This window comes from Bradyrhizobium cenepequi (assembly GCF_020329485.1).
In the GTDB taxonomy this organism is placed as follows: domain Bacteria; phylum Pseudomonadota; class Alphaproteobacteria; order Rhizobiales; family Xanthobacteraceae; genus Bradyrhizobium; species Bradyrhizobium cenepequi.
The window spans coordinates 57,672-113,500 of the sequence record NZ_JAGKJI010000016.1; the positions used below are offsets into that span (position 1 = coordinate 57,672).

The 55,829-nt window shown below is 63.2% G+C and carries 57 protein-coding genes (2 of these 57 cut by a window edge); 27 read left to right on the forward strand and 30 right to left on the reverse strand.

Translation table 11 applies throughout. From position 1 onward, the window contains the following. The 7 genes from pimA to J6497_RS18475 all read left to right on the forward strand — a co-directional run. Positions 1 to 816, forward strand: the 3' portion of a protein-coding gene (gene pimA, locus J6497_RS18445) for a dicarboxylate--CoA ligase PimA (protein WP_225705786.1). Its footprint begins 879 nt before the window's first position; 816 of the gene's 1,695 nt are visible here — the last part of the coding sequence; its start codon lies off the left edge, out of view; the stop codon is at positions 814 to 816. Continuing rightward, the gene (locus J6497_RS18450) at positions 813 to 2,000 is read left to right on the forward strand and encodes an acetyl-CoA C-acyltransferase (RefSeq protein ID WP_225705705.1); all 1,188 of its coding nucleotides are present in this window, start codon (positions 813 to 815) and stop codon (positions 1,998 to 2,000) included. The genes pimA and J6497_RS18450 overlap by 4 nt, the downstream gene beginning before the upstream one ends. 98 nt (positions 2,001 to 2,098) lie before the next feature. Next, positions 2,099 to 3,289: a pimeloyl-CoA dehydrogenase large subunit gene (gene pimC, locus J6497_RS18455; protein WP_225705706.1), complete on the forward strand. Its 1,191-nt coding sequence runs from the start codon at positions 2,099 to 2,101 to the stop codon at positions 3,287 to 3,289. A gap of 195 nt (positions 3,290 to 3,484) precedes the next feature. After that, positions 3,485 to 4,627, forward strand: coding sequence for a pimeloyl-CoA dehydrogenase small subunit (gene pimD / locus J6497_RS18460; RefSeq protein ID WP_225705707.1), 1,143 nt, complete (start codon positions 3,485 to 3,487; stop codon positions 4,625 to 4,627). 114 nt (positions 4,628 to 4,741) lie between these two features. Further along, the gene (locus J6497_RS18465; protein WP_225705708.1) at positions 4,742 to 5,515 is read left to right on the forward strand and encodes an SDR family NAD(P)-dependent oxidoreductase; all 774 of its coding nucleotides are present in this window, start codon (positions 4,742 to 4,744) and stop codon (positions 5,513 to 5,515) included. A 225-nt stretch (positions 5,516 to 5,740) separates the two neighbouring features. Further along, on the forward strand, positions 5,741 to 7,249 hold the full coding sequence (gene glpK, locus J6497_RS18470; protein WP_225705709.1) for a glycerol kinase GlpK: 1,509 nt from the start codon (positions 5,741 to 5,743) through the stop codon (positions 7,247 to 7,249). Further along, complete coding sequence (locus tag J6497_RS18475; RefSeq protein WP_225705710.1) at positions 7,246 to 7,872, forward strand: glutathione S-transferase family protein; 627 nt, start codon at positions 7,246 to 7,248, stop codon at positions 7,870 to 7,872. The genes glpK and J6497_RS18475 overlap by 4 nt, the downstream gene beginning before the upstream one ends. Before the next feature lie 3 nt (positions 7,873 to 7,875). Here J6497_RS18475 and maiA read toward each other — a convergent pair whose 3' ends face one another. From maiA to J6497_RS18500, 5 genes are all read right to left on the reverse strand, one after another. After that, a complete protein-coding gene (maiA, locus tag J6497_RS18480; protein ID WP_225705711.1) occupies positions 7,876 to 8,538 on the reverse strand; it encodes a maleylacetoacetate isomerase in 663 nt (220 codons plus the stop codon). 50 nt (positions 8,539 to 8,588) lie between these two features. Continuing rightward, a complete protein-coding gene (locus J6497_RS18485) occupies positions 8,589 to 9,050 on the reverse strand; it encodes a DUF3237 domain-containing protein (protein ID WP_225705712.1) in 462 nt (153 codons plus the stop codon). Then, a complete protein-coding gene (locus tag J6497_RS18490) occupies positions 9,050 to 10,366 on the reverse strand; it encodes a TRAP transporter large permease (RefSeq protein ID WP_225705713.1) in 1,317 nt (438 codons plus the stop codon). Before J6497_RS18490 ends, J6497_RS18485 begins: the two co-directional genes overlap by 1 nt. Before the next feature lie 6 nt (positions 10,367 to 10,372). After that, positions 10,373 to 10,882, reverse strand: coding sequence for a TRAP transporter small permease (locus J6497_RS18495; RefSeq protein ID WP_225705714.1), 510 nt, complete (start codon positions 10,880 to 10,882; stop codon positions 10,373 to 10,375). A 245-nt stretch (positions 10,883 to 11,127) separates the two neighbouring features. Continuing rightward, positions 11,128 to 12,144, reverse strand: coding sequence for a TRAP transporter substrate-binding protein (locus J6497_RS18500; protein WP_225705715.1), 1,017 nt, complete (start codon positions 12,142 to 12,144; stop codon positions 11,128 to 11,130). 138 nt (positions 12,145 to 12,282) lie between these two features. Between J6497_RS18500 and pobA the strand changes: the two genes are divergently transcribed. Beyond that, positions 12,283 to 13,452: a 4-hydroxybenzoate 3-monooxygenase gene (gene pobA, locus J6497_RS18505; RefSeq protein WP_225705716.1), complete on the forward strand. Its 1,170-nt coding sequence runs from the start codon at positions 12,283 to 12,285 to the stop codon at positions 13,450 to 13,452. A gap of 248 nt (positions 13,453 to 13,700) precedes the next feature. Continuing rightward, on the forward strand, positions 13,701 to 14,153 hold the full coding sequence (locus tag J6497_RS18510) for a PaaI family thioesterase (protein ID WP_225705717.1): 453 nt from the start codon (positions 13,701 to 13,703) through the stop codon (positions 14,151 to 14,153). A gap of 7 nt (positions 14,154 to 14,160) precedes the next feature. On the opposite strand, the gene J6497_RS18515 is transcribed toward J6497_RS18510, so the two are convergent. Further along, the gene (locus J6497_RS18515) at positions 14,161 to 15,054 is read right to left on the reverse strand and encodes a LysR family transcriptional regulator (protein ID WP_225705718.1); all 894 of its coding nucleotides are present in this window, start codon (positions 15,052 to 15,054) and stop codon (positions 14,161 to 14,163) included. 119 nt (positions 15,055 to 15,173) lie between these two features. On the opposite strand from J6497_RS18515, the gene J6497_RS18520 reads away from it, so the two are divergent. After that, complete coding sequence (locus J6497_RS18520) at positions 15,174 to 15,809, forward strand: pyridoxamine 5'-phosphate oxidase family protein (RefSeq protein ID WP_225705719.1); 636 nt, start codon at positions 15,174 to 15,176, stop codon at positions 15,807 to 15,809. On the opposite strand, the gene J6497_RS18525 is transcribed toward J6497_RS18520, so the two are convergent. Next, entirely contained in the window at positions 15,806 to 16,534 is a 729-nt protein-coding gene (locus J6497_RS18525) for a glutathione S-transferase family protein (RefSeq protein WP_225705720.1), read from the reverse strand. The genes J6497_RS18520 and J6497_RS18525 overlap by 4 nt on opposite strands. A gap of 439 nt (positions 16,535 to 16,973) precedes the next feature. On the opposite strand from J6497_RS18525, the gene J6497_RS18530 reads away from it, so the two are divergent. After that, the gene (locus J6497_RS18530) at positions 16,974 to 17,672 is read left to right on the forward strand and encodes a helix-turn-helix transcriptional regulator (protein ID WP_225705721.1); all 699 of its coding nucleotides are present in this window, start codon (positions 16,974 to 16,976) and stop codon (positions 17,670 to 17,672) included. After that, the gene (locus J6497_RS18535) at positions 17,672 to 17,980 is read left to right on the forward strand and encodes a YkgJ family cysteine cluster protein (protein ID WP_225705722.1); all 309 of its coding nucleotides are present in this window, start codon (positions 17,672 to 17,674) and stop codon (positions 17,978 to 17,980) included. The genes J6497_RS18530 and J6497_RS18535 overlap by 1 nt, the downstream gene beginning before the upstream one ends. A gap of 171 nt (positions 17,981 to 18,151) precedes the next feature. Here J6497_RS18535 and J6497_RS18540 read toward each other — a convergent pair whose 3' ends face one another. From J6497_RS18540 to J6497_RS18550, 3 genes are all read right to left on the reverse strand, one after another. Further along, a complete protein-coding gene (locus J6497_RS18540; protein WP_225705723.1) occupies positions 18,152 to 18,550 on the reverse strand; it encodes a hypothetical protein in 399 nt (132 codons plus the stop codon). Between the two features lie 164 nt (positions 18,551 to 18,714). Continuing rightward, positions 18,715 to 19,062, reverse strand: coding sequence for a DUF3307 domain-containing protein (locus tag J6497_RS18545; protein WP_225705787.1), 348 nt, complete (start codon positions 19,060 to 19,062; stop codon positions 18,715 to 18,717). A 705-nt stretch (positions 19,063 to 19,767) separates the two neighbouring features. Continuing rightward, on the reverse strand, positions 19,768 to 20,505 hold the full coding sequence (locus J6497_RS18550; protein WP_225705724.1) for a Crp/Fnr family transcriptional regulator: 738 nt from the start codon (positions 20,503 to 20,505) through the stop codon (positions 19,768 to 19,770). A gap of 215 nt (positions 20,506 to 20,720) precedes the next feature. On the opposite strand from J6497_RS18550, the gene J6497_RS18555 reads away from it, so the two are divergent. Then, on the forward strand, positions 20,721 to 20,900 hold the full coding sequence (locus J6497_RS18555) for a hypothetical protein (protein ID WP_225705725.1): 180 nt from the start codon (positions 20,721 to 20,723) through the stop codon (positions 20,898 to 20,900). Between the two features lie 61 nt (positions 20,901 to 20,961). Here the strand turns inward: J6497_RS18555 and J6497_RS18560 are convergent, their stop codons facing one another. Then, a complete protein-coding gene (locus J6497_RS18560; RefSeq protein WP_225705726.1) occupies positions 20,962 to 21,168 on the reverse strand; it encodes a hypothetical protein in 207 nt (68 codons plus the stop codon). Positions 21,169 to 21,396: 228 nt separating this feature from the next. Here J6497_RS18560 and J6497_RS18565 point away from each other — a divergent pair, with 228 nt between their 5' ends. The 3 genes from J6497_RS18565 to J6497_RS18575 all read left to right on the forward strand — a co-directional run bounded on the left by J6497_RS18565 (position 21,397) and on the right by J6497_RS18575 (position 22,143). Continuing rightward, positions 21,397 to 21,627, forward strand: a complete 231-nt coding sequence (locus J6497_RS18565; RefSeq protein WP_225705727.1) for a hypothetical protein — start codon at positions 21,397 to 21,399, stop codon at positions 21,625 to 21,627. Continuing rightward, positions 21,624 to 21,839, forward strand: coding sequence for a hypothetical protein (locus tag J6497_RS18570; RefSeq protein ID WP_225705728.1), 216 nt, complete (start codon positions 21,624 to 21,626; stop codon positions 21,837 to 21,839). Before J6497_RS18565 ends, J6497_RS18570 begins: the two co-directional genes overlap by 4 nt. Positions 21,840 to 21,903: 64 nt before the next feature. After that, positions 21,904 to 22,143, forward strand: coding sequence for a hypothetical protein (locus J6497_RS18575; protein ID WP_225705729.1), 240 nt, complete (start codon positions 21,904 to 21,906; stop codon positions 22,141 to 22,143). A gap of 9 nt (positions 22,144 to 22,152) precedes the next feature. Here J6497_RS18575 and J6497_RS18580 read toward each other — a convergent pair whose 3' ends face one another. Both J6497_RS18580 and J6497_RS18585 read right to left on the reverse strand, forming a co-directional pair. Further along, on the reverse strand, positions 22,153 to 23,052 hold the full coding sequence (locus tag J6497_RS18580) for a DUF6537 domain-containing protein (protein ID WP_225705730.1): 900 nt from the start codon (positions 23,050 to 23,052) through the stop codon (positions 22,153 to 22,155). Then, on the reverse strand, positions 23,049 to 23,711 hold the full coding sequence (locus tag J6497_RS18585) for a Crp/Fnr family transcriptional regulator (RefSeq protein ID WP_225705731.1): 663 nt from the start codon (positions 23,709 to 23,711) through the stop codon (positions 23,049 to 23,051). Before J6497_RS18585 ends, J6497_RS18580 begins: the two co-directional genes overlap by 4 nt. A gap of 363 nt (positions 23,712 to 24,074) precedes the next feature. Between J6497_RS18585 and J6497_RS18590 the strand changes: the two genes are divergently transcribed. Further along, positions 24,075 to 24,854, forward strand: a complete 780-nt coding sequence (locus tag J6497_RS18590) for an enoyl-CoA hydratase/isomerase family protein (protein ID WP_225705732.1) — start codon at positions 24,075 to 24,077, stop codon at positions 24,852 to 24,854. A 189-nt stretch (positions 24,855 to 25,043) separates the two neighbouring features. Here J6497_RS18590 and J6497_RS18595 read toward each other — a convergent pair whose 3' ends face one another. The 8 genes from J6497_RS18595 to J6497_RS18630 all read right to left on the reverse strand — a co-directional run bounded on the left by J6497_RS18595 (position 25,044) and on the right by J6497_RS18630 (position 34,172). Continuing rightward, positions 25,044 to 25,757 carry a nitroreductase gene (locus tag J6497_RS18595; protein ID WP_225705733.1) on the reverse strand — a complete coding sequence of 238 codons (714 nt, stop codon included), beginning with the start codon at positions 25,755 to 25,757 and terminating at the stop codon, positions 25,044 to 25,046. Positions 25,758 to 25,759: 2 nt separating this feature from the next. Next, complete coding sequence (locus tag J6497_RS18600; protein ID WP_225705734.1) at positions 25,760 to 27,004, reverse strand: acyl-CoA dehydrogenase; 1,245 nt, start codon at positions 27,002 to 27,004, stop codon at positions 25,760 to 25,762. A gap of 142 nt (positions 27,005 to 27,146) precedes the next feature. After that, entirely contained in the window at positions 27,147 to 28,394 is a 1,248-nt protein-coding gene (locus tag J6497_RS18605) for an acyl-CoA dehydrogenase (protein ID WP_225705735.1), read from the reverse strand. 124 nt (positions 28,395 to 28,518) lie between these two features. Beyond that, on the reverse strand, positions 28,519 to 29,646 hold the full coding sequence (locus J6497_RS18610) for an acyl-CoA dehydrogenase family protein (RefSeq protein ID WP_225705736.1): 1,128 nt from the start codon (positions 29,644 to 29,646) through the stop codon (positions 28,519 to 28,521). 115 nt (positions 29,647 to 29,761) lie between these two features. After that, positions 29,762 to 31,636 (reverse strand): AMP-binding protein, encoded by a 1,875-nt coding sequence (locus tag J6497_RS18615; protein WP_225705737.1) that lies wholly within the window; start codon positions 31,634 to 31,636, stop codon positions 29,762 to 29,764. A gap of 44 nt (positions 31,637 to 31,680) precedes the next feature. After that, the gene (locus J6497_RS18620) at positions 31,681 to 32,487 is read right to left on the reverse strand and encodes an enoyl-CoA hydratase/isomerase family protein (RefSeq protein ID WP_225705738.1); all 807 of its coding nucleotides are present in this window, start codon (positions 32,485 to 32,487) and stop codon (positions 31,681 to 31,683) included. A gap of 190 nt (positions 32,488 to 32,677) precedes the next feature. Next, positions 32,678 to 33,436 carry an SDR family NAD(P)-dependent oxidoreductase gene (locus J6497_RS18625; protein ID WP_225705739.1) on the reverse strand — a complete coding sequence of 253 codons (759 nt, stop codon included), beginning with the start codon at positions 33,434 to 33,436 and terminating at the stop codon, positions 32,678 to 32,680. Between the two features lie 61 nt (positions 33,437 to 33,497). Next, positions 33,498 to 34,172: a TetR family transcriptional regulator gene (locus J6497_RS18630; RefSeq protein ID WP_225705740.1), complete on the reverse strand. Its 675-nt coding sequence runs from the start codon at positions 34,170 to 34,172 to the stop codon at positions 33,498 to 33,500. A gap of 149 nt (positions 34,173 to 34,321) precedes the next feature. Between J6497_RS18630 and J6497_RS18635 the strand changes: the two genes are divergently transcribed. The 6 genes from J6497_RS18635 to J6497_RS18660 all read left to right on the forward strand — a co-directional run bounded on the left by J6497_RS18635 (position 34,322) and on the right by J6497_RS18660 (position 41,645). Continuing rightward, the gene (locus J6497_RS18635; protein ID WP_225705741.1) at positions 34,322 to 35,494 is read left to right on the forward strand and encodes an acetyl-CoA C-acetyltransferase; all 1,173 of its coding nucleotides are present in this window, start codon (positions 34,322 to 34,324) and stop codon (positions 35,492 to 35,494) included. A gap of 176 nt (positions 35,495 to 35,670) precedes the next feature. Beyond that, positions 35,671 to 37,212 (forward strand): acyl-CoA synthetase, encoded by a 1,542-nt coding sequence (locus tag J6497_RS18640; protein ID WP_225705742.1) that lies wholly within the window; start codon positions 35,671 to 35,673, stop codon positions 37,210 to 37,212. Positions 37,213 to 37,386: 174 nt separating this feature from the next. Then, the gene (locus J6497_RS18645; protein WP_225705743.1) at positions 37,387 to 38,574 is read left to right on the forward strand and encodes an alpha/beta hydrolase; all 1,188 of its coding nucleotides are present in this window, start codon (positions 37,387 to 37,389) and stop codon (positions 38,572 to 38,574) included. Between the two features lie 30 nt (positions 38,575 to 38,604). Then, positions 38,605 to 39,576: an iron exporter MbfA gene (mbfA, locus tag J6497_RS18650; protein WP_225705744.1), complete on the forward strand. Its 972-nt coding sequence runs from the start codon at positions 38,605 to 38,607 to the stop codon at positions 39,574 to 39,576. A 121-nt stretch (positions 39,577 to 39,697) separates the two neighbouring features. Continuing rightward, positions 39,698 to 41,170, forward strand: coding sequence for an amidase (locus J6497_RS18655; protein WP_225705745.1), 1,473 nt, complete (start codon positions 39,698 to 39,700; stop codon positions 41,168 to 41,170). 121 nt (positions 41,171 to 41,291) lie between these two features. Further along, complete coding sequence (locus tag J6497_RS18660) at positions 41,292 to 41,645, forward strand: nuclear transport factor 2 family protein (protein ID WP_225705746.1); 354 nt, start codon at positions 41,292 to 41,294, stop codon at positions 41,643 to 41,645. A 111-nt stretch (positions 41,646 to 41,756) separates the two neighbouring features. Here J6497_RS18660 and J6497_RS18665 read toward each other — a convergent pair whose 3' ends face one another. Continuing rightward, positions 41,757 to 42,845: a Zn-dependent alcohol dehydrogenase gene (locus tag J6497_RS18665; RefSeq protein ID WP_225705747.1), complete on the reverse strand. Its 1,089-nt coding sequence runs from the start codon at positions 42,843 to 42,845 to the stop codon at positions 41,757 to 41,759. 202 nt (positions 42,846 to 43,047) lie between these two features. Next, a complete protein-coding gene (locus tag J6497_RS18670) occupies positions 43,048 to 44,829 on the reverse strand; it encodes an acyl-CoA dehydrogenase family protein (RefSeq protein WP_225705748.1) in 1,782 nt (593 codons plus the stop codon). 150 nt (positions 44,830 to 44,979) lie between these two features. Between J6497_RS18670 and J6497_RS18675 the strand changes: the two genes are divergently transcribed. After that, entirely contained in the window at positions 44,980 to 45,681 is a 702-nt protein-coding gene (locus tag J6497_RS18675) for an SDR family NAD(P)-dependent oxidoreductase (RefSeq protein ID WP_225705749.1), read from the forward strand. Between the two features lie 218 nt (positions 45,682 to 45,899). On the opposite strand, the gene J6497_RS18680 is transcribed toward J6497_RS18675, so the two are convergent. Continuing rightward, on the reverse strand, positions 45,900 to 46,520 hold the full coding sequence (locus J6497_RS18680; protein ID WP_225705750.1) for a GNAT family N-acetyltransferase: 621 nt from the start codon (positions 46,518 to 46,520) through the stop codon (positions 45,900 to 45,902). A gap of 67 nt (positions 46,521 to 46,587) precedes the next feature. Further along, the gene (locus tag J6497_RS18685; RefSeq protein ID WP_225705751.1) at positions 46,588 to 46,803 is read right to left on the reverse strand and encodes a DUF1127 domain-containing protein; all 216 of its coding nucleotides are present in this window, start codon (positions 46,801 to 46,803) and stop codon (positions 46,588 to 46,590) included. Positions 46,804 to 46,921: 118 nt separating this feature from the next. On the opposite strand from J6497_RS18685, the gene J6497_RS18690 reads away from it, so the two are divergent. Together J6497_RS18690 and J6497_RS18695 are read left to right on the forward strand one after the other, a co-directional pair. Continuing rightward, positions 46,922 to 47,821 (forward strand): transcriptional regulator GcvA, encoded by a 900-nt coding sequence (locus J6497_RS18690; protein ID WP_225705752.1) that lies wholly within the window; start codon positions 46,922 to 46,924, stop codon positions 47,819 to 47,821. 143 nt (positions 47,822 to 47,964) lie between these two features. Continuing rightward, a complete protein-coding gene (locus J6497_RS18695) occupies positions 47,965 to 49,275 on the forward strand; it encodes an MFS transporter (protein ID WP_225705753.1) in 1,311 nt (436 codons plus the stop codon). 134 nt (positions 49,276 to 49,409) lie between these two features. Here the strand turns inward: J6497_RS18695 and J6497_RS18700 are convergent, their stop codons facing one another. From J6497_RS18700 to J6497_RS18710, 3 genes are read right to left on the reverse strand one after another with little or no spacing between them, the layout of a single operon-like run. After that, positions 49,410 to 49,823, reverse strand: a complete 414-nt coding sequence (locus J6497_RS18700; RefSeq protein ID WP_225705754.1) for a Rieske (2Fe-2S) protein — start codon at positions 49,821 to 49,823, stop codon at positions 49,410 to 49,412. After that, entirely contained in the window at positions 49,823 to 50,932 is a 1,110-nt protein-coding gene (locus tag J6497_RS18705; RefSeq protein WP_225705755.1) for an amidohydrolase family protein, read from the reverse strand. Before J6497_RS18705 ends, J6497_RS18700 begins: the two co-directional genes overlap by 1 nt. Then, positions 50,929 to 52,011, reverse strand: a complete 1,083-nt coding sequence (locus J6497_RS18710) for an amidohydrolase family protein (protein ID WP_225705756.1) — start codon at positions 52,009 to 52,011, stop codon at positions 50,929 to 50,931. Before J6497_RS18710 ends, J6497_RS18705 begins: the two co-directional genes overlap by 4 nt. A 157-nt stretch (positions 52,012 to 52,168) precedes the next feature. On the opposite strand from J6497_RS18710, the gene J6497_RS18715 reads away from it, so the two are divergent. Next, the gene (locus tag J6497_RS18715; protein ID WP_225705757.1) at positions 52,169 to 52,648 is read left to right on the forward strand and encodes a CinA family protein; all 480 of its coding nucleotides are present in this window, start codon (positions 52,169 to 52,171) and stop codon (positions 52,646 to 52,648) included. Positions 52,649 to 52,831: 183 nt separating this feature from the next. On the opposite strand, the gene J6497_RS18720 is transcribed toward J6497_RS18715, so the two are convergent. Then, complete coding sequence (locus J6497_RS18720; protein WP_225705758.1) at positions 52,832 to 54,139, reverse strand: HlyD family type I secretion periplasmic adaptor subunit; 1,308 nt, start codon at positions 54,137 to 54,139, stop codon at positions 52,832 to 52,834. Beyond that, on the reverse strand, positions 54,136 to 55,829 hold the 3' portion of the coding sequence (locus J6497_RS18725; RefSeq protein WP_225705759.1) for a type I secretion system permease/ATPase. Its footprint extends 52 nt past the window's final position; only the last 1,694 of its 1,746 coding nucleotides appear in the window; its start codon lies off the right edge, out of view — the gene reads right to left on this strand; it ends in the stop codon at positions 54,136 to 54,138. The genes J6497_RS18720 and J6497_RS18725 overlap by 4 nt, the downstream gene beginning before the upstream one ends.

Sequence of the window (55,829 nt, forward strand, 5' to 3'; positions counted from 1 at the left end):
GTGCCCACGATGTGGATCGCGATCGCCGCGCTGCCCGATCTCGACAAGCGCGACCTGTCCTCGCTGGTGAGCTGCGGCTCCGGCGGCGCGCCGCTGCCGGTGGAAGTCGCAAAGATATTCGAGCGTCGGGTCGGCATGAAGCTGCGCAGCGGCTGGGGCATGACGGAAACCTGCTCGCCGGGCACCGGCCACGTGAAGGAAGGGCCGGACAAGCCCGGCTCGATCGGACTGATGCTGCCGGGCATCGAGCTCGACGTGGTCTCGCTGGAGGACCCGACGAAGGTGCTGGCGATTGGTGAAGTCGGCGAGATCCGGATTCGTGGCCCGAATGTCACCAAAGGCTATTGGAACCGGCCGAAGGAGACCGCCGAGGCCTTTGTCGGCGACCGTTTTCTCACCGGCGACATCGGCTACATGGATGCGGACGGCTATTTCTACCTGGTCGACCGCAAGAAGGACATGATCATCTCCGGCGGCTTCAACGTCTATCCGCAGATGATCGAGCAGGCGATCTACACCCATCCGTCGGTGCAGGAAGTGATCGTGATCGGCATCCCCGACGACTACCGGGGCGAAGCCGCGAAAGCCTTCATCAAGCTGCACGATGGCGCGACGCCGTTCACCATCGACGATCTGCGCGCCTTCCTCACCGGCAGGCTCGGCAAGCATGAACTGCCGGCCGCGCTCGAATTCGTCGAGGAATTGCCGCGAACGCCAGTCGGCAAACTCTCCCGCCACGAATTGCGCCAGCAGCGGGCCGTCCCGGCGGGCGCAGCGAAACAACAACCAGAAACCGCAACAGGAGGTCGTTCATGACCGACGCCGTTATCGTCTCCACCGCCCGCACGCCGATCGGCAAGGCCTATCGCGGCGCGCTCAACGTCACCGAAGGCGCGACCCTGCTCGGCCACGCCATTAGCGAAGCGGTCGCCCGCGCCAAGGTCGATCCGAAAGAGATCGAGGACGTGGTGATGGGCGCGGCGCTGCAGCAGGGCTCGACCGGTGGCAACATCGCGCGCAAGGCGCTGCTCCGCGCCGGCCTTCCCGTGACTGTCGCCGGCACCACCATCGACCGGCAATGTGCCTCCGGCCTGCAAGCGATCGCGCTTGCGGCACGCTCGATCCTGTTCGACGGCGTCGAGATCGCGGTCGGCGGCGGCGGTGAATCGATCAGCCTGGTGCAGAACGACAAGATCAACACTTTCCACGCACAGGACCCGGCGCTTCTGAAGATCAAGGGCGACGTCTACATGCCCATGATCGACACCGCCGAAGTGGTCGCCAAGCGCTACAACATCTCGCGGGAGAAGCAGGACGAATATTCGCTGGAGAGCCAGCGTCGCACCGCGGCCGCGCAGCAGGGCGGCAAGTTCAAGGACGAGCTGGCGCCGATCACGACCAGGATGGCGGTGACCGACAAGGCGACCGGCGAAGTCTCCTACAAGGACGTGACGCTGTCGCAGGACGAAGGCCCGCGGCCCGACACGACAGCCGAAGGTCTTGCCGGCCTGAAGCCCGTGCGAGGCGAAGGTTTCATGATCACCGCCGGCAATGCCAGCCAGCTTTCCGATGGCGCCAGCGCGACCGTGATCATGAGCGACAAGGAAGCGGCCAAGCGCGGCCTGAAGCCGCTCGGCATCTTCCGCGGCTTCGTCTCTGCGGGCTGCGAACCCGACGAGATGGGCATCGGCCCGGTCTTCGCCGTGCCGCGGCTTCTGAAGCGTCATGGCCTGAAGGTCGAGGACATCGACCTCTGGGAGCTCAACGAAGCCTTCGCCGTGCAGGTGCTCTATTGCCGCGACAAGCTCGGCATCGACCCTGACAAGCTCAACGTCAATGGCGGCGCGATCGCGGTCGGCCATCCCTACGGCATGTCGGGCGCGCGTCTCACTGGCCACGCCTTGATCGAAGGCCGCCGCCGCAAGGCGAAGTATGCTGTCGTGACCATGTGCGTCGGTGGCGGCATGGGCGCGGCCGGCTTGTTCGAGGTGGTGCACTAACGCCCTCGTCCCGGCGAACCGTCGGTGCTTATGCATCCCCGCTTTCGCGGTGACGACAACGAGGGATAACGAAGTTCATTCGCTCACAGGAGGATCCGATGGATCTCGCTTTCACCAAGGAAGAAGTGGCGTTTCGCGAGGAAGTGCGGGCGTTCTTCAGGGATAACGTGCCGCCGGATACGCGGCGGAAGATGCAGGAGGGCCGTCATCTCTCCAAGGACGAGATGGTCACCTGGTGGCGCATCCTGAACAAGAAGGGTTGGGGCGTCTCGCACTGGCCGAAGGAGTATGGCGGCACCGGCTGGACATCCGTGCAGCATTACATCTTCAACGAGGAGCTGCAGTCCTATCCGGCGCCGCAGCCGCTCGCCTTCGGCGTCAGCATGGTCGGCCCGGTCATCTACACCTTCGGCAACGAGGAGCAGAAGAAGCAATACCTGCCGCGCATCGCCAATGTCGACGACTGGTGGTGCCAGGGCTTCTCCGAGCCGGGCTCGGGTTCGGACCTCGCCTCGCTCCGCACCAAGGCCGAGCGCAAGGGCGACAAGTGGATCATCAACGGCCAGAAGACCTGGACCACGCTGGCGCAGCATGCCGACATGATCTTCTGCCTGTGCCGCACCGATCCGAGCGCGAAGAAGCAGATGGGCATTTCCTTCATCGTGTTCACCATGAAGTCGAAGGGCGTCACGGTTCGTCCGATCCAGACCATCGACGGCGGCCATGAGGTCAACGAAGTATTCTTCGACAATGTCGAGGTCCCGATCGAGAACCTGATCGGCGAGGAGAACAAGGGCTGGGATTACGCCAAGTTCCTGCTTGGCAACGAGCGTACCGGCATTGCGCGGGTCGGCGTCTCCAAGGAGCGCATCCGCCGCATCAAGGAGCTCGCCTCCAAGGTCGAGTCCGGCGGCCGGCCGGTGATCCAGGATCCCAGCTTCCGCGAGAAGCTCTCGGCCTGCGAGATCGAGCTGAAGGCGCTGGAATTGACCCAGCTCCGCGTCGTCGCCGACGAAGGCAAGCACGGCAAGGGCAAGCCCAACCCGGCATCGTCAGTGCTCAAGATCAAGGGCTCGGAAATCCAGCAGACCACGACCGAGCTGTTGATGGAAGTGATCGGCCCGTTCGCCGCGCCCTATGACGTGCATGGCGACGACGGCTCGAACGAGGCCATGGATTGGACCGCCCAGATCGCGCCGAGCTACTTCAACAACCGGAAGGTCTCGATCTACGGCGGCTCCAACGAGATTCAGCGCAACATCATCGCCAAGGCGGTGCTGGGGCTTTGATTCTTTCCCTCTCCCCGCTCTTCGCGGGGAGAGGGTTGGGGTGAGGGGCTGCCTCCGCGAACAACGGTGAAAGTTGTGCCCGCAGAGAGTCCCCTCACCCGGATCGCATCTTGCGATGCGATCCGACCTCTCCCCGCAAGCGGGGCGAGGTGAAGAGTCTCCACCGCGCAAATGCCAGTTAGCTGAGGAATAGAGATGGATTTTGATTTGTCCGAGGAGCAGCGCCTGCTGAAAGAAAGCGTCGACGGTCTTCTGACCGACGCCTACGATTTCGAGCAGCGCAAGAAGTACATGAAGGAGAAGGGCGGCTGGAGCAAAGCCGTCTGGAGCAAGCTCGCCGAGCAGGGCCTGCTCGGTCTGCCCTTCGCCGAAAGTGATGGCGGGTTCGGCGCCGGCGGGGTCGAGACCATGATCGTGATGGAAGCGCTCGGCAAGGCGCTGGTGGTCGAGCCCTATCTCGCCACTGTCGTGATCGGCGGCGGCTTCCTGCGCCATGGCGGCTCGGCCGAACAGAAGGCCGCGCACATTCCCGGCATCATCGACGGCAGCAAGACCTTTGCGTTCGCGCAGCTCGAAAAGAACTCGCGTTACGACCTGTTCGACGTCACCACCACCGCCAAGAAGAAGGGCGCTGGCTGGGTCATCGACGGCGAGAAGTTCGTCGTCCTCAACGGCGAGAACGCCGACACGCTGATCGTGACCGCCCGCACCAAGGGTGAGCGGCGCGACAGAAACGGCATCGGCCTGTTCCTGGTGCCGGCGAGTGCCAAGGGCATCAGCAGGAAGGGTTATCCGACGCAGGACGGCCTGCACGCTGCCGACATCAGCTTCACCGGCGTGGAAGTCGGCAGCGATGCCGCGATCGGTAACCCCGAGGACTCGCTCGCGCTGATCGAGCGGGTGGTCGACGAAGCCCGCGTCGCGCTGTGCGCGGAAGCGGTCGGTGCGATGGATGAGTCGCTCAAGGAGACCGTCGAATACATCAAGACGCGCAAACAGTTTGGCGTTGCGATCGGCTCATTCCAGAGCCTGCAGCACCGCGCCTCCGACATGTTCGTCGCGGCCGAGCAGGCCCGCTCGATGTCGATGTTCGCGACCATGGCTGGTGACTTCGAGGACGCCAAGGAGCGCGCCAGCGCGATCGCAGCGGCCAAGGTGCAGATCGGCAAGTCGCTGAAGCTTGTCGGCCAGCAGTCGATCCAGCTCCATGGCGGCATCGGCATGACCATGGAGGCCAAGATCGGTCACTACTTCAAGCGCCTGACCATGATCGAGAACACCTTCGGCGACACCGAGTATCACCTGCGCCGCGTCGCTGACGCGGGCGGGTTGATCTAGGTCTCGTCATTGCGAGGAGCATCAGCGACGAAGCAATCCACTCTTCCCCGGGTGGTGAGATGGATTGCTTCGCTGCGCTTGCAATGACGAAGAAAATTCAGGGAGAAAACAACAATGAAAAACACCCCGTTCGATCTCACCGGAAAGGTCGCCGTCATCACCGGCTCAAGCCGCGGCATCGGCCGCGCCTCCGCCGAACTGCTGGCGAAGCTCGGCGCCAAGGTGGTGATCTCCTCGCGCAAGGCGGACGCGTGCAAGGAAGTGGCCGACGGCATCAAGGCGGCCGGCGGCGATGCGCACGTGATCTCCTGCAATATCTCGCGCCGCGAAGAGGTGGAAGCGCTGATCGCGGGCGCGACCAAGCATTACGGCAAGATCGACATCCTCGTCTGCAACGCCGCGGTGAACCCCTATTACGGCCCGCTGCTCGACATCAAGGATGAGGCCTTCGACAAGATCATGGGCTCTAACGTCAAGAGCAATATCTGGCTCTGCGCGCTGGCGATCCCGCAGATGGCCGAGCGCGGCAATGGCTCGGTCGTCATCATCTCCTCGATCGGCGGATTGCGCGGCTCGACCGTGATCGGCGCCTATGGCATCTCGAAGGCCGCCGACTTCGCGCTGTGCCGCAGCCTCGCCGGCGAATGGGGACCGAAGGGCGTGCGCGTCAATTGCGTCGCACCAGGCCTGGTCAAGACCGATTTCGCCCGCGCGCTCTGGGAAGACGCCGATCTCCTGAAGCGGCGCACAGCCACCACGCCACTGCGCCGCATCGGTGAGCCCGACGAGATCGCCGGCGCAGTCGCCTATCTCGCCTCCGACGCCTCCACCTTCATGACCGGCCAGACCATCGTTATCGATGGCGGCGTCACGACGGCGGCGGTGTAGCCTGTCTCCCTCGTCCCGCTCTTGCGGGGAGAGGGTCGGGATGAGGGACTGCCTCCATGCACTCCGAACACCGTGAATGAGGCGCGTCCCCTCACCCGGCGCTACGCGCCGACCTCTCCCCGCAAGAGCGGGGCGAGGTTGAGCAAGTGGCTCGACCTGAGATATTGACGTTCCAGCGCCAATCCGCTCCCTTGGCGCAAACCATCACCCTTGGGAAGGAGCGCCATGTCCTTTGTGCTGGCCATCGATCAGGGCACCACGTCCTCGCGCGCCATCGTGTTCCGCAGCGATATCTCCATCGCGGCGGTGGCACAGCAGGAGTTCCCGCAGCATTTCCCTGCCTCCGGCTGGGTCGAGCATGAACCGGAGGATATCTGGACCTCGACGATTGCCACCTGCCGCAACGCACTGGAGAAGGCCGGCCTGACGGCGAAAGACATCGCCGCGATCGGCATCACCAACCAGCGCGAGACGACCGTGGTGTGGGACCGCGCCACGGGTAAGGCGGTTCACCGCGCCATCGTCTGGCAGGACCGCCGCACCGCGGATTTCTGCGCCCGCCTGAAGGCCGAGGGCCATGAGCCGATGATCACCGCCAAGACCGGACTGATCATCGACCCCTATTTCTCCGGCACCAAGGTGGCCTGGATTCTCGACTGCGTGCCCGGCGCGCGCGAACGCGCCGAGCGCGGCGAGCTTCTGTTCGGCACCGTCGATTGCTATCTCCTGTGGCGGCTGACCGGCGGCAAGGTGCACGCGACCGACGCTACCAACGTCTGCCGCACCTTGCTCTTCAACATCCACACCGGGGAATGGGACGACGAGCTCTTGAAGATCCTCGGCGTGCCGCGCTCGATGCTTCCCGAAGTGAAGGACTCTTCCGCCAAATTCGGCGATAGCGTGCCCGACCTGTTCGGCGGCGCGATCGCTATCGCAGGCATCGCCGGCGACCAGCAGGCCGCGACCATCGGGCAGGCCTGTTTCGAGCCCGGCATGATCAAGTCGACCTATGGCACCGGCTGCTTTGCGCTGCTCAACACCGGCACCACGCCGGTCAAATCGAAGAACAAGCTGCTGACCACGATCGCCTACCAGCTCCGCGGCAAACGTACCTACGCGCTCGAAGGTTCGATCTTCGTCGCCGGAAGCGCGGTGCAATGGCTGCGCGACGGGCTTGGCATCATCAAGCAGGCCGCCGAGACCGGTCCGCTCGCCGACAAATCCGATTCGATGCAGAACGTCTATCTGGTGCCGGCGTTCGTCGGCATGGGCGCGCCCTATTGGAATCCGCGCGTGCGCGGCGCGCTGTTCGGCCTCACCCGCAACACCGGCCCGGCCGAGCTCGCGCACGCCGCGCTGGAAAGCGTCTGTTACCAGACCTACGACCTCTGGGCCGCGATGCGCGCCGACTGGCCGGATTCGACCGCGGCCAACATCGTGCTCCGCGTCGACGGCGGCATGACCGCCTCCGACTGGACCATGCAGCGACTGGCCGATCTGCTCGACGCTCCGGTCGACCGCCCGATGATCCAGGAGACCACGGCGCTCGGGGCCGCCTATCTCGCCGGCCTGCAGGCCGGCGTCTATCCCGAGCCAACCAAGTTTGCCGACAACTGGCGACTGGAGCACCGCTTCAGGCCCGCGATGAGCCAGGCGACGCGGGAGCGGAAGCTCGCGGGATGGGCGCGCGCAGTGAAAGGCGTGCTGGCGAGTGATGAGGGAGAGGGCTCATGATCCTGATCGGCCAATACGACTCCCCGTTCGTCCGCCGCACCGCGATCGCGCTGCGGCTTTATGGCCTCCCGTTCGAGCATCGGCCGTGGTCGACCTTTGGCGATGGCGACAAGATCGCGGCCTATAATCCGCTGCGGCGGGTGCCGACGCTGGTGCTCGATGACGGCGAGGCGCTGATCGAGAGCTCGGCGATCCTCGATTATCTCGACGAACTGGTCGGGCCGGAAAAAGCGATGATGCCCGCAAAGGGGCCGGAGCGGCGCAAGCATCTGCGCGTCTGCGCGCTTGCCACCGGGCTTGGCGACAAGGCCGTCAGCCTGGTCTACGAGCGCGTGTTGCGCAAGGATCAGCTCAAGCTCTGGGTCGAGCGCTGCGAGGCGCAGATCGGCGGCGTCCTCGATGTGCTGGAAAAGGAACGCGCCGCGGTCCGCACGCCCTGGTGGTTCGGCGAGCACATCGCGCATGCCGATATCGCGGTCGCCTGCGTGCTGCGCTTTACCGGCGAGGCGCATCCTCCCCTGTTCGGCGCGCGCTATCCGGCGCTGAAGGCGCATGCGGCGGCCTGCGAGGCGCTGCCGCCGTTCCAGGAGATCCTGCAGCCGCTGGCGCCGCCAAGCGGCTAGGTCTCACATTCCTGTTCGCATCGTCTCGGGCGTGTCGGGCTGTGCCAGCGGATGTGCTTTGGCAAATTCCGGCAGCGCCATCGCGGCATCGAAGATCCGCTTTACCGTCGGCCACGGCGCAAAGCTGATCTGCTGGGTTTGCGCCACCGTGACATGGCCGACCATGCAGACATCAGCGAGCGTCGGCTGGTCGCCATGGCAAAAGCGGCCCGTATCCTTGTGGCCGGCGAGATGGCCTTCGAGCGCGACCAGCGTTTCGACCGTCCAGTGCCGCCGCCAAGCCGTCTGCTGGCTGTCGCGCAGGTTCAGTTCATTGTCGAGATAGCGCCGCACCCGCGGCACCAGCAGTGGATGACCCTCGCATGCTACCATCAGCGCGAGAGCCCGGACGCGCGCACGGCCGAGTGCGTCGGTCGGCAGGAGTGGCGGCTCCGGATACTTCTCCTCCAGATATTCAAGTATCGCGAGTGACTGGAACAGGACCGTGCCGTCATCCTTGACCAGAGCCGGCAAGGCCATCTGTGGATTGAGGCGGCGATACGCGTCAGCGTGATGGGCATTGGCGTCGAGATCAATGAACACGACATCGACCGGAAGCTTCTTCAGATTGAGTGCGATCCGGACGCGAAAGCTCGCCAACGATCGCCAGAAGGAGAAGAATTTCATTGGGAAGGCTCCGCGCGCAGTCACCGGTGGCACAGCTTTTGCGAAGGAGATTATAACACCTGATGCACGTCGATCACCACGCGGTCAGCGTGGCGGGCGGCGGAGGCCACGAAGATGCGCTGCATCAGCCAACGGTATTTTTCGGCACCGGTCTCGAATTTCGGCACCGTGCGGAAATAGATCAGGTTGGGATCGACCGGCTCGTCCCGCTTCAGTTTCTGCAGGAGATCGACCGGTCCGAAGCGGACGCCCCGGTTTTCGACATAGATCACCGCGCCATCGTCGGTCTCGAAGGCGTATTTGGCCTCCAGCTCAATCAGTTCGTTCGGACGGATGATCTGGAAATCGGCGCCGAACGGCAGAACCTTACCGTTGACGACGTCTCCCCTCACCTCGCCGCCGATGATCGGGATGATGCGGCGCACACCGGTGCCGATGTCGCCGGCCGAGGTCACCTCGCCGATGTGCGCGGTGATGGTGAAGACATATCCGGTTTCGATCACGGGCGGCATCAATTCGCCATCATGCGCGGCAGCCAGGTGGCGAGTGGCGGGAAGGCGATCAGGATCACGAGGCGGATCAGGTCGGTGATCACGAAGGGGATCACGCCCTTGAAAATCGTGGAGAAGGAGACGTCCTTCACCACGCTCTTGATCACGAACACGTTCATGCCGACAGGCGGATGGATCAGGCCGAGCTCGACCGTCATCACGATGATGACGCCGAACCAGATCGGGTCAAAACCAAGATGCATGATGACCGGGAAGATGATCGGAACGGTCAGGATGATCATCGCCATGGCGTCCATCAGGCAGCCGAGCACGAGATACATCACCATGATGACCGCGAGGATGCCGTAGCTGCCGAGCCCGAGGCCGGTGAGCAATTCGGTGACCTTTTGCGGGGTCTGCGTCACCGTGAGGAAATAGCCGAAGATCAGCGCGCCGATCAGCACGGTGAACACCGCGGCCGCGGTGCGTGTCGCCTGCAACAGCGAATTGAGGATCTTCTCCTTGTCCAATCGCCCGGTGAGGATGCCGATCAGGAACGCACCGGTGGCGCCGACGCCGCCAGCTTCTGTCGGCGTGAAGCGCGGCAGGAACGGCAGGCCGTAGAGTCCGCCGATGACAAAGATGAAGAGCAGCACCGGCGCCCAGATGTCGCGCAGGCCGGCGAAGCGCTCACGCCAGGGAATCCGTTTACCCGCAGGCAGGAAGCCGGGCCTGACATAGCCGATCAGCGCGATTGTGATCATGTACATGGTCATCGCGAGCAGGCCCGGGATGATGCCGGCAATGAAGAGCTTTCCGATGTCCTGCTCGGTGATGATGCCGTAGACAGCGAGCACGGTCGACGGCGGCAGCATCGCGCCGAGCGTGCCACCCGCCGCGATCACGCCGGTGGCAAAGGATTGCGGATAGCCGAAGCGACGCATCTCCGGATAGGCCACCGCCGAGAAGGTTGCGGCGGTGGCGACCGAGGAGCCGCAGATCGCGGCGAAGCCGCCGCAGGCGGCGACCGTGGCGATGCCGAGGCCGCCGCGCAGGTGGCCGAGGAAACCGTTGGCGGCGCGGAACAATTCGCGGCTCATGCCGGAATTGCTGACGAAAGTCCCCATCAACAGGAACATCGGGATCACACCGAAGGTGTAATCGGTCACCGTGCGCATCGAGGTCTGGCCGACCAGCTTCAGCGCCGGCGTAGCGCCGACCAGATAGCTGAAGCCGCAGACCCCGACGAGGCCCATCGCCATGCCGACCGGCACGCGGAGCAGCATCAGCGCGAACAGCGCCACAAAGCCGATGATGGCGACGGCATCGGTGCTCATCGGCGTTTACTCCGTCGCCTTGATCTTGGGATCGTGCATTTCTTCCGGGTGGAAGATCAATCTGTAAGTGCGGATCGCGATCAAGAGGACCGCAGAGACATCGCCGATCCAGGCGATCGCGAAGAACGGCCAGGTCGGCATGTGCAGATCGAACGTCTGGACATTGTCGTTATAGGTACCGCGCACCTTGTCGAACAGGGTCCAGGTCTGCACGGTGACGACGAACAGCAGCACCAGCGTCGCGAAGACATCGATGAGGCGCTGGTATCTCGGCCCGACATTGGCCCAGACCAGGTCGACGGTGATGTGGGTGCCGCGATAGGACGTCGCAGCGATACCCCAGAAAATGAGGATGCCGAGCAGCATCCGCCCGATATCGAAAGAATCGGGAATGGAATAGTTAAGCGTGTTCCGCAACAGCACTGCAAGGAAGATATTGGCGGCGACGATGCCGACGAATCCGGCCGCGATCCATTCGATCGTGTCGATGAAACGGTCCATGTAAGCGCGTTTCATATGAAGAAAGTCCTATCGCTTGACGAGGTCAGGCTAAACTGCCGCAGCGTCGACGCTACTTCACCTCTCCCATAGAGAGAGGTCGCGCCGAAGGCGCGGGTGGGGGGTGCGGCCTCTCGAGGGACCTGAGCCCCCTCACCCGATTTGCATGCGCAAATCGACCTCTCCCCGATGGGGAGAGGTGAACAGAGATCGCGGATAGACCGATTCAACAAGAATCACCCGGCTCTGAAAGATTGACGGCATTACCGTGCCAGCGCGTTGTATTTCGTCAGCGAAGCCTTCAGGTCCGCCATGGCAGCATCGGCGTTGACGCCGTTCTTCTTGACGCTGTCGGCCCAGGTCTTGACCAGCGGCTCGGCCGCTTTCTTCCACAGCGCGGTCTGCTCCGGCGTCAGCTTGTAGACCTCGTGGCCGGACTCGGCTCTCACCTTGTCGATGCCGGCGTCCTCGAACTTGCCCCAGTGCTCGCCGACGATACCTGCCATCTCGGTCGAGCAGTTTTTGTCGATCGCCGCCTTCTGGCGATCGGACATCGCGTTGTACTTGTCCTTGTTGATCACGAAGACGAAGGTCGTGACATAGAGCGGCGCCTCCATGTCGTATTTCGTCACCTTGTCGATGCCAAACAGCACCAGCGATCCCCAGGGAAAGGTGACGCCGTCGGCGACGCCGCGCTCGATGATGTCGCGCACTTCAGGCGCGGAGGACTGCACATTGGTGCCGCCGAGCGAGGTAACGAAATTGGCCATGGTGGCGTGCGCCGGGCGGATCTTCAGGCCCTTGACGTCCTCGGGTAGGACGATCTTCTTGGTGCGCGAATGGAACGACGACGGCGAATGGACGAAGGCGAGGCAATACTTGACGTCCTTCATCTCCTTCTCGGCATATTTCCGGTACCAGGCGTCCAATCCCATCGAGCCGCCCTTGGCGTCCGAGATCAGGAACGGCAATTCGCCGGCGCCGACGATCGGGAAGCGGCCGGGCTGATAGCCCGGATTCACATAGGTGACATCGGCGATGCCATCGCGCGCCATGTCGTAATGGTCAAAGGCCTTGCCGAGCTGCTGCGCCGGGAACACCTTGCCCTTGATGGTGCCGCCGGAATCCTTTTCCACCGCCGCAGCCCAGTCCTCCAGCGATTTCTGCAGCGGATGGGATGCCGGCACCCAATGCGAGATCTTCAGATCGAAAGTCTTCTCCTGCCCGAACGCAGGGGTCACGCTGGCGGCCAGCAGCAGCGCCAGAACCGTCTTCCTCATCGGCATCCTCTCCCTCTTTGCAGGCCTTTGGTGGCCCTTTGCGATTATTGTTATATGATATAATTACCATTGCAAGCTGACGACAGCGGCCAGCCAGCCGGTATAAGCTGAAGTCTACAACATCGGGAGGAGCAAATATTGCGGTCAAAGGTAGCAATCATAGGCGCAGGTCCGGCAGGATTGTTGCTTGGGCAACTACTTCACGCCTATGGGGTCGACAATGTCATCCTGGAGCGGCAGACGGCCGACTATGTGCTTGGGCGCATCCGCGCCGGCCTCCTGGAGGAGGGCACGGTCAGGCTACTCGACGAAGTCGGCGCCGGGATGCGTGCCCATCGCGAAGGCCTGATCCATCACGGGCTGGAACTCGCCTTCGGCGGCGCTCGCCATCGCATCGACATGCATGCTGCGACCGGCAAGACGGTCATGATCTACGGCCAGACCGAAGTGACGCTCGATTTGATGAACGCGCGGCAGAAGGCCGGGCTCACCACCATCTACCAGGCCGCCGACGTCCAGCCGCATGATTTCGACACCGACCATCCGCGCGTCAGCTATGTAAAGGACGGCAAAGCGGGCGAGATCGCCTGCGACTTCATTGCGGGCTGCGACGGTTTCCACGGCGTCAGCCGCGCCAGCGTACCGGCTTCCGCAATCAAAACCTATGAGCGGATCTATCCGTTCGGCTGGCTCGGCATCCTCTCGGATACGCCGCCAGTTTCGCATGAGCTGATCTACAACAACCACGAGCGCGGCTTCGCGCTGTGCACGATGCGGTCGATGCACCGCAGCCGCTATTACGTGCAGTGTCCGCTCGACGATCATATCGACCAATGGTCCGATGAGCGGTTCTGGGACGAGTTGAAGCGGCGGCTCGACCAGAAGGCGGCGGACGAACTCGTCACCGGGCCTTCGATCGAAAAGAGCATCGCGCCGCTGCGCAGCTTCGTCGCCGAGCCGATGCGCTTCGGCAGGATGTTCCTGGCCGGCGACGCCGCGCATATCGTGCCGCCGACCGGCGCCAAGGGATTGAACCTCGCCGCCAGCGACGTCCACTACCTCTCACAGGCGCTGCGCGAATATTACGACGAGAAATCCTCCGCCTGCATCAACAATTATTCCGCAAAGGCGCTGGCGCGGGTCTGGAAGGCGGTGCGCTTCTCCTGGTGGATGACCTCAATGCTGCACAAATTCCCCGACCAGGGCGAATTCGGTGCACGGATCCAGCTCGCCGAGCTGGAGTATCTCGTCAGCTCCAAGGCGGCGTCGACGTCGCTGTCGGAGAATTACGTCGGCCTGCCGTTGTAGAATCGTAGGGTGGGTAGAGCGAAGCGAAACCCACCACCCTCGAGACATTGAGTGCGATTTGATGGGTTTCGCTTCGCTCTACCCATCCTACGGGCGACACCGTCATTGCGAGCGCAGCGAAGCAATGACGAAATGCGGTGATCCGTTTCAAACATCCGCGCAGACGCCGTTTAAAACTTTGTATGCGGTGAAACTGTCATCGACATCGCGTTCAATGGCGTCGAGAGCACCAGACATACGAGCCGACCATGAGCACCGATACTTCCGTCATCGCCGACGTTCCTGAAAGCTTTGAGCCTCACTTCCGCAAGAGCCCGCTTACCGATCCCTGGGAACCGCTTTATTCGAAACGCACTGAAAGGGCCGTGATCATGGGGCTCAGGCTCGCAAAGCCGCACACCAACTCGCGCGGTCTGATCCATGGTGGATTGATCGCGGCGCTTGCCGACAACGCGATGGGCTATAGCTGCGCCCAAGTGATGGGCTGGACATCCTCGCTGGTGACAGTCTCGCTTGCGGTCGATTTCATCGGCACCGCCGAGATCGGGCAGTGGCTCGCGGTCGAGACCGATGTGATCAAGACCGGCAGCACCATCTGTTTCGCGCAGAGCCTAGTGAAGGTCGACGACGTCATCATCGCTCGCGCCAACGGAACGTTTCGCGTGATGCCGAAGAGAGATGGCGCTCCAGAGCGCGCGTAGCACGACCTCAGGCAAACTTCCAATCCGCGGTCTCGGTCACCAGATCGATGAAGGTGCGTACCTTGGCCGAGAGCAGGCGCGAGGTCGGATAGACGATGTGGATCGGCAGCGGCGGCTGCTCGAATTTCGCCAGCACGATTCTGAGCCGCCCTGCCTTCAGCGAAGCAGCCGCCTGATAGGCGAGTACCCGCGTCAGACCGCCTCCGGCTTCGGCATATTGAATCGCGGCATCGGCGCTGTTGGATGAAAAGCGCGGGCTCGGCGAAACGCGAACCTCCTGCCCTTCCTCGAGGAAGCGCCAGTCCGGCGCCGCCGTCATGGCGCCGAACTGAATGGTGTCATGCGCTGGTATATCCGCGGGCCGGCCCGGCTCGCCGCGGGCGCTCAGATACCCCTTCGACGCCACCACGATGCGCCGCATCTCGCCGACGTGACGTGCAACAAGCGTCGAATCCGGCAGATGTCCGATCCTGACGGCAAGATCGACGCCCTCCTCCACGAGGTTGATCATGCGGTCGGAGAGCCTGAGGTCGGCGCCGACATCGGGATAGCGCTTCAGATAGGCCGTCACCATGGGGCTGACATGCAGGCGGCCGAAGCCGACCGGCGCCGAGATCACCAATCGTCCGGCCGGCCGCGTGCGTTCGCCTTCAACGGCCTCCTCGGCTTCTTCGAGATCGGCAAGAATGCGCCGCGCACGCTCCAGATAGCGGGAGCCGGCATCGGTCAGGGTCACGGATCGCGTGGTTCGCTGCAATAACCGGGCGCCAAGCCGCTCCTCCAGCGCCGCGATCAGTCGGGTTACCGCCGATGGCGACAGCCCGAGCTTTCGCGCCGCAGGGGCAAAGCCCTGCAGATCGGCCACGGCAACGAAGGTCTGCATGGCATCAATGCGGTCCATGGCATTATTGCATAGTCCGCAACAGTGAAGTGTCAATCGCCTTAATTGTTTAACTCGGGAGTCCATCCCACTTTGAGCCGTGGAAGAACGCTTTGGCGCTCCGTGCCAGGGAGGCTCAAATGTCCGATACCGACATTTATCCAAGCGACGTCGCCTTCACGCCGGCGGTGAAGGCGATCCAGGCGCGCAAAGGGTCGCGCGAGGCCTATGCCCAGGTCGAACAACGCGGCTGGCGCACCGAGATCGACCTCAATCTCGCGGCCTTCCTCGCCAACACCAACAGTTTCTATTTCGCGACCGCCTCAGCCGACGGCCAGCCCTATATCCAGCACCGCGGCGGACCGAAGGGATTCATCAAGGTCCTGGACGCCAGCACCATCGCGTTCGCCGACTTCAGGGGCAACCGGCAGTACATCACGCAAGGCAACCTGTCGGAGAATCCGAAGGCGTATATCTTCGTGATGGATTACGCGCATCGCAGACGCGTCAAGCTGTGGGGGGAAGCGCGCGTGGTCGACGATGACCCGGCGCTGACGCAATCGCTGATGCCCGGGGATTACAGGGCCCGGCCCGAGCAGGTGATCCTGTTCAAGATATCGGCCTGGGACACCAACTGCCCGCAGCACATTCCGCAGAAGTTCGATGCCGCCGATGTGGCGGAGGCATTGGCCGCACGTGACGTACGCATCGCCGAGCTCGAGGCAGAGGTGGCGGCACTGAAGGGCCAGCTCCAGCCTGCAACTCACCTTAGTTAAGCAGCCTCGCGCAGCGGCGACCAAGCGAACTCCGGATAATACTGTCTCATCATCCGATCAACATAGTCGGTGAGATTCCTGAACTTCTCGGTCTGCGCGCGTAGCGGGGAGTCGAAAAAGGGGGTGAGGATTCCCGCAAGCGCCCCGAATGCGGTGGCATCAGTGCCGCACGGCGCATCGCCCATCAGATACGGTTTGTCCCCGAGCTGAACGGAAAGCGCAAACAGCGAGCGGATGGCGAGGTCGACGTCCTCATCGGGTGCATGGCGGCCGAGGCCCGAGAGCAGATAGTTCTCGGCGACGCGGAATTGTGCGTCCTCGCGCAATTTCTCGCGCAGATGCTCCGGCGCGCCGTCGAAGAAATGCGCCGGCCCCTTGGCAAAATTGGTTTCATCGACCCAGCGCGCGCCGACCATGGCCCAATAGACGTGGTGCTCGATCATCCGTTCGAACGCCCAGGCCTGCGCGCGCGCCTGCAGGCTCAAGGGCGCATCGAAGTCGAAGCCGTATTTGCCTTCGATATGCGCGCGGATGAAGGTCGAATCGGCGATCGTCTCCGCCTCGTCCCGGATATAGGGCAATTGCCCCTTCGGCGAACTCGGCGGCATCGCCTTTTCCTTGCAATAGGCAAGCCCCGCCATTTTCAATTGAACCTCGGTCTTGGTCACGAAGGGGCTGATTTCCGGCAAGCCGAACCCCGGACCGAAGCCATGGAGAATGATCATCTGGAGCCTCCCAATTTCCAAGAACGATGCCCAAACCTAGCGGCCCCCTGCTGCCACCATGGTGTCAGCAGGGGTAAAATGGGTGGCCAAACGGGCCCGTTTCACGAGACGACGGCTGCGAAAAACCAGCTGCCTCCCGCCGGCCGCGAGCAGGGCCACGATCGAACGCAAGGCCAGTTCGATGAGCGCCCATCGGAGATCGGAGGAGACGGTGTGGATCGTGACGAGCTGTTCCAACGTAAAGATTTGGGCTCGCCTAAACCTTCCAAGACGGCTATCGAGGCCGCCCCTACCAAGAGGATTCAGCATGGACAAATTCCCTTCAGTTGAGGTGTTGTCCAGTTATAGCCACCCCCTGCTGCCAACATTCTGTCAGCAGCGGCGAGGCCGATCTTGGGAAAATCGACGGCCCGGAACCGACCAGCTAAAGAGACCGACCATGAGACGCGCCGACCGGCTGTTTCAGATCATCCAGGTGCTTCGGCGCACCCGCAAACCGCTGACCGCGGATGCGATCGCCGCCGAACTCGAGACATCCAAGCGCACGATCTATCGCGACATCGCGACCCTGATCGAGCAGCGCGTGCCGATTCGCGGCGAAGCCGGCATGGGCTACATCCTGGAAAAGGGATTCGACCTGCCGCCCCTGATGCTCACCCCCGACGAGATCGAGGCCTGCGTGCTCGGCGCGAGCTGGGTGACGGGCCACGCCGATCCGGCGCTGGCGCGCGCCGCGCAGGATCTGATGGCGAAGATCGCCGATACCGTGCCGGAACGCTTGCGGCCATTCGTGCTTGAACCCGCAAGCCGCGCCCGCTCGGCGTGGAACCGGGAGCCCGACCGCATCGACATGGTGCGGACACGCGCGCAGATCCACGACGGCAAGAAGATCACGCTCAACTATCGCGATGAACGTGGCCGGGACACCGAACGCACGATCTGGCCGATCGCGGTCGGCTATCACGAAGCGGTGCGGATCCTGGCGGCATGGTGCGAGCTACGGAAGGATTTCCGCAGTTTCCGCACCGACCGCGTGATCGACGCGACCTATCATGACGAGAAATATCCTGAACGGCGCGACCTGCTGCGGGCGCGCTGGCGCCGCAGCCTGGTCTGGGAAGCGCCGAAGGACATCTGATGGCAATCGAAAATCCCTGCCAAGCCTGCGGTGCGTGCTGCTTCTATTCGGAGAACTGGCCGCGCTTCACCATCGAGGATGACGCGGAGCTCGACCTGATCCCGCAGCGATACGTCAATGCAAGGCAATCCGGCATGCGCTGCGACGGCGACCGCTGCTCGGCGCTGTCAGGCGACATCGGCGTGGCCACGAGCTGCGCGATCTATGCGGTGCGGCCCGAGGTCTGCCGCACCTGCATGCCCGGCGACGCCGAATGCACGATGGCACGACGCCGGCACGGATTGCCGGCGTTGGCAGTTGAATCGTAGGATCATAGCCCGGATGTAGCGGGAGTCCTTCATAGTGAGGAGGCGCGAAGCGCCGTCTCCGGACGATGCTTCGCATCGCCGGGAGAACCATGAGGCCCGTGGCCCATCCCTTGAGACGCCGCTTTGCGGCTCCTCGGGATGAGGGAGAGTTCGTGGCCCGTACGTATGGGCTCAGGCAGTCACGGTCTCCGCAACCTCTTCCTCGTCGATCTCGTCGACGATCGGCACAAAGGTCGCGAGCGGCTTGGTCGACAGTGTGATCGGCTTGCGGCCGCCATGCGAGGGCGTTGCAGAGCGGGCCGGTTGGCGGGACAGTTTATAAAGGCTGCTGCCGACGTGGCCGCCGAAATAGACGAGGTCGCGTTCGCTGCAGCTCGCGGCGATCGCCAGCGCCAGCGAATGCAGATGATGGCGGTGATAGCAGAACAGCGCCAGCATGGCCCGGACATCGGACGAGACGCTCTCAACCAGGGCCTGAAGGCCGGCGGGGTTGGCCCGGTACATTTGTCCGAGCAGCTCGTCGCGGACCGGGCAAACGTCGTTCTCGAAGGCGTTGCGGCTTGAAAACATTGCAGTTCTCCCTCGTCCGGAAGATGCCGTGCAATTCTCTAACGAAGGGTTAACCACGGGCGCCACCAGCCGTCCGCGATGATTGCCATTCTTGAGCGAATCGGAACGCCGCGCCTGACGACGCCAAGGCAACACGAATGTCTGCAGAGATCCGCCGACGCGACTCAGTTCGCGGCCATGAAGATCGCAAGGCCGAAACTGGTCAGGTGATGTAGCGCCTGATCGATGCCAATCAGTGACCAGAACCAGGGATGTTCGGTGGTGACGCCGAAGGTCGAGGTGGTGATTCCCTTGGCACGATCCACCGCAAGGTGGACGAAGAAATCGATAAAGGCGACGAACCAGAATCTCGGCGCGATCACCAGGATCAGGAGCAGCGAGGTCGCGAGATGCACGAGACAATGCGTGAATAAGGGCAGTGCCCAGCCGATCTTCTGATCCTTGCCGATTGCCATCCAGGAATTCTGCAGAAGGAAATCCGCCACGATGTGCTTGGCGGTTAGCAGCAGCATCCATCCGACCAGCGCTGCAACCGGGACCGACGACGACATGGATGGAAACGACAAAGCTGACGCCCTTCGCTGCGACTGATGGAAAATGATGGAGAAGAACCGGACCTGGGTGTCAGCGCAACTTCTTAAACCCGCAATATTCAAAACCTGCGGCCATTTATGGCATCTCCCGCGCCCGAATGCACCTCTCGGCCCTCCAAAATTCATATGGTGTGGCCCTATGGCGATAGTGCTGCGGCATCGCCGCGCAGGCGATAAAGGTTAACGCGATGGCCGATGGCGATTTGTCCTCGGGCCCAAGTCGCGCGCAGGAGCGCTCGCCCAGTACGATCCCGATGTCTTGAACGCGACGCCATCGCCCATGGAAAAAAGCTGGAAAGACAAATAGATATCCCCTCCAAACAAGGCGGACGAAATGGGCTGCCCAAGAAGACCTTGCGAGATGACCCGAAACGCGCCTACGTCGCGGTGCAGCGACCGGCGCTGAGCGACCATTCCCGCCCAGCGACCTCCAGGCGTACGTGATACCAAGCGCAACCGCAGGCGAAGCATCGGATGCTCACCGTTTCCGACCCATCTGGCGTCCATAAGGGCGGGCCGGCTTGTAACCAGTGATCGCAAGTGCAGGAAACAACCGAAGCGATCGCTCGCTTCCAGCGACAGCAAGCGAGCAGATGGCAGCGCGCGATCACCGACCAGCCGGCATCACTCGATAGCATCGAGCTGACGGCCTTCGCGCTCCATATGCAGATAGTTGGCGTTGAACAGGCCGGCATCCATCAGGCGCCGAAGATCCGGCACGACAAGCGTCTTGCCTCTCAACACGATCAGGTTCGCCGAGCGCAATTCCTGCAGGGTGCGGTTGACATGCACCTTGGATAGCCCGCTGGCGTCGGCAAGATCGGCCTGCGTCAAAGGGAACTCGCAACTGTCGCCGCTGGTGAGACCCGCGAGACGTAGGCGGAAGAACAACTCGCACAACAGATGTGCCATGCGCTCCAGCGCCGTGCGCTGGCCGAGGTTCAGCGTCCATTCGCGCTGGATCGCGGCATCGACCAGGCTTTCCCACCAGAGCGCCGTAACGATGCGCGGATATCTGGCGCTGATCTCCTCGAAGAATTCGCGCGAGAGGTCGGCGATGGTGACGTCCGTGATCGAGCCGATCGAATGGTCCATCTCGCGCAGGATAAAGACGTTGAGGTCGCAGATATCGCCGGGCAGGAAGAAGGATACCACCTGGCGCCGCCCATCCTCCAACTGCTTGTAGCGGCATGCCCAGCCGGCAAGGACCAATTGCACGTCCCTTGGTCTCTCGCCTTCGCGCACGACATCGACCCGGGGACCGAACTTGCGCAGCCGTTCCCCTGCCGCGCGGGTGAGGAACGCGCGATCCGACGAGGACAGTCGCACAAACTGCTCAAGCCTACGAACGAGTGGACTCAAAGGAACGGTCTCCCGCCAATAAGTCGAGTACGGATAGGCCCAATTTCAATAACCTATGTTATTCACTCTCAGGTGGCTACTTGTATATCATACTCTATCAGGTTGCGCTCGTTGACGCCCGAAAAGCAAGTTTCTTCAAGCACACTCACCACATGTTAATGCGCGGGCGGAACCAGGTCTGTGACGATGCGCAGCGGTGCAGTCGGGGAAATGTGATGCAGGAATACCGGGCCTATCTATTGGGAATCGATGGCCACATTCGCGAGCGGATGGAGTTGGAAAGCGAGACGGACGAAGAGGCGGTCGCCAAGGCACGCCAGCACTTCAGCGGCGGCACGATCGAGATCTGGCAGGGGGTGCGCATCGTCGCCAGACTGGACAATGGCTCCAAGTAACATGGACGCATTGACGTCGGGTCGCCGCGACGCGCAGCGCCGCAAGCACGCGCGTCCCTTCCTACCCCGTCGGCGCGTCGCCGCTGTCGTCGGGCCCCATGCCCGAACCCGGCGTCTTGCTATCGTCGGTGAGCTTGGGATCGCGGGTCGCTTCCTTCGAAACCGAACGCTTCGGATCCGTCTTGTGCACGGTCTGAGCGCGGCCCTTGTCGGCAGGCTGCTCCTCGCCCTTCTTGTCCCTGACGATGCCCTGGCTGGAACGTGTCATCGGCTGCTTTCCTGATGCTTCGACGGCCCGGCAACCTCTCTCGCCGGGGCCTGCCATCGGAGTGCCGCCGCCATCCTCCGGGGACGGATAGCGGAAGCAACGGGCTTACGTCCGGCGGCTGCAAACGTTCCAGTCGCCGAAGATTTGCACCTTTGGTTTGATCGGCTTTCATAGGTTAAGGACGCTGTCGAGGCGGCAGATTAGCTTCGCTTCCAGATCGGAGGCGGCATGAAGAAGAAGCGAAACAGATCGCGGCCGACCGAGCCATTCGAGGTCCGTTTGCAGAAATTCGCCCGCGACGCACGCGCCGCCGCGCGCCGATTGCCGCTCGGCCGCGAGCGCGATGCGTTGCTGAAGAAAGCCAGGCAGACCGAGAATGTACTCGATGTCAGCGCCATGCTTACCGTCCGCCATGTCGATGCGAGCAATGAGAGGAGAGATCAGGGAGGGGCAAAATGATCGAGGGCAAGTTTGATTCGAAAACCTTGGCAAAGATGAACGCCGCTTTGGATCAGATCTGCGAGCAAACGCAGCACGGCGGGCGCCATTCGGTTCGCAAAAGAATCGCAAGGCAAATCATCCGATGCGCCGGGAGTGGCAAGACCACGCTGGGGGAACTGATTGCCGCGGGAGAGTGTGCCCTCAGCGAACTGGCTCCCGCCGCGAAATAGCAGCGTTCGCAGGAACGCAGGACGCCTGCCGGTTCTTGTTATCCAAACAGGAAAGGCAGCAACCATGCGAGTGGCGATTACCCTTGTCTTGCTCGCGATTCTGGCGGCCGTTGGCGTCTTTGCCTATCAGGGATTGACATTGCCGGGTGCGGCGATGCCGGGCCAAGGCTACGCAGCCATGGCGATCGGCAGCGTGTTTTCCGTTGTCATCGGCGTCGGCTTGATGGCGCTGCTGTTCTATTCGAGCCGGCGCGGCTATGACGAGCCGCCGAAACTGAAATCGCGCGAGGACGGCCTGCGATAGAGCATGAAATCAGCCGGCCGCTGCGTTTGCGCCGGCCGGGAGGCGGGCGCGGATCTCCGCGATCTTGCGCTTCAGCGCTGCCTGCCGCGGATCGGGCATGGCCGCCGCACGGGCCTCCGCGATGGCCCCCGCGAGATCCGGCAAGGCAAGCACGCCATCGAAGGTCGGCTTGGCGAGATCGTCGATGATCATGTGCCAGTCGGCCAGGCCCTGGCGGTAGCTCGCGCCATAACCTTCGATCATCGTCGCCGTCTGGATGACCGCGAGGGCCCCGGCCGGCTGCTTGGCCAGGCTGCGGTTGATCATGTGCAGCCAACGCTCCACCCACACCCGCTCCTTGGCGTAGCGAACCGAGAACAACCGCCAGCGCTTGAGGGCCGCCTCAAGCTTCAGGCGGCGGATGCTGAAGCGGTTCCTGGTGGAGAAGCGGACCTTGACCGTCCTTCGTGACCAGCCCAGCCACTCCAACATATCAAGTACCGGTTCGGCGACCGCGGCCGGCAGCGAACCGACCAACTCGTCGAATCGAAATCGCCTGATGTCCACGGATCCGGGCTGCGCGCCCCTGTCGTCGAGCTCGCACAGTTTCAATTGCGCGATCCGGATCGGGTCCTCATAGGCCATGCGATGCGCCATCAGCCGCGCGATATCGGCGAGCATCGCCTCATCGACGTCGCGCCTGCCGACAAAGCGCCGCAAGCGGTCGACATAGAGCTGGGCATAGCCTGTGCTCTGATAGTCAATCAAGAGGTCAATCGCGTCGCTTGCGACCGCCGCGACGCTCTCCGGCAATCCCTCGGGGAGTACTGGTCGCGTGGCGTCCTCATCGCCGAGGAAATCGGCGAACAGATAACGCAACGAGGACAGGATGCCGTCGTCGTCCGCCACGGTTGCACTCTCGCTCGTCATGCCGGCTTCGGCTCTACCGCCGCAACGTGCTGGGCCAGCCGCTGCTCCAGCGTATCGATATTCTGGAACAGCCGCACGCTGGCAAGCCTGAGGAAGTAGAAGCCGAAGGCCGGGTTCTGCACATAAAGCTGCTCGACCTGATCGTAGCTCACCGCAAGGATGACGCCACCCTCGACGCATTCCAGCGTTTGCGTGCGCACGTTCGAGGGCGACAGCATGCCGAGTTCGCCGACAATGGCACCGACCGGCAGTTCGATGCCGGACTCGACCAGGCGGAAGCGGCCGCTGACGATGTAGAACATGCTGTCGGCCTTCTCGTCCTTGTAGAACAGGACTTCGCCGGCATTGCACTTGCGCTCGGTCATGAATGGCTTCAGCCATTCCATCGACAGATCGCTGTTGACGGATTTCCTCACGTCGCGGACGAGCTGCAGCATCTGGTGCAGGCGATAGGAATTGACCAGCAGCATGATCACCTGCAGCAGGATGACCAGATAGTTATGGATCGGGATCGCCGTGATGATCAGGACGATATTCGCGAGGATGCCGAAAACCCGCAAAGGGATCATCGTCCGCATCGTGGTGGTGGCGATCACGAAGATCGACGCGAACAAGGTGCCGGCAGTCCCTGCGTGTTGAGCAAGATGTGAGGTATCCATAGGAAACCAACCAATTTCTAAGCAGTGAATGTCGTCGCGATTTCATAATCCGAAGCCGCCCCGCACGGCAGCCTCTCCCTGATATACGGGAAACGTCGCGCTTTTGTTCGCCAATCTCACCACTTTGTCAGGCAAATTAGGCGCTGGCGAGGACGTCCGGCATGCCCAAACGGGTAAGACCGAGACGGAATGCAGCCATTTGCCAGCCGTCGTTGACGGGGTTGGCAGGGAAAGGCACCTTCCGGCAGCGGGCGTGGATTACCACGTCCGCGAAGCAGCCAACAGGCCCGAGCTCGCCGAGACGATCGACGCCGAGACCGAGGCCAGGCGGCGTGAGCTGGAGAACCAACAATGGAGCAAACCATGTCTGACGCGGCAGAGACCGCAACCCCGCCGCTGCTCGAGATTTCGGGCCCTCGCGCCACCATCCGCCTCAACCGTCCGAAGCACATGAACCGGCTGCAGGCGGAAGATCTGGTCGAGCTGGTGGGACTGTTCCACCGCGTCGAGGCCGATCCGGCCGTCCGCGTGCTGGTCCTGACCGGCACCGGCCGCGCTTTCTCCGCCGGCTATGATCTCAATTCGGTATCGGCGCGCGCCACGGGCGACGAGCCGAGCACGGGTTCCGCGTTCGAAGGCGTGGCGAACCGACTCGAAGATCTCGGCGTGCCCACGATCTGCCGGCTCAATGGCGGCGTCTATGGCGGTTCGACCGATCTGGCGCTCGCCTGCGACTTCCGCATCGGCGTCGACACCGCGGAGATGTTCATGCCGGCGGCAAAGCTTGGCCTGCATTATTACCCGAGCGGGATCAGGCGCTACGTGACGCGGCTCGGCTTCGACAACGCCAAGATGCTGTTCCTGACCGGGCAGAAGATCGGCGCGGTGGAAATGCTGCGGATCGGCTATCTCACCGCGATGGTGCCGGAGGAAGCGCTGGACGAGGAGGTCGACCGGCTTGCCAATATTCTCGCCGCCAATGCGCCTCGCGCGATGGCCGGCATGAAGCGCGCCATCAACGAATTCGCCCGCGGCGCGCTGGACTCGGAAGCTGCCGACCACCGACACCGCGAAAGCCTGCGCGGCCCCGAGATCCAGGAGGGGATCAGGGCACGGGCCGAAAAGCGGCCGCCAAGGTTTTAGAGGATGCTCACCCTCCCCTGCAAGGGGAGGGTCGGTTCGCATGCAGCGAAGCGGAATGCGAAACGGGGAGGGGTCAGCTCTCTCAACACGGGCAGTGTCACACGCGGAGAGACCTGACCCCTCCCCGCCGCTCATTTCATTCGCGTCGACCCTCCCCTTGCAGGGGAGGGTGAGAGTCACCTGAAGAGACTACTCGTCCACAAACGTCACGGTATCCGCGACGGTCGCCCTTGATGTCCGATAGCTGTTCACCTTGTGGCCGTGGTCGGCGTAGCCAAACGAGATGCCGCAGACGACGCGGCGGTCGTCGGGCAGATCGAAGTGGCGGCGGATCAGGCCGGAATGCCGCGCCAGCGCCGCCTGCGGGATGGTGCCGAGCCCGAGTGCCTGGGCGGCCAGCAGGAAGTTAGAGACATAGGCGCCGCAATCGATCGCACCGTAGATACCGAGCGGCTCGTTGGTATGGATGATCGCGACATGCGGCGCGCCGAAGAAATTGTAGTTCTCCAGCGCCTGTCTTGCGTACGCGGCCTTGTCGCCTCTGATGATGCCGAGCGTGTTGTAGAGCTGGAAGCCGCTCTCGCGGCGGCGCGCGAGATAGACCCCGACATATTCGCGTGGCGGCGCGAAGTCATGGTCGTCCCCGGCGCCGGAAGCCGCCTCGGCATAGATCAATTTGCGGAACCGTTCCTTGGCCTCGCCGCTTGCGATCAGGACCTGCCAGGGCTGGCTGTTGCACCACGACGCGGTGCGCTGCGCGACGTTAAGCACTTGCTTGATGATCTCCCGCGGCACTTCGCGCGGCAGGAAGGCGCGCACGGAGTAGCGCTCGTTCAGGAGCTCTTCGAGCACGCCGATGCGGTCTTCCGTCGTGTAGTGCGGGCTCGGCGTTTTCGCATCCATGATCAACGTCCTTTGGTTGGGATCTTGTTGAACGGCACGTCCTTGTCGACCCGGATGTCGCCGGGCAGGCCAAGCACGCGTTCGGCGATGATGTTGCGCAAAATTTCATCCGTGCCGCCGGCGATACGCATCGACGGCGAGGTCAGCAGCATCTGCTGGAACTGGCCGTTCGCCTCTTCCTCCGAAGCGCCCGTGAGCGCGCCGGCGGCGCCTTCCAGGTCCATCGCATAAGTCGCGATGTCCTGCAGCATGGTGCCGGCGACGAGCTTGCCGATCGAGTTCTCCGGCCCAGGACGCTCGCCCTTGGAGAGCGAAGAGATTGCGCGATAGCTGGTGTATTTCAGCCCGCTTGCCTTCACAGCCCAACTCGCGAGCCTCGAACGCACGGCGGGATCATCGATCGCAAGGCCGTCGTCCATCATCAAACTCGAGCAGAACTCGAACATTTCGGGAAAGCCGGTCGCGAGCCGCGCGCCGATCGACATGCGCTCGTTCATCAAGGTGGTCAGCGAGACGTTCCAGCCATCGCCGACCGCGCCAAGCCGTTGGCTGTCCGGGATCACCACGTCGGTGAAATAGACCTCGTTGAACTCCTGCATGCCGTTGGCCTGCTTGATCGGGCGCACTTCGACGCCTTTGCTCTTCATGTCCAGGAAGAACATGGTGAGTCCCTTGTGCTTTGGCACGCTCGGATCGGTGCGCGTGATCAAGAGCCCGTAATCGGAATAATGCGCACCAGACGTCCAGATCTTCTGGCCGTTGATGATCCAGTTGTCGCCCTGCTTTTCCGCGCGCGTGCGCAGCCCCGCGACGTCGGAGCCGCCCGCAGGCTCGGAAAAGAGCTGGCACCAGATCTCTTCACCCGAAGCAAGCTTCGGCAGATAGCGGCGCTTATGCTCCTCGCTGCCATAGGCCATCACGGTCGGGCCGCACATGCCCTCGCCGATCTGGAACGGCTGCGTGAGCTTGCCATAGACGCCTTCCTCTTGCTGCCAGATCACCTTCTCGATCGGGGTCGCACCGCGGCCGCCATATTCCTTCGACCAATGCAGGCAGGCCCAACCGCCCTCGGCCTTCTTCTTCTGCCAGGCCTTGCCGACCTCGACGATGTCGTGATTGGTAAGGCGGATGCGGCCAAGCGAGGATTTCGAGAGCTCCGCCTCGAGTTCCTTTGGCGCGTTGGCGTCAATCCATTTGCGGGCGGTGGCGCGGAATTCGGCTTCCTGCGGGGTGTCGTCGAAATTCATTGGCGGACCTCTCGATCTCTGTTCTCGTTCGCTATTAGCTCCTCATGGTGAGGAGGCGCAAAGCGCCGTCTCGAACCACGAGGCCCCGGCCGGGCCTGCATCCTTCGAGACGCCCGCTCTGCGGGCTCCTCAGGATGAGGGTCTAGGATCTTCCCTTGGTCGGTATCTGGTTGAACGGCACGTCCTTGTCGACCCTGATGTCACCGGGCAATCCCAATACCCGTTCAGCGATGATATTGCGCATGATCTCGTCGGTGCCACCCTCGACCCGCGTGCCGGGCGCACGGAGCAGCATCGCCTGGAACTTGCCGGCGAGTTCCGCGTCTTCCGGCCCGCTCACGACGCCGGCGGCGCCCTGCAGGTCGAGCGCGTACATCGCGACCTCCTGGATCATCGAGCCCGCTACGAGCTTGCCGATGGAATTCTCCGGACCGGGCCGCTCGCCTTTCGACAGCGCAGAGATCGCGCGCATGCTGGTGTATTTCAACCCGCTCGCCTTCACCGCGTAGTTTGCGAGCCTTGAACGAACGCTGCGGTCTTCGATCGCGGGGCCGTCTTCCAGCATCAGATTATTGCAGAACTCGAACAGCTCCGGGAAACCGGTCGCAACACCCGCACCGATCGACATGCGCTCGTTCATCAACGTGGTCAGCGAGACGTTCCAGCCGTCATTGACTTCGCCAAGCCGCTGATGGTCGGGGATTCTGATGTCGGTGAAATAGACTTCGTTGAAGTCGGACTGCCCGCTGGCCTGCTTGATCGGCCGCACCTCGACACCCGGGCTCTTCATGTCCAGGAAGAACATCGTGAGTCCCTTGTGCTTAGGGACAGCGGGATCGGTCCGGGTGAGCAGGATGCCGTAGTCGGAATAATGCGCGCCCGACGTCCAGATCTTCTGCCCGTTGATGATCCAGTCGTCGCCTTTTTTCTCCGCGCGGGTACGAAGCCCCGCGACGTCGGAACCACCGGCGGGTTCCGAGAAGAGCTGGCACCAGATCTTTTCGCCTGAGGCCAGCGGCGGCAGATAGTGGCGCTTATGCTCCTCGCGGGCGAACGCCATCATGGTCGGGCCGCACATGCCATGGCCGATGATGAACATCGCGGAGAGCCTGCCGTACGGGCCTTCTTCCTGTTGCCAGATCACGCGCTCGATCGGCGAGGCGCCACGGCCACCATATTCCTTTGGCCAGTGCAGGCAGGCCCAACCGGCATCCGCCTTTTTCTTCTGCCAGGCTCTTGCGACCTCTAGAATATTGGCATTCTTGAGCTGAGTACGGCCGAGCGAGGATTTGCGCAGCTCTTCCTCGTATTGCTTCGGGGCGTTCGCCGCGATCCAGGCTCTCGCCTCGGCGCGGAACGCGGCTTCCTGCGGGGTGTCGTCGAAGTTCATCTTCTAAATCCTCGGCCGTGGTTCGTGGCGTCGTAGGATGGGTAGAGCGCAGCGAAACCCATCAGTTGCCGCCACCGGTTTGATGGGTTTCGCTTCGCTCTACCCATCCTACGGTCACTACGATTTACGCCGCGTTCTTCTTGCGCATGCGGTCGATCAGCGCATCCTCCCAATAGGAGAGGCTGCCGAGGCCGAGCGCGGTGGCATTGGCGCGGCGGTAGTACATGTGGCAGTCGAACTCCCAGGTGAAACCCATGCCGCCATGGACCTGGATGTTGTTCTTGGCGCAGTGCTGGAACGCCTGCGTCGCGCTGATCCGCGCAGCCGCAGCCGCTTCCGGCAATTCCGCGGCGTTGGTCGAGAGTGCCCAGGCGCCGTAGTAGCAATTGGAGCGCGCCAGGGTCGCCGAGACATACATGTCGGCAAGGATGTGTTTCACCGCCTGGAAAGAGCCGATCGGCCGACCAAAGGCGATGCGATCGAGCGCGTAATCGCGCCCCATCTCCAGCGCGCGGTCGGCGCCGCCGACCTGCTCGAACGCCAGGAGCACTGCGGCGCGGTCGAGCACTTGCGAAATAATTCCCCAGCCTTCGCCGGTGGCTCCAAGCGGTTCGGCCCTGGCGTTGCTGAAAATGATCTCCGCCTGGCCGCGGGTCGGATCGATGTTGGTCAATTCCTTGACCTCGACACCGCCGCCCTTGAGGTCGACCAGGAACAGCGAGATATCTGCATCGCGTCCCGTCGAGCCGGTGCGCGCGGCAACCACCGCGAAATCGGCGATGGCGCCGTCCGGCACCGGCTTCTTGGTGCCGTTAAGCGAATCACCCGAGGCGGTGAGCTTGATCACCTTCGGCGATGGATTGCCCTTGCCCTCGAATAGTGCCAGCGTGCCGATGGCTTCGCCTGCGGCGATCTTCGGCAGCCATTTCCGCTTCTGCGCGTCGCTGCCTGCGAGCATTAAGGCTTCCGCCGCGAGATAGACGGTGGAGGAGAACGGCACCGGCGCCAACGCCCGGCCCATCTCTTCCGCGATCACGCAGAGTTCGAGATGGCCCGCGCCCGCGCCGCCGAACTGTTCGGGGATCGCGACGCCAAGGAAACCCATCTCTGCGAGGCCCTTCCACAGATCCTTGTCGTAGGCGGCCTCGCCGTCCAGCACCGCGCGCACCGCTTTCGGCGGGCATTGCTCGCTAAGGAATTTCCGCGCCTCGTCGCGCATCTGCTTCTGTTCGTCGGAAAAATCGAAATTCATGGCGTTTCACTCGGGTTGATGATGGCTTGCCTTGTAGGATGGGTGGAGCGAAGCGATACCCATCGACTGTCCGGTCACACGTGATGGGTGTCGCTGCGCTCTACCCATCCTACGATCAATTCAGGATGATCACGTCCTCCCCCGGCTTATCAGCATAGAGTCTTTCCACCAGCGCCGCACGACGTTCCAAACCGGCGCGCTGGTTGATGTAGCCCTTGTCGGTGAGCTCGTTGCCGTCGATCGAGGGCGGCTCGACCATCAGCATCGCGCGCGAGATGCGCCGGCTGCTGGCGCCGGAGATGGAAGCATTGTGCTTCTCCAGTCCGCGCCTGAAACAGGCGATCACCTCCGGATGCTTCACCGCGTCTTCGAATGTTGCGTTGGGATCGCCGATGAGTTGCCGGCAGGCATGAAGATTGGGCCAGGCGAGCAGGCCGATGAAGGGGCGATCCTGCCCGGCCACCAGCGCGTCGTGCACCACCGGCGTTGCCGCCGCGATCGCATCGGTGCGGAGCGAGCCGACGTGCACGAAGGTGCCTGTCGTGAGCTTGAAATCTTCGACCACGCGGCCGGCAAAGATGATGCCTTGCACGGGATCATCGGGGTCGACGAACACGCCGGCATCACCGATGCAGTAAAAACCTTCCTCGTCGAACACCGATCTGGTGAGCTCGGGCTGGCCGAAATAGCCGGGCGTGACGTTGACGCCGCGCAGGCGCAATTCATATTTTGCGCCGCACGGCACCATCTTCAGTTCGACGCCGGGGAACGGCAGGCCGATCAGGCCGACACGCTCGGTGTCCCAATAGGTGCCGGTCGAGGTCGGAGCGGTCTCGGTCGAACCCCAGCCGGTGTAGAACACGATGCGTTCGCCGGTGGTACGCACCGCGAGCGCTTGCATGCGATCGTAGAGATCATCCGGCAGCCGCGCGCCGCCATAGGCCATCACGGAGAGATTCCTGAAGAAGCTGTGGCACAGCACATCGTCCTTTTCCATCGCAGCCGCCAGCGCGGCATAGCCAGCGGGGACGTTGGCGTAATAGGTCGGCGAGATCTCGCGCAGGTTACGGATGGTCTCGTCGAACTGGCCGGGCATCGGCCGGCCGTCGTCGATGTAGAGCGTGCCGCCGTCGATCAGCACCGGGTTGAACAGCGCATTGCCGCCCATGGTGTGATTCCAGGGCATCCAGTCGAGATAGGTCGCGAGCGGCCCATTGGGATCGCGCGGCCGCACCTGCGTCATCATCGCGGCATTGGCGCACATCATCTCCTGGGTGTTGATGACGGCCTTGGGCATGCCGGTCGAGCCTGAGGTGAACAGCAGCTTGCCGACCGTTTGCGACGTGATCTGCGCGATCGAAGCTTCGACATCGTCAGTGACTGGAGTAGCCGTAAGCTCGGCGAAGCTGACGCTCTTGATGCCCTCGCAGGGGCGCGCGACGTGGACGACGGTGACGCCGTCCAGATCAAGTGCGCGCAGGGCCTTCTCGAAGGTCAGCCCGTCCTGCACCATGATTACGGCCGGCTTGACCAGGTCGAACAGATATTTAAGCTTGAGGTGATCCTGGCTCATCAACGAATAGGCCGGCGACACCGGCGCTGCCGGCAGCCGCGCCTGCATCGCCGCCTGCGTCATCAGCGCGTGCTCGATCGAGTTACCCGAGAGGATCGTGACCGGACGGCCGGGCTCGAGCTTCAGATTGAGCAAACCTTGCGTGAGCGCATCCACCGTGCGCTTGGCTTCAGCATAGCATAGGTTGCGCCATTGCCGCTCGGGGCCGGTGCGCTGGGCAAGCCAGGTCCGCTCCGGCGCCTCCCTTGCCCATTTCGCGAGTGATGCAGGAATATGCGTCTCGTAAGGGCTGAGCGAAATGCGCGACTTCAGGACGATCGCGCCGTCGTCTCGCCGATCGACGGCGATGTCGCGCGGCAGCCATTCGATCTTGCGGAATCCCGGCTTGCCCAGCACCTCGGCCGCATTCCCATCCATGTTGCGTCTCCCGGAAATTCTTGTCCTTTGCGGACCTTTCGTTGCTAGCGCCTGATATACACAGGCTTTCGTTTTTCGAGAAAGGCCCTGATACCTTCGGCAAAATCTTCCGAGCGGCTGCACAGGACCTGGTTGCGGTCCTCCATCGCAATCGCCGCTTCCAGGGAGCCAGCATCGACGCTCATGTTGAGCCATTCCTTCGAGAGCCTCAGGCCTACAGGTGATGCCGCCAGCATCGCATCGATGTAAGGCTCGGCCGCCGCATCGAGCCCACCCTCCTCGACCACTTCAGAGATGAGACCGACCGCGAGCGCGCGCTCCGCACCAATGAAGCGGCCGGTGAGGATCAGCTCAGATGCAACGGAGACGCCGACGAGGCGCGGCAGGAAATAGCTGGTGCCGATATCGCAGCCGCCGAGGCCGAGCTTGATGAAGGCGCAATTCATCCGCGCCGATCTGGTCGCGATGCGGATATCGGAAGCGAGCGCCAACGCAAAGCCGCCGCCGGCGGCGGCGCCCTGGATCAGCGCAATGATCGGCTGCGGGCACCGCCGCATCAGCATGACGATGTCGGCGATGCGACGCTGCGAGTCCAGCGACTCGGTGACATCAGGCGGCTCCTGCTGCCCGGCGCGGCGCTGCATCGCGTGTTTGAGATCGAGGCCGGCGCAGAAGTTCTGCCCGGCGCCTTTCAGCACGACGACGCGCGTATCGCGGTTGCGCTGCAGGCCCTGGAAATAGACATTCAACGCGTCGATCAGCGAAGGATCGAGCGCGTTCAGGCTCTCGGGGCGATCGAGCGTCACCCAGTCGACGCCGTCGTGATGTTCGATCAGAAGCGGTTGGGTCACGCTTAACTCCTGCCTCACCCGAACGCGATGCCAATTGCTGCGCCCTCTCCCCTTGTGGGAGAGGGCTACACCGGCATTGGCCGTGCATTCGATACGGTGAGGGGTTGCCAGCCGGAGAGAACCCCTCATCCGGCGCGGATTTCATCCGCGCCACCTTCTCCCGCAAGGGGAGAAGGGAAGAGAGAAGCGCCTACCGCGGGGCCATGCGAATGGCGCCATCGAGGCGGATGGTTTCGCCGTTGAGCATGGCGTTCTCGACGATATGCACGGCGAGCGCACCGTATTCATCGGGCTCACCGAGACGGGCCGGATGCGGCACCTGGGCGCCGAGGCTCTTGCGCGCTTCCTCGTTCAAGCCCATCAACAGCGGCGTGAAGAAGATGCCAGGCGCAATCGTGTTGACGCGGATCTTCAGGCTTGCGAGATCGCGCGCGGCCGGCAAGGTCAAGCCGACGATGCCGCCCTTCGAGGCGGAATAGGCAATCTGGCCGATCTGGCCTTCATAGGCGGCAACCGAGGCGGTGTTAACGACGACGCCACGCTCTTCGCCGATCGGCTGGGCGGTGGCAAGTCGCTCCGCGAACAGGCGCAGCACGTTGAAGGTGCCGATCAGGTTGACATTGATGATGCGCGTGAACTTTTCCAGCGGATAGACGCCATCCTTGCCGACCACGCGCTGCGAGCCGCCGATGCCGGCGCAGTTCATCAGCACGCGCGCAATGCCATGCGCGGCCTCCGCCTTGGCGATCGCCGCCTTCACTTGCTCCTCGCTGGTGACGTCGGCATGAAGCGCGACGCCCTTCACTTCGGCTGCGATCTTCTCGGCGTTTTCCTTGTTCTGGTCGAGCACGCCGATCTTGGCGCCCTTCGCGGCCATGGCGCGCGCGGTGGCGGCGCCAAGTCCGGAGCCACCGCCGGTGATGAGAACGGCAACGTCTTTCAACTGCATGGGTACAACCTTTCCTTGGGCGTTTCTTTCTCTAGACTCGGGACTTCCAGAACTCAGCTAGTCACTCGGCCGCAACACCTTTCTGGGTCGACGGATTCAGCATGCCGCCGAAGATCAGCGCTTCCATATGCTTGATGTATTCGCGGCAGACCTCATCGGTGACCGGGCCGACGCCGGTCGCGCGCGACATGGCTTGGCGACCGAAGAACAGGTGATCGCAGGCGCCGATCAGGCTGGTGTAGAACAACACCGGATCGACCTCGCGGAATTCGCCGGCTCGCACGCCTTCATCGAGCAGGCGGCGATGGAAATCCAGGAGCGGCGCGACGAAGAATTTCGAGACTTCGTCGGCGGCCTCCGCGCTGCTCTCATGCAGGAGATAATGGATCAGCCGGTTCATATAGGGGAACTGGTGATACGCGCGGATGATGCCGCCAATGTGCAGCCGCAGCTTCGCGGTCGGGGAGATCGGCTGGCCTAAGAGATATTCGAGCTGCGACATCTCGGTTGCGGCGTCGCGCGCGAGCAGCGCCAGCAGCAAACCGTCCTTGTTGCCGAAGTGATACTTCACCAGCGCGGCGTTGACGCCGGACTTTTGGGCGATGTCGGACAGCGACACGTCGATCGAAGCGCGTTCGATCATCAGCTCGCTCGCGGCAACCAGCAGCTTCTCCGCCGTCGGGTTCCTGCCCGCCGGAAATCGCGTCGGTACGGTGGTATTCAACTCTATTGCCATCTGCCTGCCGAGAACGTCCGCCGGGCAGATAACCCGATGCTGCGCCTCACCTCAAGAGTTAATTGATTGATTGACTAAATCCGTAGGCACCCTTTTAATCCCGCCATCCTTCGAAACGCCCATCCAGAACACCTAAGGGAGAATAAGACATGGCCGAGGCCTATATCGTCGCCGCCGCTCGCACCGCCGGCGGCCGCAAGGGAGGACGTCTTGCCGGCTGGCATCCGGCCGACCTGGCCGCGACCGTGCTGGACACGCTGGTCGAGCGCTCCGGCGCCGATCCGGCTGAGGTCGAGGACGTGATCATAGGCTGCGTGATGCAGGCCGGCGAGCAATCCAACAACATCGCGCGCAACGCGGTGATGGCCTCGAAGCTGCCGGAAAGCGTGCCCGGCACCTCGATCGACCGGCAATGCGGCTCCTCGCAGCAGGCGCTGCACTTCGCGGCGCAGGCCGTGATGTCCGGCTCGATGGACATCGTGATCGCCGCCGGCGTGGAATCGATGACGCGGGTGCCCATGGGCCTTGCCTCGTCGCTGCCGCAGAAGAACGGGTTCGGCTACTACAAGAGCCCGAACATCGAGAAGCGCTACCCCAACATCATGTTCAGCCAGTTCACCGGCGCGGAGATGATGGCGGAGAAATACGGCCTCTCCAAAGACGAGCTCGATGACTTTTCCTATGGCAGCCACCAGCGTGCGATTGCGGCCACGCAGGCCGGCCACTTCAAGGACGAGATCGTGCCGGTGCAGATCACGCGCGCCGACGGTACCACCGATACCCATCATATCGACGAAGGCATCCGCTTCGACGTCAGCCGCGAGGGCATCAAGGGCGTCAAGCTGATCGCCGAGAACGGCAAGCTGACGGCCGCAAGCTCGAGCCAGATCTGCGACGGCGCCTCCGGCGTGCTCGTTGTCAACGAGAAGGGGCTGAAGCGGCTCGGGGTCAAGCCGCTGGCGCGCATCTATCACATGAGCATGCTGGGCCATGATCCCGTGATCATGCTGGAGGCGCCGCTGCCGGCCACCGAACGCGCGCTGAAGAAGGCCGGCATGAAGATCGACGACATCGACCTGTTCGAGGTCAACGAGGCCTTCGCCTCGGTGCCAACTGCGTGGCTGAAGACCACCGGCGCCGATCCGGCCAGGCTCAACGTCAATGGCGGTGCTATTGCGCTCGGCCATCCGCTCGGCGGCTCCGGCACCAAGTTGATGACCACGCTTATCAACGCACTCAAGCAGCGCAACAAGCGTTACGGCCTGCAGACCATGTGTGAGGGCGGCGGGATGGCGAATGTGACGATCGTGGAACGGCTGTAAGCCGCTTCGGTTTCGTCTCGCACGAAAGGTGTCGTCCCGGGCTTGCCCCGGGACCCATAACCACAGGCGTTCGTGGTTATGCCCGGCTGGGGCTCCAGCCCAATTTCAAGACCACGGTCAGTGGTTATGGGTCTCCTCGTTCGCGGGGACGACAGAAAATCCCCAAGGAAACGCCTGTGACCCACCCCTCGCTTCACGCGCGCACGCATCCGGAAAAGATCGCCTACCAGATGGCCGGCACTGGTAAGGCGATCACCTATCGCGAGCTCGACGAGCTCTCGAACCAGGGCGCGCATCTCTTCCGTTCGCTCGGACTGAAGGCCGGCGACCATATCGCCTTCCTGATGGAGAACCGGCTCGCCTTCATGGAGATCTGCTGGGCGGCGCAGCGCGCAGGCCTCTATTACACCGCGATCAGCCGCTACCTGAAGCAGGACGAGATCGCCTACATCATCAAGGATTGCGGCGCCAAGGTCTTCATCACCTCGCCGAAATGCGCCGAGCAGGTGGCCGGCCTCGTCAAGGGCGAGCCGGGCGAACCACTGTGGTTCATGATGGACGAGCCGCTGCCGGGCTTCCGCTCCTTCGACAAGGAAGCGATCTTACAGCCGACCACGCCGATCGCGGACGAGATCGCAGGCTACGACATGCTGTATTCCTCCGGCACCACCGGCCGGCCCAAGGGCATCAAGAAACAGTTCGAAGGCAACCCAATCGACGTGCCGAACCCGTTCCTGCGCGTGCTGTGCGCCGATATGTGCGGCATGAACGCGGACACCATCTATCTGTCGCCGGCGCCGCTCTATCACGCGGCTCCCTTGCGCTTCAACATGATGGCGATCGTGCTCGGCGGCACCTCCATCATCATGGAATCCTTCGACGCAGAGGAATTCCTGAAGCTCGTCGAGAAGCACAAGGTGACGCAGTCGCAGCTGGTACCGACCATGTTCGTGCGCATGCTGAAGCTGCCCGACGACGTGCGCTCGCGCTACGGCGTCTCCTCGCTGAAGGGCGCGATCCATGCAGCCGCGCCCTGCCCGGTCGACGTCAAGGCGCAGATGATCGAATGGTGGGGGCCGATCCTGATCGAGTATTACGCGGGCTCGGAGGGCAATGGCGTCACGGTGTCGACCTCGCAGCAATGGCTGGAGCACCGCGGCACAGTCGGCCGCGCTGTCGTCGGCAAGGTGAAGATCCTCGACGAGAACGACGAGGAGCTGCCGCCGGGCGAGATCGGCACGGTCTATTTCGCCGATGCGCCCGCGTTCACGTATCACAACGATCCGGAGAAGACGAAACGCGCCTACAACACGAAGGGTTGGTCGACGCTCGGCGATGTCGGCTATCTCGACAAGGACGGCTTCCTCTATCTCACTGACCGCAAGAGCTACATGATCATCTCCGGCGGCGTGAACATCTATCCGCAGGAGGCCGAGGATGTGCTGATCACGCATCCTGATGTCTCCGATGTCGCGGTGTTCGGCGTGCCGAACGAGGAGATGGGCGAAGAGGTCAAGGCAGTAGTTCAGCCACACGACATGGCGAAGGCCGGCAAGGAGCTCGAGGCCGAACTGATCGCCTTCTGCAAGTCGCGGCTGTCTGCGATCAAATGCCCGCGCTCGATCGATTTCGAAGCCGAGCTGCCGCGCACGCCGACAGGCAAGCTGGTGAAGCGCCACCTGCGCGACCGCTATTGGCCAAAGACGGCGAAGGTGTGAGAGCGCAGTTGTAAGGTGGGCAAAGCGAAGCGTGCCCACCATCCACGTTCGGTGCAAAAAAAGGTGGGCACGCTTCGCTTTGCCCACCTTACGGCGAAGCTTTTCCATCATGCACAGGCTTGTCCCGGGCATCCACGTCTTTACAGTTGCGCGCAATAACAACGTGGAAACGCCATGACTCTCCCCGACATTCCGCTGCCCGCCGGCATCCGCTCCCGCTACGTCGACGACATCAACGGCTTGCGCATGCATGTGCTCGAGGCTGGCTTCGAAACCGAAGGTCGGCCCTGTCTCCTGCTGCTGCACGGCTTTCCCGAACTGGCGTTCTCCTGGCGCAAGGTGATGCCGGCGCTGGCTGAGGCCGGATATCACGTGATTGCGCCGGACCAGCGCGGCTATGGGCGCACCACCGGCTGGGACCCGAGCTACAACGGCGACCTCGCCTCGTTCCGTCTTCCCAATCTCGTGCGCGATGCGCTGGGGCTGGTGTCTGCGTTCGGCTACAGAAACGTCGATGCCGTGATCGGGCACGATTTCGGCTCTTCCGTCGCAGCATGGTGCGCGCTGATCCGGCCGGATGTGTTCCGGGCAGTCACCATGATGAGCGCACCATTCGGCGGTCCGCCGTCGCTGCCGTTCAACACCGCGGATGCACCGATGAAGCCGGCTGCAGAGGATCCGGTGCATCGCGAACTCGCTGCGCTGCCGCGGCCGCGCAAGCATTATCAATGGTACTACTCGACGCGCGAGGCCAATGCCGACATGCACGGCGCGCCGCAAGGCGTGCATGATTTCCTGCACGCCTACTACCACCACAAGAGTGCGGACTGGAAAGACAACAAGCCCTATCCGCTGAAGTCCTGGTCGGCGGGCGAACTGGCGAAGCTGCCGACCTATTACATCATGGATCTCGCCGAGGGCATGGCCGCCACGGTCGCAAAGGAGATGCCGTTGGCCGCGGAGATCGCCGCCAATCAATGGCTGCCGGACCGCGAACTTGCGTTCTATAGCGCCGAGTACGAGCGCACCGGCTTCCAGGGCGGGCTGCAATGGTACCGCTGCGGCACTTCGGGCGCCTTCGTTCCGGAGCTGCAGATCTGGTCGGGTTGCAGCATCGACGTGCCCTCCTGCTTCATCTCCGGCCGGCAGGACTGGGGCACTTACCAGCGGCCCGGCGTGTTCGAGGCGATGCAGTCGAAGGCCTGCACCAACATGATCGGCTGTCATCTCATCGATGGCGCCGGTCATTGGGTGCAGCAAGAGCAGCCGGCGGAGGTCAGCCGGCTCCTGCTCGCATTCCTGCGCAACGCGCACGGCGGGAAGGTGATTGACGCGGTCGCCAAGGCCTCCTATCTAGTTTAGAATTATTCTAAACTACGAGAAGGCGGCTCCGTGAAGAACTTTGCCGATCTGACCGAGCGCGAAGTGCTGGCGGTCGCGATCTCCTCCGAGGAGGAGGACAGCCGCATCTACATGACCTTCGCGGAGGATCTCGCTGGACGCTATCCTGATACTGCCAAGATCTTTGAGGAGATGGCCGAGGAGGAGCGTGGCCACCGGCACCGGCTACTCGAACTCTATGAGCAGCGTTTCGGCCCCCATCTGCCGCCGATCCGCCGCGAGGACGTGAAGGGATTCTTACGCCGGCGCCCGATCTGGCTGACCAAGAACCTGCCGCTCGACACCATCCGGAGAGAAGTCGAGACGATGGAGTTCGAGGCCGAGCGCTTCTATGCCAAGGCTGCCGAACAGGCCGAAGACGTCGGCGTGCGCCGCCTGCTCGGCGATCTCGCCGAGGCGGAAAGGTATCACGAAAATCTCGCGGTCAAGCTCACTGGCGACATCCTGAAGCCCGACGTGCGCGCCGAGGAAGATCGGACGCGGCGGCGGATGTTCGTCTTGCAATATGTGCAGCCCGGGCTCGCCGGACTAATGGATGGCTCGGTCTCGACATTGGCGCCGCTGTTCGCCGCCGCCTTTGCCACCCACCAGAACTGGCAGACTTTCCTGGTCGGCCTCGCCGCCTCGATCGGCGCCGGCATCAGCATGGGATTTGCCGAGGCGCTCTCCGATGACGGTTCGCTGACCGGACGCGGCTCGCCCTGGCTGCGCGGCCTCACCTGCGGATTGATGACGACGCTCGGCGGCATCGGCCACACCCTACCCTATCTCGTTCCCGATTCCTGGCCGAACGCATTCTGGATTGCGACCGCAATTGCCAGCATTATCGTGTTCTTCGAATTGTGGGCGATCGCCTTCATCCGCGCGCGCTACATGGATACGCCATTCCTGCAGGCGGTGTTCCAGATCGTGCTCGGCGGCGTAATCGTGCTCGGCGTCGGCATTCTGATCGGCGGTGCCTAAGACAAAAATCCCGATCAAGCAACAAGGCTGCATCGGCGCTACCCGAGGCATGAGTGCTTGCGAGCCTCAGGCAAAGCAAGCATCATCCACGGAGAACCGGTCGTCACAACGGGAGTCTGCGTTGGCCAAATCGCAATGGAGTTTCAAGACCGCGGTCGAGTTATCGGCGGCGCTCGCCGCAAAAGAAGTATCCGCGGTCGAACTGGCGCAGGATGCGATCGGCCGGATCGAGCGTCACGATGCGAAGATCAACGCGATCTGCGTGCGGGATTTCGATCGCGCGCTGGCCGCGGCGCGGGCCGCCGACGCCGCACTTGGCCGCGGCGAACAAAAGCCGTTGCTCGGCATCCCCATGACGGTGAAGGAATCCTACAACATCGCCGGCCTGCCGACGACCTGGGGCATTCCCGAACAGAAGGATTTCACGCCGACCGAGGACGCGCTCTCGATCGCGCGGGTCAAGGATGGCGGTGCGGTGATCCTTGGCAAGACCAACGTGTCGCTCGGCCTCGGCGACTGGCAGAGCTATAACGATATCTACGGCACCACCAATAATCCTTACGACCTCGGGCGTACGCCGGGCGGCTCGTCCGGCGGATCGTCGGCCGCGCTCGCCGCCGGCTACGGCGCGCTCTCGCTCGGCTCCGATATCGGCGGCTCCTTGCGCGTGCCAGCATTCCATTGCGGCATCTACGCGCACAAGCCGACCTACGCGCTGGCGCCGCCGCGCGGTCACACGCCGCCTCCCTTGCCGCCGCTGCCGTTCAACCGCGATCTCTCGGTGATCGGACCGATGGCGCGCAGCGCGGCCGATCTTGCCTTGCTGCTCGATACCATCGCCGGCCCCGATCCGCTTGAGGCCGGCAAGGCCTACCGGCTCGAACTGCCAGCGCCGCGCCATGCCGCGCTGAAGGATTTCCGCGTGCTGCTGATCGATACTGATCCGGTGATGCCGACGGATTCGGTGGTGCGCGGCTCGATCGAAAAGCTCGCCGCCAACCTCGCCAGGTCGGGCGTCAAGGTCGAGCGCCAAAGCAAGCTGTTGCCGGACTTCGCTGCATCGACCCGGCTCTATATGCGGATATTGATGTCGTTCCTCGCCGCTTCCTTCGCGCCCGACTTCTATGAGGGGGCTAAGCAGGCCGCTGCGGCGCTACCGGAGAGTGATACCAGCCTCGCCGCCGAACGGCTGCGCGGCATCGCACTCAGCCATCGCGACTGGGTGATGGCCGACAGCGGCCGCACCCGGCTCCGCGCGCAATGGCGCGAGCTGTTCAAGACCTTCGACGCCGTGATCTGCCCGGTGATGCCGACGCCGGCCTATCCGCACGACCATTCGCCCGAACAGGAGCAGCGCCGCATCGCGATCGACGGCAAGGAGTATGTCTATCTGGACCAGCTCGCCTGGCCTGGAATTGCAACGCTGCCCGGCTTACCCTCGACGGCGATCCCGACCGGCTTCGCGCCGGACGGATTGCCGATCGGCGTGCAGATCGTTGGGCCATGGCTGGAGGATCGCACGCCACTGAAACTGGCTGAGTTGATCGAGTGGGAGTTCGGCGGCTTCGTGCCGCCGACAATGTTTGATGATTGATCGATCTCGTCATTCCGGGGCAGCCCGGCAGGGCTGAACCCGAAATCTTGTGCCGCATATAACCTCGAGATTCCGGGTTCGCGCTTCGCGCGCCCCGGAATGACACAACGGGAGGGAATCAATGACCAACGACATCGACGAACTCACCGCGCTCAATCGCGACTATGTCGCCTCTGTGCAGAATTCCGACGTCAGGCGTTTCGATGAGATCCTGGCGCCGGAATTCTATTGCTCAAATCCCGACAAATCGCTGGTCGACCGCACCGCCTTCCTGGAGCAAACCGCGAAGCCGGTGGCGATCAGGAACCTGCAGGCGCATGACGTGAAAATCCGCATCCTGGGCGACTTCGCCATCATCCATGCGGCGACCAGCTACACCACGCCCGACGGGCAGCAGGCGCATGGGCGATACACCGACTGCTGGGCAAAGCAGAACGGGAAGTGGCTCGCGGTATCAGCGCATGTGACGCGATGATGCGCAGCTGTCATTGCCGGGCTTGACCCGGCAATCCATCGCCAGCAACGACTTCTTTCTTGTGAAGATGGATGCCCGGGTCAAGCCCGGGCATGACGGACAGAGAGCGCCTCAGCTATCGAATACGATCACGCTGCGGAGCGTCTTGCCGGCTTTCATGTTGGCGAAGCCGTCGTTGATCTCGGATAGTTTCAGCTTGGCTGAGATCCAGTCTTCCAGGTGCAATTTGCCGCGCATGTAGAACTCGACCAGCCGCGGCATGTCGACGCGAAAATGGTTGGAGCCCATCGACGAGCCCTGGATACGGCGCTCGCGCAGGAAATCGAAACCGTGCAGCTCGATCTTCTGGCCGAACGGGATCATGCCGACGATGGTCGCGGTGCCGCCTGGGGCGAGCATGCCGAAGGCCTGCTCAGCGGTCTCCTTGCGGCCCAGCACTTCGAAGGAGTGATGCACGCCGCCGCCAGTGAGCTCGCGCACCTGCTGCACCACGTCGCCATTCCTGGGATCGACGATGTCGGTCGCGCCCAGCTTGGTTGCGAGCTGCAGTTTCGCAGGATTGGTGTCGATCGCGATGATGCGGCCGGCACCCGCGATCTCGGCGCCGTTGATCGCCGCCATGCCGACGCCGCCGCAGCCGATCACCGCCACCATCTCGCCAGCCTGCACCCTCGCGGTGTTCACGACAGCGCCATAGCCGGTAATGACGCCGCAGCCGATCAGGGCGGCGAGCTCAAGCGGCATGTCCTTGCGGATCTTCACGATCGCATTTTCATGCACCAGCATCTGCTCGGCAAAGGACGAGAGATTGAGGAACTGGTTCAGTTTCTCCGGCCTGTTCCACTGCATCCGGTTGGAAGCGCCCGGCAGCATCTTCACCGTGGTGTCGGTGCAGAGCACGGTGCGTCCGGTGGTGCAGTTGTCGCAGGTGCCGCAGAACACCGAGAGGCAGGTCACGACGTGATCGCCGGGCTTCACATAATTCACGTCGGAGCCGACTTTCTCCACCATGCCGGCGGATTCATGCCCGAGCACCGCGGGGAGCGGATGCGGGTAGAGCCCCTCCATGAAGTGGAGATCGGAATGACAGAGGCCAGCGACGGAGGTGCGGATCAAGATTTCGCGTGGTCCGGGATTTGGCAGGCTGACGTCCTCGATCACGAGCGGCTTGTTGACTTCATGCAGGACGGCGGCCTTCATTGGTGTTTCCCCTCTGTTGTTTATCGTTGCGTCTATCTTGTCGCGACGCCCTCTCGCCTCACCTCTCCCGAAGGGAGAGGTCGGAGCGCGCCAGCGATCCGGGTGAGGGGTTCCGCTCTATCGACAGACCTGAACCCCTCACCCGGGACCGCATCTTCGATGCGCTCCCGACCTCTCCCTTCGGGAGAGGTGAAGCGGCAGCCTACGCCGCGACAAGCAATTCGCCAACCTCGGCCATGCCGACGGCGCGCTCGCCGAGCAGGTGATCGGTGATGGCGCGCGATGCAGTATTTTCCGTCAACCGGAACGGATCATGTGCGGCAACGCGATGGTCGATCACCAGGCGCGACAGCAAGAGCCGCCGGGCATCGCCTCGCATTTCATCAATACGTCCGCCCTCCCACGCGAGCGTCACCGCGCTTGCGACGTGATAGAGCAAGCTGGTGACGCGTCGAGCTTCCGCTTCATTGTCCATGCGGCCGGCGACATCGCGCGCAAAGCCGATGGCGCGGTCGGTGAGTTCATGCAGGCGGTTGCGCCAAGTCTGCGGCACATTGGCGCTATCGTCGAGCCGCGCGTGCAGATCGGCGGCCAGTGCGGAGTCCGCACCATGGCGGCCGACGGCGCGCTTCAAGGCGTCGATCGCGACGATGTTGCCGGTGCCCTCCCAGATCGAGCCGAGATGCGCGTCGCGCAAGAGCCGCGCAGTGACGAATTCCTCGATGTAACCGATGCCGCCACGCATCTCCATCGCATCGCCACAGACCTTTCGCGCATCGCGGGTGGCACGGAATTTCAAGGTCGGGGTCAGGATCCGCAGCAGCGCCGCCGCATCCTGGCTGCCGGCCTCGGCGCGGTCGAGCGCATCCGCAGTCAAGAAACTCATCGACAGCGCCTGCTCGGTCGCAAGCATGATCTTCATCAATTGCCGACGCGCCAAAGGCAGATCGATGATGCGGCTGCCGAACACGACGCGGCCCTTCGCCACCGTCATCGCATCATGATATGCCCGGCGCATCAGCGCGGTCGACTTGACGCCGTTGGACAGCCGCGACGAGTTGACCATCTCGGCCATCTGCACAAAGCCGCGATCGAGCTTGCCGACCGCATACGCAATCGCGCCTTCAAGCCTGATCTCGCCGGAGGCCATCGAGCGCGTGCCGAGCTTGTCCTTCAACCGCACAATCCGATAGTGGTTCTGCGAGCCGTCATCGAGGAAGCGCGGCATCAGGAACAGGCCGACACCACGCGTGCCGGAGCCCGCGCCTTCCGGCCGCGCCAGCAGCATCACGACCTTGGCGTCCGCATTCGAGCAGAACCATTTCTCGCCATAGAGCCGCCAGTGGTCGCCCTCCTGCACCGCTGATGTGGTCAGCGTGCCGACATCCGAGCCGCCTTCCTTCTCGGTCATGAACTGGCCGCCTTGCGTCAGCTTTTCCATGTCGGTCTGGGTCAGGCCATCGAGATATCTTGCCTTCAATGCCTCGCTGCCGAAATTCGCTAGCAGCTTGGCGCAGCCGTCGGTGACGTTGATCGGACAGCCCATGCCGAATTCGGTTTGGTTGAACAAGAAGGTGAAGGCGTGTTTTGCCACCACCGGATACTTGTCCGGCCAGCCCAAAATGCCCTTGCGGATCGACATCGCGTGGATGCCGAACTCGCCGAACGCGGCCCTCTCCAATTCGCGATAGGCCGGATGATATTCGATCCACTGCACGTCGCGGCCGAACTTGTCGCGCTGGTGCAGCACCGGCACATGCCGGTCGGCAAGCCGCGCGCATTCGTCGAGGGTGCCGCCGGCGAGCGCCCCCAGCCGATCGAGATGCGGCTCGACATGGCGAAACAGCGCATCCGGCAGATGCAGCCGCAGCAGGTCCTGAAGCGCCGGATCGGCCTGATAGAAATTCATGCCTGAGGTATCGGGCGCAAGCAGGCCCGGCTGGTTGGCAATATCAGCGTGAGAAGCATGTTTCAGCGGCTGCATTGAATTCTCTGCTTCGTTTCCTCATCTGTTGGATGAGACTATCGCACATCGAATGCCGGGATGTCGCCCCATACGGTTGCGGCGAGAGAGCCCATTTCGCCGCAAGCTCCTGCCAAAGCAAAATCTTCTCCGGCAGCTCAAGGAAAGCTCATGGAAACCCCAAAATACAAGATCGCCCTGATCGTCGGCGTCGGCGAAGGCCTGAGCGCTTCGCTGGCGCGGCTATTTTCGCGCGAAGGAATTCGCGTGACGCTCGCCGCGCGGCAAATCGAAAAACTCGGCGCGCTCTGCACCGAGACCGGCGCGCGGGCCTTTGCCTGCAACGCAACCGATGCGGACGAGGTCGAACGTCTGTTCGGCATGGTCGAACGCGAGATCGGCACGCCCGACCTCGTGGTCTATAACGCCAGCGCACGGGCCCGCGGCGCGCTGGTCGACCTCGTGCCGGCCGATGTCGCCAACGCGATCGCGGTCTCAGCCTTCGGCGGCTTCCTGGTGGCGCAGCAGGCAGCAAAACGCATGCTGCCGAACAAGCATGGCGCGATCCTGTTCACGGGCGCGTCGGCCAGCGTCAAGGGGTATGCGCAATCGTCGTCGTTTGCGATGGGCAAGTTCGCGTTGCGTGGCTTGGCGCAGAGCATGGCGCGCGAATTGTCGCCGCAAGGCATCCATATCGCGCATTTCGTCATCGACGGCGGCATCCGCAGCAGGACGCGCCTTGATCCGGAAGACCGACCGGATTCGCTGCTCGACCCCGACGCGATTGCTCTCAGTTACTGGAACGTGCTGCAGCAGCCGCACAGCGCCTGGAGCTGGGAAGTGGAGCTCCGCCCCTGGGTGGAGAAGTTTTAGCGTTCTTCACCTCTCCGGCTTGCGGGGGAGGTCGGCGCGAAGCGCCGGGGGCTCTCTCCCCACGAAAAATCCCATCGCGGAAACACCCTCGCCCCAACCCTCTCCCGCAAGCGGGAGAGGGGGCGGAGCTCGCCTGTGGAGACACCTCACCCTGATCGCATCGGAGACGTGTAGTAGAAAAAAGCCCGGTTCTGGGGCGGCCAGAACCGGGCCAGTGATCAAACCGCAAGCGAGGAGAAAGCGGCCTTGCGAGCGGCAGCGAGCCGCCAGCTAGCGCATGGGATATCCTGCGGTTCGATAGCGATGTGTTTCTGAAAGCGCACCAACTTCCAATCGCCGGGGCTGTTGGTGAAGGCGTAGCCGACCTTCTTCGCCAGCGCGATCATGGCGTCGTTGGAACGCAAAGTATCGCCGAACAGCCGCTCGGCGCCGAGCGCCGCGGCGCGGCATTCGAGATTCTTCAACAGCGCGCGGCCGATGCCTTGACCCTGCCAGCGGTCATCGATCGAGACGCCGAACTCGATGCTGGCATCCTCCGCATGGAAGGCATAGCGGGCTTCGCCGACGATGACCTCCAAGCCGTCGAGCATCACGGTGACGACCACGCTGAAATGCTCGTGCTCGCCGACATGGACGAAATTCTCCAGCACGTTCTTCGGCAATTCGCTGACGGCGCCAAAGAAGCGGTTGTAGCGGGAGCGGGTCGAGAGCGAGCGAAAATAGTTCTGCAACTCGTCCGCATCGCGCGGCTCGATGAAGCGCACGGTGATTTCCTCGCCACTGCGCGAACGCAGCACGTCGGAATATTGCTTGAGGTCGTCGAGACGCAGGGTGGTCATGACACGCTCTCCGGAAGAAAATAGGCCGACATCCCTCGACAGAGGCGACGCCGGCGTCGGCGTCACCTCATGCCCGCCAGAAGGGTTTTTCGGCCTCAAAGGCGATGTCGCTCCAGGACTTGCCGATGTCGTGGAGGTCGCGCTCGGACCACTGCGCAAGCTCGCGGCGGGTCCGATAGCGCTGGCGCCAGACGTGGAGGGTCTCACTCAATTGGGCCAGCGCCTGTGCGAACACGCCACGTCCATGATGATTTATCATCGATTCATGAGTGCATGTGGACACGCTCAACTCCTATGGCTAATCTGCTACGCGGAATATCTGCATCATTTCCGCTTTGCACAAACGACACTTTGTACCGTTTTACATGAGATAAAATCATGAATCAGGACAGGTCCGGGGGATGACTGCCAGGCTGCCATCGTTGAATGGTTTGCGGGCCTTCGAGGCCGCGGCGCGGCACCTGAGCTTCACCCAGGCCGCTGTCGAACTGAACGTGACGCAGACCGCGATCAGCCATCAGATCAAGCGGCTGGAGCAGGAGCTCGGCGTCCGGCTGTTCGTGCGGCAGAACCGGGCATTGACGTTGACGCCAAAGGCGGCCGAATATCTCCCCGGCGTCCGCGCCGCCTTCAACGATTTGAAGCTTGCGACCGACCGTCTGCTGCGGCGCGAGGACGACCATGTGCTGACCGTGTCGACGCTCGCCTCGCTCGCCGCAAAATGGCTGCTGCCGCGGCTTTCCACGTTCCAGGAAGCGCATCCCGGCATTGACGTGCGCATCACCACCTCGACCAGCCTGGTCGATTTCCAGCGCGACAATGTCGACGCCGCGATCCGCTACGGCCGCGGCCAATGGCAGGGATTGCGGGCCGACTGGCTGATGGCGGACGAGCTGTTTCCGGTCTGCAGCCCGTCCTTGCTCAAAGGCGAGAAGCCGCTGCGGTGCCCTGAAGACCTCCGCGACCACGTGCTCTTGCACACCAGCAACGCCAACAGCGACGACTGGCGCCTGTGGCTGACGGCGGCCGGGCTGCCGACCGACTTCTCCAAGCAGCCGGGCATCACCTTCGACCTGATCTTCATGACCGTCCAGGCCGCGCTCGACGGCATCGGCGTCGCCATGGGCCGGACATCCTATGTCCAGGACGACATCGCCAAGGGGCGGCTGGTGGTTCCCTTCAAGATCACCCTCCCCGCCGACGCCGGCTTCTACCTGGTCTCGCCGCAGTCCAGGAGCGATCCGCCGAAGCTCGCGGCATTCCGCCAGTGGGTGGTGGCCTCAACCCAAACCAAGACCTGAAGACCCGACAAAACCTGAAGATTTCCGGGTGACCGACGCGTTTTGCGGGTTGGTCGCGCCGTTCTGCTGTGCCAAATTGCCGCAGATCTAAACCATCTCCTGCGGCGACGCGCCGCAGCACGCGCAACGGGGAGACAACGCGCATGGCGCCGACGACCACCGCAGAGATACCGCAGATCAGATCGCGCATCGGCGCCATCCTGCGCGCGACCAGCGGAAATTTTCTCGAGCAGTTCGATTTCTTCCTATTCGGCTTCTATGCGAGCGCGATCGGCAAGGCGTTCTTCCCTTCCGACAACGAGACGGCCTCGCTGCTCAACACCTTCGGTGTGTTCTGGCTGGGCGCCTTGATGCGCCCGGTCGGCGCGATCGTGCTGGGGGCCTATGTCGACCGCATCGGACGCCGCAAGGGCTTGATCGTCACGCTGGCGATCATGGCGATGGGCACCGTGGTGATCGCGATCTGCCCGAGCTATTCGACGATCGGGATTGCCGCGCCCGTCATCGTGCTGCTCGGCCGGTTGCTGCAGGGGTTTTCCGCCGGCGTCGAGCTCGGCGGCGTCTCGGTGTATCTGTCGGAGATCGCGACACCTGGCAACCGCGGCTTCTACACCTCGTTCCAGTCGGCAAGCCAGCAGGTCGCGATCTTCGTCGCCGCGATCATTGGCTATGTCCTGAGCGAGATGATCTCGCCGGCAACGGTGTCCGCCTGGGGCTGGCGCATCCCGTTCTTCATCGGCTGCCTGATCATCCCCTTCCTCTTCGTGCTGCGGCGGACGCTGGAAGAGACGCCGGCGTTCCTCGCCATGAAACGGCATCCGACTGCGTCCGAAATATTCGCGTCCGCGGTCGCGAATTGGCGCATTGTGATCCTCGGCATGATGATCGCGATCCTGACCACAACGACCTTCTACTTCGTCACCGTCTACACGCCGACCTTCGGCAAGAACGTGCTAAAATTGTCGACGCACGACGCTCTGCTGGTCACGCTATTGGTAGCGGTGACCAACTTCATCTGGAACCCGGTCGGCGGCGCGGTCTCCGATCGGCTCGGCCGCAAGCCGGTGCTGCTGACGATCGCCGGGCTTTCCTTCATCACGGCCTATCCTGCGCTGCACTGGCTGGTTGCCGCGCCGAGCTTCAGCAAGATGCTGGCGGTCGAGATGATGTTCTCGTTCTATTTCGGGGTCTACAGCGGCACCATGCTCGGCTGCCTGGTCGAGATCGTGCCGGCGCATGTGCGCACCACCTGCTTCTCGCTGGCTTTTGCCTTGGCGGCAGCGCTGTTCGGCACGTTCACGCCCTTCGCCTCGACCTGGCTGATCGACCACACCGGCGACAAGGCCTCGCCGGGCTTCTGGCTGATGTTCGCAGCAACGCTCGGCATCATCGCGACCGTGACGGTCTATCGCGGCGGCCAGACCATCGAGGCGCGCGAAGCGGTCGCCGCCTGACGCTGCCAGCCTCTGGCCACTGTCGTCATTCCGGGGCGATGCGAAGCATCGAACCCGGAATCCATCGGGCCGCGAGTGCAAGCGGTGAAATGGATTCCGGGCTCGCGCTGCGCGCGCCCCGGAATGACACCGAACTATAAATCCACCACGACGTAGTCGCTTTCCACCGAGACCGAGATGGTCTCGGCGACATACGGGCCCTTCACCAGATTGGTGCCCGGCTCGACATTGACCGGATAGGCCCGCGCGCGGAAGCGCTTGGGGTCGCAGTAGGACTGGCCAGTGCGGATGTCGAACTCCCAGCCGTGCCAGGGGCAGCGGATGATCTCGCCGAATTTCGTGTACTCGATCTCGCCCGGGTCTGACGATTGGGCGAGCCCGATCAACGGTCCTTCGCACAGCGAGGCGCCCTGATGCGGGCAGCGATTCAAGAGGCCGAAGAACTCGCCCTTGACGTTGAAGACCGTAATGGGCCGGCCATCGATCTCCAGGAACTTCCTTGTGCCCGGCGGCAGCTCATTCACCGGGGCAACCACATGTCTTGCCATCAAGAAAGTCCGTACAGCTTGCGCGCATTGTCGAGATAGAACGCCTGCTTGTTGGCATCGCTGACGCCGGCCGGCAGCACGCGCGAGGGCTCGTCATAGTCCCAATGCGGGTAGTCGGTCGCGAACAGCAGCTTGTCCCAGCCGATCCATTCGATGGTTTGGAACAGATGATCGCGCCGCTCCGGATCCTCCATCGGCTGCGTGGTCCACCAGATGTGGTCGCGGATATAGTCCGACGGCTTGCGCCTCAGATGCGGCACCTCGGCATGCAGGCGCTCGAACACCTTGTCGAGACGCCAGGCCAGTGACGGCGCCCAGCCGAAGCCGGCCTCGACCATCACCATCCTCAATTTCGGGAAGCGCTCGAACACGCCTTCGAGCACAAGGCTCGCCAGCGCGGTCTGCTGGCACTGCGAGTGGCCGACCATCTCCTCGATGTAGTAGCTCGGCCAGCCCGAGGCGGTGATGGGATTGCCGCCGAAGCCGAAGGCATGCACGCCGACCGGAAGTCCGGCTTCCTCCGCCGCCTCATAGATCGGCCAATAGCGGCGCTGGCCGAGCGGCTCGACATTGCGGCTGAGCAGCAGGACCTGCACGAAGTTCGCATCACCGGCGCGCTTGCGGATCTCCGCGGCGGCGGCCTGCCCTTCCTCATTGGCGACAACAACCGAGCCTTTCAGGCGCGAATCCTTGCTGGTCCATTTCTCGATCTGCCAGTCGTTGACGGCAGAACAGATCGCCGCTGCCAGATCCTGATTGCGGATGCCCTGCCCGGTGTTAAGCGGGTTGAGCACGCCGAGCGCGACATTGTTCGGGTCGAGATGCTGCTGCTGCATGAAGGAAAGCGAGGAACCCTGCGGACCGCCTTCCGGCGGGTAGGCGTCGCGGCGCGACGCATTAGGCTGCGCCTTGGGATAGGGTGGACCACCCATCATGCCCTGATAGGCGTGGACGCCGAAGGTTTCGAGATGTGCGTGCCAGCGCTTGGCGAGGAATGGATACAGCTCGGTTTGGGTGGCGCGCGCCGGATGGATGTCGCAATCCGCGATCGCAGTCTTGACGCTGGAAGACGAGGCAGCCTCCGGACGTTCACGAATCTGAATGTTCATGTCGTCACCTCTTTTGCTGATTCCTTCAATCGGCTGTAGGTCGCGAGCGGATTGTCGATCATGATCTTGCGGACGAGGTCGGGAGAAATCCCCTTCGGCAGCGCCTCGTCGCCATCGAATTGCCAGTGCGGATAGTCGGTCGAGAATAGGAGCAATTCGTCCGACTGCATATGGTCGAACAGGCGGTTCAGCGTCTCACCTTCCGACGGCGCGTCCACCGGCTGCAGCGAGAAGCGGATGTTGCTGCGCACAATCTCCAGCGGCGCGCGATCGACCCACGGCGTCTCCATGCGGACGCCGCGCCAGAACTTGTGCAAGCGCCAGAGATAAGGCGGCAGCCAGGTGAAGCCGGACTCCAGCATCACCATTTTCAGGTTCGGATGGCGGGCGAACACGCCCTCGACGATCACGCTGGTGAGTTGCGTCTGGAACGCCTGGGCCTGCGCGACATAGTCCTCGATATGATAGGAGCCCCAGCCGACCGAGGTCGGCGGATTGTGATAGGCGCTGCCGGCGTGCACGCCGATCGGCAGGCCCAAGCGCTCCGCCGTGGCATAGATCGGCCAGTAGTGCCGCTTGCCGAGCGGCATGTCGCCCATCACCAGCATCAGCACCTGGACGAAGCGTGGATCACTGGCGCAGCGCTCGATCTCCTTCACCGATTTGTCGATGCTCTGCACGGGGATAACGATCGAACCGCGCAGGCGATCGTCCTTGTCGAGCCATTCCCTGGCGAGCCAGTCGTTCAGCGCGCGGCAGAACGCATCCGCCATGTCCTCGCTGAACACCATCTGCACGCCATAGAGCGGATTGCAGATGCCGTAGGCGACAGCGAACTTGTCGAGCGCCTGGCGCTGCATGTCGGCAAGGCTCGAGCCCGGCTTGCCCTGCGCCGGCCGCCAATCCGGGCGCGCCGAGATCGGCGAATTGACCGGATAGGATTGCGAAAGCAAATCCGTCATGCCGCGCGTCGTCACCTGGTCGCGCCAGTAGTCGTTCATATACGGCAACAGGCTGGTCAGATGGGGCACGGCGGGATGCAGGTCGCAATCCACGCCGCCCGCGATCGGCGACGTCATGACGTTTCCTCGTTTAAGCGCATGCGCAGCGCCATTGGTTGAATAGCATTCAATCAGGCCTGCCACTGGCCCGCAACTCGGCAGGCACCGAACTGGTGTGCTAGGAAGGCAGGACGCCCCAGAGAATTTTCATGGCAAACAACAAGAGAGGCGCCCGATGAACGAACTGGTGTCCATTGCGGAAAAGATTGCGGCCAAGCTGATCGAGCGGAAGCAGACGATTGCAGTCGCGGAATCCTCGACCGGCGGCTTGATATCGGCCGCGCTGCTCACCGTCCCCGGCGCCTCGGCCTATTTCATCGGCGGCGGCGTGATCTACACCCGCGATGCGCGGCGCGTGCTGATGGACATTCCCAATGAGGCGATGAAGGGCATCCGCTCGGCGTCGGAACCTTACGCCAAACTGCTCGCGAGCCAGATCCGCGCGCGCCTTGCAGCCGACTGGGGCCTCTCCGAAACCGGTGCGACGGGCCCGACCGGCAACCGCTATGGCGACGCGGCGGGCCATAGCTACATGGCGGTGGCGGGCCCTGTGGAAGCCGTGATTACGCTCGAGACCGCGAGCTGCGACCGGCAAGCGAACATGCAGGCGTTTGCGAAAGCGGCGCTGAATTTGCTTTTGGAAAACCTACGCTAGCTGTCGTCCCGGCCTTGAGCCGGGACCCATACCGCGTTGCGCTATCGGCTTAGGCGCGGCGGTAGACGTCAGCATCAACAAACTGACGCCTGTGGTTATGGGTCCCCGCCTTCGCGGGGACGACTCGCGGAAGGATCTGCCCAAGTCTGAAGGGTCGTCGTCTCAAGCCTGGGATGACGGGAGTTATTTCTCCCGGAACGAGCGCATGAACTGGTCGCTCAGCGGCTTAATCAAATAGGACAGCATGGTGCGGTCGCCGGTCTGGACGAAGGCTTCGACCGGCATGCCCGGGATGATCTTGACGTCGCCAAGGCGCTTGACCTCGTCCGGCGGCATCGAGACGCGGATGGTGTACGAGCTCTGGCCCGTCCGCTGGTCGGTGGTGACGTCGGCGGAGACGCGGGTGACGACGCCGTTGATCTCCGGCGTGGTGCGCTGGTTGAAGGCCGAGAGGCGCAGCAGCGTCTTCTGGCCGATCTGCAGCTTGTCGATATCCTGCGGATTGACCTTGGCCTCCACCGAGAGATCGTCGGCCTGCGGCACGATCATCATGATGGCGTCGCCCGCAGTGATCACGCCGCCGACGGTGTGCACCGTCGACTGCAGCACCATGCCGTCCTGCGGCGCGCGGATGTCGATGCGGCGAAGCTGGTCTTCGGCGGTGACCTTGCGCTCGACGAATTCGCCGATCTTGTCGTTGGTCTCGCGCAGATCCTTGGAGACTTCGGATAGCATGTCCTTGTCGACCTGGATGATCTGCAGCTCGGTCTCGGTGATCTTGCCCTTAGCCTGCGCACGGGCGGCGATGTATTGCGCCCGCTCGCCGGCAAGCCGCGCCGCGTCGCGCTCCAGCGTGGTCAGCCGCGTCAACTGCACCAGGTGCTGGTCAAAGAGCTGGCGGACGCCGACCAGCTCCTTCTGCACCAGCTCGATCTCCCTGTCCTTGGCGACCTCCTGCGCTCTGAGGCCGGCGATCTCCTCGTTGAGCTGGGCGACGCGTTCGCGCAACTGCGCCTTCTGGCCGGTGCGGCCGTTGACGCGAACCTCGAACAGCTTGGTTTCGCTGGCCATGACGTCGCGGACATCGGGATCGTCGGCGCGGTCGGTCAGCGCCTTCGGAAAGACGATCTTGTCGCGGCCCTGCTGCTCGGCCTCAAGACGCGCGGCGCGCGCGTAGAGCCCGTTGAGCGTCTTGACCACGATCGCAAGGCTCGCCTTGACCACCGTCTCGTCCAGTCGCACCACAATGTCGCCCGTTTTGACGAGGTCGCCGTCGCGCACGCGCACCTCGCCAACCACGCCGCCGGTCGGGTGCTGCACCTTCTTGACATTGGAATCGACCACCACCGACCCCGGCGCGATCAGGGCGCCCGAGATCGGCACGGTGGAGGCCCAACCGCCGAAGCCGCCGGCTACCACCAGCACCACGACGAGGCCAATGATCAGATGCAGCCGGATCGAGCGCTGCGCCCCGCGCGATTCCTCGCTCATGATTTGGCTCCGGCCTCCGAGACGATCTTGACCGGTGGCGTCGGGGCGACGCGCGGCTGCAGCACCTGCGCCAGCACGGTTTCCTTCGGGCCAAAGGTCTGCATGCGGCCGTCCTTCAGCACCAGGATCTGGTCGACGCCTTCGATCCCGATCGGCCGATGCGCCACCACCACCACAACCGCGCCGCGCTCGCGCGCCGAGCGCACCGCCCGCGTCAGCGCCTCGTCACCTTCGCTGTCGAGATTGGAGTTCGGCTCGTCCAGCACGATCAGGAATGGATTGCCATAGAGCGCACGCGCCAGCGCGATCCGCTGCGCCTGGCCGGCCGACAGCGCCGCGCCCTGCTCGCCCACCTGCGTGTCGTAGCCTTCGCGCATCTTGATGATCATCTCGTGCACGCCGGCCTCCTTGGCGGCGGCGATGATATCGTCCGACTTCGCTTCCGCGTCGAACCGACAGATATTCTGCGCCACCGTACCCGCGAACAATTCGACGTCCTGCGGCAGATAGCCGACGTAGCGGCCCAGCACGTCCGGTGACCATTGGTCGAGCGCGGCACCATCGAGCCGCACCTTGCCGCGGAACGGCATCCAGACGCCGACCAGCGCGCGCACCAGCGACGATTTGCCGGAGCCGCTGGGACCGATAATGCCGACGCCGCTGCCGGCTTCGAGCGCAAAGGTCACGTCCGTCACGATCACCCGCTGGTCGCCTGGCGCCGCGAGCGAGACCGCTTCGACTGAGAGCCGTTTGGTCGGCGCCTGCAGCAAAGTCTGAGTACCTGCGGCAGGCATCTGCTGCAGCAGCCGGTTGAGACGCTCCCAACTCTGCCGCGCTGCGACAAATCCTTTCCAATGCGCGATCGCAAGATCGACCGGCGCCAGCGCGCGGGCACTCAGGATCGAACCCGCGATGATGATGCCGCCGGTCGCCTCCTGGTAGATGACCAGATAGGCGCCGACCGCGAGCACCGCGGACTGCAGCATCATGCGCAGCACCTTGGCGACCGCGCCAAGCCCGCCGGCGACGTCGCTCGCGCGCTGGTTGCCCGCGAGATAATTCTCGTTGGCCTCGCTCCAGCGCCGCCCCAGCCGACCGGACATGCCCATCGCCACCAGCACTTCGGCGTTGCGGCGGCTCGCCGCCGCGAGATCATTGCGACGGGCGGCGAGCGTCATCGCCTCCTTGGCAGGGCTGCGCGACATGAATTCGGTGATCAGCGTCAACGTGATCAGGATGATCGCGCCAACCAGTGCGGTGACGCCGAGCAGCCAGTGGAATGCAAAGCAGATCGCCATATAGAGCGGCAGCCACGGCAGGTCGAAGAATGCGCCCGGCCCCTGGCTGCCGAGGAACGACCTGACATTGTCCAGATCGCGCAGCGGCTGCAGGCCTTCGGTGCGATTGCCCATCAGCAGCGGCAGGCGCACGATGGTCTCGAACACACGCGCGTTGATCGCTTCGTCCAGCGAGGTGCCGATCCGCCCGAGGACCCGTCCGCGCAGGAGATCAAGCACGCCCTGCGCGACGTAAAGGCCGGCGGCGAGCGCGACCAGGCCGATCAGGGTCGGCACGCTGCGGCTCGGCAGCACGCGGTCGTAGACCTCCAGCATGAAGATCGAGCCGGTCAGATACAGAACGTTGATCACGCAGCTCATCAGGCCGACGCCGATGAAAGCGGACCGGCAGG

Bases quoted from the DNA above. Each gene is read 5' to 3' on its own strand.
- J6497_RS18675 (WP_225705749.1), top strand. From the start codon at position 44,980: ATGGAAACCCCAAAATACAAGATCGCCCTGATCGTCGGCGTCGGCGAA.
- J6497_RS18510 (WP_225705717.1), top strand. From the start codon at position 13,701: ATGAGCACCGATACTTCCGTCATCGCCGACGTTCCTGAAAGCTTTGAG.
- J6497_RS18595 (WP_225705733.1), bottom strand. From the start codon at position 25,757: ATGGATGCGAAAACGCCGAGCCCGCACTACACGACGGAAGACCGCATC.
- J6497_RS18585 (WP_225705731.1), bottom strand. From the start codon at position 23,711: ATGGATACCTCACATCTTGCTCAACACGCAGGGACTGCCGGCACCTTG.
- J6497_RS18515 (WP_225705718.1), bottom strand. From the start codon at position 15,054: ATGGACCGCATTGATGCCATGCAGACCTTCGTTGCCGTGGCCGATCTG.
- J6497_RS18545 (WP_225705787.1), bottom strand. From the start codon at position 19,062: ATGCTGCTGCTAACCGCCAAGCACATCGTGGCGGATTTCCTTCTGCAG.
- pimC (WP_225705706.1), top strand. From the start codon at position 2,099: ATGGATCTCGCTTTCACCAAGGAAGAAGTGGCGTTTCGCGAGGAAGTG.
- J6497_RS18710 (WP_225705756.1), bottom strand. From the start codon at position 52,011: ATGACGTCGCCGATCGCGGGCGGCGTGGATTGCGACCTGCATCCCGCC.
- J6497_RS18635 (WP_225705741.1), top strand. From the start codon at position 34,322: ATGGCCGAGGCCTATATCGTCGCCGCCGCTCGCACCGCCGGCGGCCGC.
- J6497_RS18520 (WP_225705719.1), top strand. From the start codon at position 15,174: ATGTCCGATACCGACATTTATCCAAGCGACGTCGCCTTCACGCCGGCG.
- J6497_RS18570 (WP_225705728.1), top strand. From the start codon at position 21,624: ATGATCGAGGGCAAGTTTGATTCGAAAACCTTGGCAAAGATGAACGCC.
- J6497_RS18695 (WP_225705753.1), top strand. From the start codon at position 47,965: ATGGCGCCGACGACCACCGCAGAGATACCGCAGATCAGATCGCGCATC.
- maiA (WP_225705711.1), bottom strand. From the start codon at position 8,538: ATGAAATTCTTCTCCTTCTGGCGATCGTTGGCGAGCTTTCGCGTCCGG.
- J6497_RS18535 (WP_225705722.1), top strand. From the start codon at position 17,672: ATGGCAATCGAAAATCCCTGCCAAGCCTGCGGTGCGTGCTGCTTCTAT.
- J6497_RS18720 (WP_225705758.1), bottom strand. From the start codon at position 54,139: ATGAGCGAGGAATCGCGCGGGGCGCAGCGCTCGATCCGGCTGCATCTG.
- J6497_RS18715 (WP_225705757.1), top strand. From the start codon at position 52,169: ATGAACGAACTGGTGTCCATTGCGGAAAAGATTGCGGCCAAGCTGATC.
- J6497_RS18580 (WP_225705730.1), bottom strand. From the start codon at position 23,052: ATGACGAGCGAGAGTGCAACCGTGGCGGACGACGACGGCATCCTGTCC.
- J6497_RS18465 (WP_225705708.1), top strand. From the start codon at position 4,742: ATGAAAAACACCCCGTTCGATCTCACCGGAAAGGTCGCCGTCATCACC.
- glpK (WP_225705709.1), top strand. From the start codon at position 5,741: ATGTCCTTTGTGCTGGCCATCGATCAGGGCACCACGTCCTCGCGCGCC.
- J6497_RS18590 (WP_225705732.1), top strand. From the start codon at position 24,075: ATGTCTGACGCGGCAGAGACCGCAACCCCGCCGCTGCTCGAGATTTCG.
- J6497_RS18630 (WP_225705740.1), bottom strand. From the start codon at position 34,172: ATGGCAATAGAGTTGAATACCACCGTACCGACGCGATTTCCGGCGGGC.
- J6497_RS18615 (WP_225705737.1), bottom strand. From the start codon at position 31,636: ATGGATGGGAATGCGGCCGAGGTGCTGGGCAAGCCGGGATTCCGCAAG.
- J6497_RS18660 (WP_225705746.1), top strand. From the start codon at position 41,292: ATGACCAACGACATCGACGAACTCACCGCGCTCAATCGCGACTATGTC.
- J6497_RS18495 (WP_225705714.1), bottom strand. From the start codon at position 10,882: ATGAAACGCGCTTACATGGACCGTTTCATCGACACGATCGAATGGATC.
- J6497_RS18540 (WP_225705723.1), bottom strand. From the start codon at position 18,550: ATGTTTTCAAGCCGCAACGCCTTCGAGAACGACGTTTGCCCGGTCCGC.
- J6497_RS18475 (WP_225705710.1), top strand. From the start codon at position 7,246: ATGATCCTGATCGGCCAATACGACTCCCCGTTCGTCCGCCGCACCGCG.
- pimD (WP_225705707.1), top strand. From the start codon at position 3,485: ATGGATTTTGATTTGTCCGAGGAGCAGCGCCTGCTGAAAGAAAGCGTC.
- J6497_RS18680 (WP_225705750.1), bottom strand. From the start codon at position 46,520: ATGACCACCCTGCGTCTCGACGACCTCAAGCAATATTCCGACGTGCTG.
- J6497_RS18560 (WP_225705726.1), bottom strand. From the start codon at position 21,168: ATGACACGTTCCAGCCAGGGCATCGTCAGGGACAAGAAGGGCGAGGAG.
- J6497_RS18625 (WP_225705739.1), bottom strand. From the start codon at position 33,436: ATGCAGTTGAAAGACGTTGCCGTTCTCATCACCGGCGGTGGCTCCGGA.
- J6497_RS18705 (WP_225705755.1), bottom strand. From the start codon at position 50,932: ATGAACATTCAGATTCGTGAACGTCCGGAGGCTGCCTCGTCTTCCAGC.
- J6497_RS18575 (WP_225705729.1), top strand. From the start codon at position 21,904: ATGCGAGTGGCGATTACCCTTGTCTTGCTCGCGATTCTGGCGGCCGTT.
- J6497_RS18525 (WP_225705720.1), bottom strand. From the start codon at position 16,534: ATGATCATTCTCCATGGCTTCGGTCCGGGGTTCGGCTTGCCGGAAATC.
- J6497_RS18610 (WP_225705736.1), bottom strand. From the start codon at position 29,646: ATGAATTTCGATTTTTCCGACGAACAGAAGCAGATGCGCGACGAGGCG.
- J6497_RS18690 (WP_225705752.1), top strand. From the start codon at position 46,922: ATGACTGCCAGGCTGCCATCGTTGAATGGTTTGCGGGCCTTCGAGGCC.
- J6497_RS18665 (WP_225705747.1), bottom strand. From the start codon at position 42,845: ATGAAGGCCGCCGTCCTGCATGAAGTCAACAAGCCGCTCGTGATCGAG.
- J6497_RS18605 (WP_225705735.1), bottom strand. From the start codon at position 28,394: ATGAACTTCGACGACACCCCGCAGGAAGCCGCGTTCCGCGCCGAGGCG.
- J6497_RS18490 (WP_225705713.1), bottom strand. From the start codon at position 10,366: ATGAGCACCGATGCCGTCGCCATCATCGGCTTTGTGGCGCTGTTCGCG.
- J6497_RS18645 (WP_225705743.1), top strand. From the start codon at position 37,387: ATGACTCTCCCCGACATTCCGCTGCCCGCCGGCATCCGCTCCCGCTAC.
- J6497_RS18555 (WP_225705725.1), top strand. From the start codon at position 20,721: ATGCAGGAATACCGGGCCTATCTATTGGGAATCGATGGCCACATTCGC.
- J6497_RS18530 (WP_225705721.1), top strand. From the start codon at position 16,974: ATGAGACGCGCCGACCGGCTGTTTCAGATCATCCAGGTGCTTCGGCGC.
- J6497_RS18700 (WP_225705754.1), bottom strand. From the start codon at position 49,823: ATGGCAAGACATGTGGTTGCCCCGGTGAATGAGCTGCCGCCGGGCACA.
- J6497_RS18670 (WP_225705748.1), bottom strand. From the start codon at position 44,829: ATGCAGCCGCTGAAACATGCTTCTCACGCTGATATTGCCAACCAGCCG.
- J6497_RS18450 (WP_225705705.1), top strand. From the start codon at position 813: ATGACCGACGCCGTTATCGTCTCCACCGCCCGCACGCCGATCGGCAAG.
- J6497_RS18485 (WP_225705712.1), bottom strand. From the start codon at position 9,050: ATGCCGCCCGTGATCGAAACCGGATATGTCTTCACCATCACCGCGCAC.
- J6497_RS18565 (WP_225705727.1), top strand. From the start codon at position 21,397: ATGAAGAAGAAGCGAAACAGATCGCGGCCGACCGAGCCATTCGAGGTC.
- J6497_RS18500 (WP_225705715.1), bottom strand. From the start codon at position 12,144: ATGAGGAAGACGGTTCTGGCGCTGCTGCTGGCCGCCAGCGTGACCCCT.
- J6497_RS18600 (WP_225705734.1), bottom strand. From the start codon at position 27,004: ATGAATTTCGACGACACCCCGCAGGAAGCCGAATTCCGCGCCACCGCC.